The organism is Flavobacterium sp. F52, from assembly GCF_000278705.1.
In the GTDB taxonomy this organism is placed as follows: domain Bacteria; phylum Bacteroidota; class Bacteroidia; order Flavobacteriales; family Flavobacteriaceae; genus Flavobacterium; species Flavobacterium anhuiense.
The window spans coordinates 1-57,671 of the sequence record NZ_AKZQ01000034.1 but is presented as its reverse complement, the minus strand read 5'-3'; the positions used below and the strand labels follow the sequence as shown (position 1 = coordinate 57,671).

The following is a 57,671-nucleotide window of genomic DNA, read 5'->3' as shown; positions in this document are numbered from 1 at the left end:
CAAAAGAAATAGCACAGACACTTCCTGAGATTCAGAATCCAAAATTGTGGTCGCCATCCAGTCCGTATTTGTATAAATTGGTTACTTCAGTTTATGAAAACGGAAAAATAATCGATCAGTTGACAACTTCTTATGGAATCCGTTGGGTGAGCTGGCCAGTAAGTCGTGATGGAAAAGACAATCGTTTTTTCATTAATGACGAGCCTGTTTTTATAAACGGAGTTTGCGAATACGAACATTTGATTGGAAAAAGCCATTCGTTTTCAGGTGAAATGATTCATTCCAGAATCGAACAAATTAAAGCTGGCGGATTTAATGCTTTTAGAGAAGCACACCAGCCTCATAATTTATTATATCAAAAAGAATTAGACGAAAACGGAATCTTATTCTGGAGTCAGTTTTCAGCACATATTTGGTACGATACGCCCGAATTCAAAGAAAATTTTAAAACTCTGTTGCGAGAATGGATTAAAGAACGCAGAAACAGTCCATCTGTCGTAATGTGGGGATTACAGAACGAAAGTACAATTCCAAAGGAATTTGCAGAAGAATGCACGCAGATTATCCGAGAAATGGATCCGTTATCAGCATCGCAAAGAATTGTAACCACTTGTAACGGTGGAGAAGGAACCGATTGGAATGTCGTTCAAAATTGGTCAGGAACTTATGGCGGGGATCCTCTAAAATATCATTTGGAAATGACCACTCAATTGCTAAACGGTGAATACGGAGCATGGCGTTCTGCCGATTTGCATACAGAAGGCGAATTTGACCAAAAAGGAATTTTAAGCGAAAACCGTTTTTCTCAGCTAATGGAAATTAAAGTCCGTGAAGCCGAATCGGTAAAAGATAAAATTGCTGGTCAGTTCAACTGGCTTTTTGCTTCGCACGAAAATCCGGGACGTGTACAAAACGGAGAAGGTTTTAGAGATATTGATAAAGTTGGACCCGTAAATTACAAAGGGCTTTTTACGATTTGGGGCGAGCCTTTGGATGCGTTTTACATGTATCGAGCGAAATATGTTTCCAACAAAACGAATCCGATGGTCTATATCGTTTCGCATACTTGGCCAAGCCGTTGGGAAAAACCGGGAATCAAAAACGGAATCGATATTTACTCGAATTGCGATGAAGTAGAATTGTTCAACGATGTGAATAAAGTTTCACTTGGAAAACTTAAAAATCCAGGGATTGGACAGCATTTTCAATTTAATAATGTCAATGTTCAGTACAATGTTTTATATGCGGTTGGATATGTAAACGGAAAAGCGGTTGCAAAAGATTATATTGTTTTGAATAATCTGCCTAAAGCGCCAAATTTAGAATCTCTGGTTGCTGATAAAAATGATATTTTAAAACCCAATAAAAGTTACAATTATCTTTACCGAGTAAACTGTGGCGGCTCTGAATTGAGAGATAGTTCTGGAAATGTTTGGTCAGCAGATAGACACAAAAGCGGACAAAATACCTGGGGTTCGCTATCATGGACCGATAATTTTGAAAAATTGCCAGACTTTTTTGCAAGCCAAAGAAAAACTTTTGACCCAATAAACGGAACAAAAGATCAGGAATTATTTCAAAGTTTTAGATACGGAGTTGATAAACTGCGTTACGAATTTCCTGCGCCTGACGGAGAATATTTAGTAGAATTATACTTTACAGAGCCGTGGTACGGAACTGGTGGCGGAATGGACTGCAAAGGCTGGCGTTTGTTTGATGTAGCAATCAACAATAATGTAGTTTTAAAAGATTTTGATATTTGGGCAGAAGTTGGACACGACAATGCCTTGAAGAAAACATTCGTTATAAAAAGCGTTAACGGAAAAATTGTGATTTCGTTTCCAAATGTAAAAGCTTCACAGGCGATTATTTCTGCAATTGCGATTGGAACAAAGAATAAAAGTATTAAGCCAGTAGAAGAATCATCAAGCAATATTCAGAATGTAAGTTTAGATTATAAAGACTTTAAAATAGGTTCTTGGCTAGATATTAATTCAAAACAATATTTAGATTCAGAAGTGAGTTTTACCGAATTGCCTTCAGAGATTTTTGGTGCAGATTATTTACAGTTTTCAATTAATTCTAAAAATAAAGGTTCGTTTACCGCAAAAGAAGAATCGACGATTTATGTTTTAGTTGACGATAAATCGCAAACATTAAACGGGCTTTCGGATTATAAAAAAATTGAAGAAAAAGCGAAAAACAGCAACGGAATTTCATTTGATGTTTTCACTAAAAAAGTAAAGAAAGGTGACAAGGTTCTTTTTGATAATGGAGAAACAATCTCTACCATTGTGGTCGTTCCAACTTACGACATGGGCGAAAAAGACGATTCGAGACCTGTTGTAATCATCGAAGCTGAAAAGACAAAAACGACCGGAGACGGAATCGAAAAAGGAAATTTCAAAAAAGCTGATTATGTCGAATTCACAAAAAAGACCAATAATAGCATCGAGTTTGAAGTAAAACCTGGCGTTGCAGGAATCTATTTAATGCGTTTCCGTTTTATGAATCGGAATGAAGTGCCGATGAAAGTGAAATTCAAAATGGAAGATGCCTACGGAATTTTAATGCGAAATGATACTATTGAATTTTTCTCTTCGCCTGAAAAATGGAAGATTTTGAATACAACATCGGGAGGTTATATCAATGCGGGAACGTATAAAATTACACTGGAAGGTGATGATTTGAAGGGATTAATGTTGGATAATTTTGAGTTTCAGTAGGTTTTTTTAGAGGGACAAAGTGACAGAGTAACAAAGTGACAAAGGTTTTCTCATTTTGCTATGTTCGCCTAGTTTGTCATTTCGAGGAATGAGAAATCACACGCGGGATTCTACAAAGATTGGAAATAACTGTGCGGAGTTTCTAGTGTGATTTCTCCCTTCGGTCGAAATGACAAAAACGACGTATAGATTTAGATTAGAATAAAAAAAACATATTTATGATTAAATATAAAAACATTTTTCAAACCATTATACTTGCGTTACTATTTTCGGTATCCATTTTTGCACAAAAACAGGCCAGAATTGTAGAAGACTTCAACAAAAACTGGAACTTCAAATTAGGGGATTATCCAGAAGCCATAAATGCAAATTTCAATACTTCAGATTGGAGAACGCTTCAATTACCGCACGATTGGAGTATTGAAGGCTCTTTTGATAAAGATGCTAAAACCAAACAAGCTCAAGGATTTTTGCCTGCAGGAAAAGGTTGGTATCGTAAAACTTTTACTATTCCTACGACTTGGAAAAACAAAATGGTATCTATCGAATTTGATGGTGTTTTTAAGAATAGCGAAGTTTTCATAAATGGAAAATCAGTCGGAATTCGTCCTAATGGATATATTTCTTTTGGTTATGATTTAACTCACTATTTAAACTTCGGAAAATCAAATACTATTGCTGTAAAAGTAGATAATGATTCACAACCCAATTCAAGATGGTACACAGGTTCTGGGATTTACAGAAATGTGCGTTTAGTTGCGAGTGAAAAACTGCATGTAGGGAAGTGGGGAACTTTTGTAACTACTCCAGAGGTTTCAGCCGAAAAATCAAAAATACATTTAGAAGTTACCATTGATAATGATAATGCTTCTGCGAAAGAATTTAGACTAGTTACGTCGATCGTAGATTCAAAAAATATTGAAGTGGCAAATATGACTTCAACAGAAAAAATCGGAGCTAAAACATCAGAAAAAAAGATACATAATCTAGAAGTAAAACAGCCAAAATTATGGAGTCCAGAAAATCCGTATTTGTATAAAGTCATTACAAAAATCTACGAAAAATCGAAGTTGGTTGACAATTATGAGACGCCGCTTGGATTTAGATTTTTTAATTTCGACTCAGAAAAAGGATTTTCATTAAATGGAGTTCCAACCAAAATATTAGGAGTTTGTCTGCATCATGATAACGGCGCTTTGGGCGCTGTTGAAAATATTCATGCACTTCGCAGAAAGCTGACTTTGATGAAAGAAATGGGAGCGAATGCCATTAGGATGTCCCATAATCCGCATTCATTGGAAATGATGCAATTGTGCGACGAAATGGGATTCATTGTTCAGGACGAAGCTTTTGATGTTTGGAAAAAGAAAAAAGTAACCAACGATTACCATAAAGATTGGGATGCTTGGCATAAACAAGATTTAGAAGATTTTATCAAAAGAGATCGCAATCATCCGTCGGTTATGATGTGGAGTATTGGGAACGAAATCAGAGAACAATTTGATTCGACTGGAATTGCGATTACCAGAGAATTGGCTAAAATTGTGAAATCATTAGATACGACACGTCCTGTAACTTCGGCTTTGACAGAGAATGTAATTGAGAAAAACTTTATTTATCAATCTGGAGCTTTAGATCTTTTAGGTTTCAATTACAAACATGAAGATTACAAAGATTTCCCAACTAAATTTAAAGGACAAAAAATCTTGGCTTCAGAAAGTGTGTCGGCTCTAGAAACTCGAGGGCATTACGACCAATCGGATGTTATAAAAGCTTGGCCTACCAAACATGGTGCTCCATTTGATGGAAATGCAGATTGGACGGTTTCGGCTTACGATCAGGTGAAATCATATTGGGGCGCAACGCACGAAGAAAACTGGAAGACGATTAAAAGTCAGGATTTTATGGCGGGAACGTTTATTTGGACGGGGTTTGATTACATTGGCGAACCAGATCCATATCCATATCCTGCGAGAAGTTCTTATTTCGGAATTGTAGATTTAGCCGGACTTCCAAAAGATGTGTATTATATGTACCAAAGCGAATGGTCGAACAAAACCGTTCTCCATATTTTACCTCATTGGAACTGGACAAAAGATCAGGAAATCAACATTTGGGCGTATTACAATAATGCCGATGAAGTAGAATTATTTTTAAATGGAAAATCGCTTGGCAAAAAATCAAAACAAAATGATGATCTGCATATTTCATGGAAAGTGAAGTTTGAGCCTGGGACATTAAAGGCCGTTTCCAGAAAGAACGGAAAGGTAGTTTTAGAAAAAGAAATCCACACTGCTGGAGAAGCTTCTAAAATTGATTTAAAAGCAGAAAAAAATTCAATTAAAAATGATACTTACGATTTGGTTTATGTAACTGTTTCAATGTTAGATAAAGATGGAAACTTAGTGCCAAATGCAATGGATTTAATCAATTTTGAAGTAACAGGCGGAGGAAAATTAGTTGGTGTTGATAATGGCTATCAAGCTAATTTGGATTCGTTTAAAGCTAATTCTTGTAAATTGTTTAATGGGAAATGTGTTGTGATTATTCAATCTAATGGGAAGAAGGAGAATATTCAGTTGAAAGCAACAACTGCTGGATTAGAGGCTTCAACCATCAAAGTTAAAGTGAATTAAACTCGCATCCCGATAGCTATCGGGAGCGGAGGCGCAAAGAATTTTAAACCATAAAGTTATATAAGTCGATTAAGTCAAAACTTAAAATTGCTTATATAACTTATATGGTTTATTTTTTTATTAAACTTTGCATCCTAGCTCCCTATAACTATCGGGATTACGAGATTCTTTATACATTTATAAAAAAAATAAAATGACACCAATCTTCTTTCCAAATAAATCAGAATTTAGAAAATGGCTTGAGAAAAACCATCAGAAAGAAAAAGAGCTTTTGGTTGGTTTTTATAAAGTGACAAGTGGAAAACCTTCTATGACTTGGTCGGAATCTGTAGATCAGGCGCTTTGTTTTGGCTGGATTGATGGTGTTCGCAAATCTATTGACAAGGATAGTTATACAATTCGTTTTACCCCGAGAAAATCCTCCAGTATTTGGAGTGCGATTAATATCCAAAAAATGGAAGATCTGACTAAAGCGGGTTTGATGACTGATGCTGGTTTGAAAGCTTTTAGTTTTAGAACTGAAAATAAATCCAAAATCTATTCTCACGAAAAAGAACCCGTTCCACTTTTGGAATCATATGAGGAGGAATTTAAAAGCAACAAAATTGCATGGGAGTTTTTTGAGAAACAAGCTCCTTCATACAAGAAAGTGATGATTCATTGGATTATGAGTGCCAAACAAGAAAAAACACAACTGTCAAGACTTGAAAAAACTATTTTGGAAAGCGAAAAACAAAAAAGGGTCATGTAAATCTTTAGAATAAAATTGCTTAACTTAGTAAGCTGACTTTGAATAATATGGAAAAAGAAAATACCACAACAATTAAAGGGGAAATTTTGCTGGGTATTATTTTTGCCCTCGAATTGTACGCCTTGCCCATGCAGTTTTATTTATTGTTACAAGGTGATGGATTTACCTTTTTTAGCGCTGCAGTCCGCTTTTTTAGTTTCTTTACCATTACAACAAATTGTATAGTTTTCATTTGCAATGCCATGCTGCTGTTTGGCGGAAAAAACGCTATGAATGCTTTTTTTCGAAAATGTACAACCATTACTGCAATCACAGTTTATATTTTGATTGTTGGAATCGTGTTTAATCTTCTTCTGCGCTCCATTGTTGATTTACAAGGGCACCATAGTATAGTTAGTGAAATCTTCCATGTTGTTGTTCCCATTTTATTTTTCTTTTATTGGCTTTTTTTCGTTAGCCCAGAAAAAATATCATTTAAAACCATTTGGTTTTGGCTGTTATACCCGATCATTTACATGATTTATACCATATTTCATGGCTTTATATCCAACTTTTATCCTTATCCTTTTATTGATGTAACAAAATTAGGATTAGAAACTGCGCTTACAAATGGGGTTTTTGTTCTAATTGCTTTTGCGGTTTTGTCTGTGATTTTGATTTCGATTTCTAAAATTAGAACCAAAACGGTTTAAAAATTGCTGTTTGTCGAAATTCTAAACGATGGATTTCAATTTATACTACATTTATGCTGTATAGACTATTTTAAAGCAAATCAGCAATGAAAAAAATATTCCTTTCCTTATGTCTTTTTGGTGTAATTTCTAATGCTTTGAGTCAAGAATTTACCAACGCGCCAAAGCCTTTTGGACCAGTTCCGACGCAAAAACAAATCGATTGGCAGGAAATGGAATTTTACGCTTTTGTGCATTTTTCGCTAAATACTTTTACCAATAAAGAATGGGGTTATGGAGATGAATCGCCAGAACTTTTTAATCCTTCACAATTAGATGTGCGTCAGTGGGCGCGCGTGGTGAAAGAGGCTGGAATGAAAGGGATTATTTTGGTTGCCAAACATCACGATGGATTTTGCCTTTGGCCTTCAGCTTATACAGAGCGATCTGTAAAGAACTCGCCTTGGGAAAACGGAAAGGGTGATTTAGTAAAAGAACTAGCGGCAGCTTGCAAAGAATACGATTTAAAACTAGGATTATATCTCTCGCCTTGGGATAGAAATCATCCGCAATACGGAAAACCTGAATATATTACCTATTTCAGAAATCAGTTGAAAGAATTATTGACGAATTACGGAGATGTTTTCGAAATGTGGTTTGATGGCGCAAATGGTGGCGATGGCTATTATGGGGGCGCAAACGAAACTAGAAAAATCAATACACTTACGTATTATAATTGGGATGAAACGTACAAATTAATTTACGATATCGCACCAAAAACTTTAGTTTGGGGAGTTGGACCATCTGAAGCAAGATGGATTGGAAATGAAGAAGGACGTGCAGGAAAAACCAATTGGTCGTTACTTCGTCAGAAAGATGAATTGGCAGGAAAAGTACATTATACAGAGTTTATGTCTGGTCACGAAGATGGCGAAAAATGGGTTCCGGGAGAAGCCGATGTTTCCATTAGACCAGGATGGTTTTATCATTCAGTAGAGGATGATAAAGTGCGTTCGCTTGACGAAATGGTAGATATTTATTACGAATCGATTGGACGAAATGCGACTTTGTTGTTAAATCTTCCAGTGGATAGACGTGGTTTGGTTCATGAAAATGATGAAGCAAGATTAAAAGAACTAGTTGCTACAATCAAAGCCGATTTCAAAACAGAATTATTGGCAGGAACTCAGGTTCAGGCTTCAAACATTCGTGGAAACGATCCTAATTTTGGTCCGCAAAATGTTATCGACGGAAATAAAAATACCTACTGGGCAACAGACGATAAAGTAAAACAGGCCACAGTTGAATTTACTTTTAAAAAACCAACGACAATCAATAGAGTTTTACTCCAAGAATATATTAAATTGGGTCAGCGTGTAAAAGCATTTTCTATTGAAGCAAAAGTGGACGGAAAATGGGAAACTATTGCTAACGAAACTACAATTGGTTACAAAAGAATTTTGCGTTTGAATCGAGTTACGGCTTCAGCACTTCGAGTTAATGTTTTAGATGCTAAAGCGGGATTTGTAATCAGTACAGTTGAGGCTTACAATGCACCGACTTTTGTAAAAGAACCGCAGATTTTTAGAGATAAAAATGGTTTGGTTACTATTAAATCGGAAGAAGGAAATGCGATCTATTACACTTTGGATGGAAAAACACCTACTGAAAAAAGTACTTTGTATAAAGCGCCATTCATATATAATAAGGAAGTAGAAATTAAAGCTATTTCAAGAAATACGAAAGAGAAAATCAATAGTGGCATAAAGTCGGCAAAATATGGAGTTTCTAAAGAAAAATGGAAAGTAACTTCGGTTTCGAGTGGTGACAGCAAATCTGTAGAACGAATAATTGATGGAAATCCAGACACAGATTGGGGATTTGGAAATGATGAAAACAAGCTGCCGCAAACTGTTGTTATAGATATGGGAGAATTGATCAGTATTAAAGGTTTTACCTATATGCCGCAACAGGTTGGCAACAATTTAAATTTAATTTCAAATTATGAATTGTACACAAGTGTAGACAGTTTTTATTGGGACAAACAATCAGAAGGAGAGTTTTCGAATATTAAACATAACCCAATTGAACAAGTTAAAAGTTTTGCTGCGGTTAAAGCAAGATTTTTGAAATTTGTCGCTACAGCTGCGGTAGGGAAAGCGCAAACAGTTTCGATCGCTGAAATTGGTGTTGTGGAATAAAAATCTTTTTTTGTTTTAAAAGATCAATGATTTTGTAGTCGTTGATGATTTTTTATAAATATTAAGCTTATCCGAAGCTTATAAAAAAAGAGTTGCTTTTTTTGAACCTGCCTTATTTTGTTTTCTGACGAACGGCAGCCGCTATTAGTCGAATTTTTACTACGAGCGGATAATTTAATTCTACTTTTATCTTGTGTTAATTAAAACAGCAAGCGCGAGCATGATTAAAGAAGATATAGGTTTTAGAGAAGCAGGAAAATTTGAAGAGACTCGTTTTGAGAAAATTCATAACGTTATTTTCGAATCGTCTCAGGAAGCTTCTTTATTGGTTGCTCGTGAAATTGCTAATTTAATTCAGAGAAAAAGTGAGCTGAACGAACCTTGCGTTTTAGGTTTGGCTACTGGATCTTCTCCTATCAAAGTGTACGAAGAACTGGTTAGAATGCACAAAGAGGAAGGACTTAGTTTTGCTGGTGTCGTGACCTTCAATTTGGACGAATATTATCCTATGGATAAAAATGATATTCAGAGTTATTATCATTTTATGCATGAACATCTATTTAATCATGTCAATATTCATCCAGAAAACATCAATATTCCAGACGGGCAGGTGAGTGCCGAGGAATTGCAGCAATATTGTATTGATTATGAGATGAAAATTATTTCTTACGGGGGATTAGATTTTCAGCTTTTAGGAATAGGAAGAACGGGACATATTGGGTTTAATGAACCTGGTTCTCACGTAAACTCAGGAACCAGAAGCATTACATTAGATCATATCACAAGAGTTGATGCAGCCGCTTCTTTTTTAGGAATAGATAATGTTCCTAGAAAAGCCATTACAATGGGAATTGGAACCGTAAGAAATGCAAAACGAATTGTTTTACTGGGTTGGGGAATTAGTAAAGCAGGAATTATAAAAAAAACAATCGAAGGAGAAATTTCTTCGCAAGTACCGGCTACGTATTTACAAGAGCATCACAACACAACATTTGTTCTAGATACAGAAGCTTCATCTGAATTGACAAGAGTGAAAACGCCTTGGCTAGTAAAGTCTTGTGTTTGGACAGATGAATTAAAATTAAAAGCGGTGGCTTGGTTAAGTGAGTTGACTAAAAAGCCGTTTTTGAAACTGACCGATAAAGATTATAACGACAATGGGATGTCAAGTCTTTTAACGGAAGAAGGAACTGCATACGATTTGAACATTAAGATGTTTAATAAAATGCAGCAAACGATTACGGGATGGCCAGGCGGGAAACCAAATGCCGATGATACGTATAGACCAGAACGTTCTGTGCCAGAAAAGAAAAGAGTAATCATTTTCAGTCCGCATCCTGATGACGATGTGATTTCGATGGGAGGAACATTTGACCGTTTGATAGAGCAGGGACATGAAGTTCATGTCGCATATCAAACCTCTGGAAATATTGCCGTTTCTAATGAAGAAGCGTTGAAATTTGCTGAAATTTCGAAAGCATTGCATCCAGATTCTAGAATGTCTGATAAAATAATCGAATTTCTTCAGAATAGAACTGGAAATGAGATCGATTCATTAGAAGTAAGAAAATTAAAAGGATTAATTAGAAGAAGTGAATCTTTCGGAGCAACTCGCTATTTAGGTTTGCCAGATTCGAATGTACACTTTTTAGATCTTCCGTTTTACGAAACGGGAACGGTTAAAAAGAATAATCTTTCAGATGCAGATATCGATATTATGTGTGATATTATAGAAAGAATAAAACCGCATCAAATTTATGCCGCAGGAGATTTAGCAGATCCGCATGGAACTCATAAAGTGTGTTTAGACAGTTTGTTTGAAGCTTTGAAAAGATTAAAACACAAAGACTTTATGAACGATTGCTGGGTTTGGCTTTATAGAGGTGCTTGGCATGAATGGGAATCGTACCAAATTGACATGGCAGTACCAATGAGTCCTGATCAGGTTTTAAAGAAACGACATGCTATTTTTTATCACCAGTCTCAAAAAGACGGCGTTATGTTTCAAGGTGATGACAGCAGAGAGTTTTGGGTGCGAGTTGAAGACAGAAACAGATTGACTGCAGAAAAATACCACAGCTTAGGATTAGCAGATTATTCGGCTATTGAGGCGTTTAAACGTTATCATTTCTAAGTGCTTTTTGCAGCAATGAAGATAATAGACTATTTCATGGTTTATTTTGGTTAGTTACCTATAATTGAGAGAAAATGCGGTCGTGGTTGGCCGCATTTTCGTTTTTTTACCGCGAAGTTTTTTTTACCGCAAAGAGCGCAAAGAATACGCAAAGTTCGCTAAGATATTTATTCAAGTGTATATATTTTGAGAATAAAAAAGTTCGCAAAGCTTAACGAATAGCTTTGCGAACTTTTTTATTTTTCTTTTATATTGAGCAAAAAAACTTAGCGAACTTTGCGTAAAATCTTTGTGTGCTTTGCGGTTAAACCTTTAGATAGAAGAGTTTAGGATTTTTTGTTTTACTTCGTCTATGTAAGATCTTCCTATAACATATCTTAACCCTTCAATTTCGATGCTGTTTCCTTCTACAGCGTCAATCTTATCAATGGCAATGGTGTATGATCTGTGTATTCTAATGAAATCTCTTTCGGGAAGTAAACTTGTGAAATCAGATAAAGTGCTGTGTATGATAAACTTTCCTGAAGTAGTGCTTATTTTTAAGTAATCTTTTAGGCTTTCGATAACTAATATTTCGTTCAAGAAAATCTTCTTCATTTTTTTCTTGTCGATTTTCACAAAAATAAAAGGATTCTCTTTGCTGTTTTCTTGAGGAATTTTACTGGTATTGTTAAGGCGTTTGTTGATTTTGTTTACCGCTTTCATCAAACGTGGAAATTCAATTGGTTTAACCAAATAGTCCAAAACATCAAGCTCGTAAGTTTCAATTGCAAATTGGTCGTAGGCACTTGTGATAATAAGCAAAGGAGGGTTTTCTAGACTTTTAATGAAATTAATACCGTCTAAAACAGGCATATTTATGTCTAGAAAAATTACATCTATAGTATTGTTTTTTAAGAAATTTAATCCTTCAATAGAATTACTGAAAGTGTTTACTAATTCTAAATCCTCAATCTGTTCAATATAATTTTTAATAACGTTTATTGCCAATGGCTCATCATCGATAATTAAACACTTTATTTTCATTTCTAAATAGTATTTTAGGCCGATATTTGGTTTTTTGTAGGTATAGTTTTCTAAACCGATAAAAGCTGGGGCTTAAGTGACTTTTATAACTAGTTTAACGACAAAAATATTCTTTTTATTTTTAAATGAAAGCTTATAGTCATTTTTATTATATCCTAATTCAAGTCTTTTTTTTACGTTTTCGATACCTATGCCACTTGCCTTGTTAAAATTATCTTTATGTACGGTAAATTCGGGCATTGGGTTTGAAACACTGAAATATAAAAAATCGCCTTTTACCTTAAACCTGATATCAATGAGAACATTGCCAGTGTTTTTGTTTACTCCATGTTTGAAGGCATTTTCGACGAAAGTCAAAAGTAAAACGGGAGAGATTTCTTTGTCGTGTATATCGCCCGAAATGGACATATCAACTTCTAAACGTTCTCCGTTTCTAATTCTCTCCAAATCCAGATAATTTTGGATGCACATAATCTCATTTTCCAAAGTCTGCTTTTTGCCTTTTGTTTCATAAAGCATATAGCGCATTAGCTCAGAAAGTTTTAAAACTATTTTAGGCGTTTTATTTGATTTTTCTACAGAAAGAGAATAAATATTATTTAAGGTATTGAAGAAAAAGTGCGGAGAAATCTGCGACTTCAAAAACAATAATTCGGTTTCCAACTGAGATTTCTCGAGATCGGTTACGCGTCTTTGTTCTTTCAAGAAATCCAAAGTGATTTTAATTGCTGTCACAAAAGTCATTACATACAATTCGCCCATCATCATATCGATAGTATAATTGAGCGTTAGCGTGTTGATGGTTTGCGGACCTTCGGGCCAAACATCGTGTGTGATCAGTAAATATGTTAGATTAAATTTTAGTACCACCATCACAAAAATTGCCGACAATACAGTTACTATATATAGGAAGTATTTTTTTTTGTAAACCAAATGAGGCATTAAAACCAAAATATTCAAATAACACAATGCCATGTGAATAGGAAATCCAAGCAAAGTGGTTTTTAAGGAATAAACATAATCGTTAAAATAACTTCCCCATCGGAATGTGTTAAACACAAAATACGTCAGCCAAAAGTAAACATGATAGCGTATAGGTAAACTATAAGGTTTGTTGGAGTTGAAAATCATAATCGTAGAAAAAAATGTCGTTTGTTACTATTTTTTGATGTTTAGGGCTGTTTAAATGTCGTCCGTCTAAAAATATTTTGGTAAAAATTGAATTTATCTAAATTTAAAGTTAAATTAATATTGTTTTGATATGAGGAAAATTACTCTGCTTTCTTTAACGGTAATTTTTACTGCAAGTTGCAAAATAAATGTAGATAAAAATACGCATCACAAAAGTTTTGCAGCAAATTATGTAGATCCTTTTATAGGTACTGGAGGCCACGGACACACATATCCAGGTGCGACAGTTCCGTTTGGGATGCTACAGGTGAGTCCAGATAATGGAATTTCTAGCTGGGACTGGTGTTCAGGCTATCATTATTCTGACTCAATAGTTTCTGGATTTAGTCATTTACACTTAAGCGGAACAGGAATCGGTGATTTGGCAGATATTTTATTTATGCCGACAAACAAAAAATTAGATTTAACCGCCAAAGCCGCTTCACGCGATTTCCTTCCGTATAAATCAAAATACAATCATGTACACGAAAAAGCAGTACCGGGTTATTACCAGGTTTTTCTTGAAGATCCTAAAATCAATGTAGAACTAACTTCTACGCAAAGAACCGCATACCATAAATATACCTATAATAATAACGACACACAATCTGTTGTGATCGATTTAGGTTTTGCCATTAACTGGGATAAAGCGGTAAAAACTTCTGTTAAAATTGAAGATGCCAATACTATCAGTGGTTATCGCTACAGTACAGGCTGGGCAAAAAATCAAAAGGTGTTTTTTGTCGCCAAATTTTCGAAACCTATTACAGAATCTATTATCACTGCTGATAAAAAAGTGGTTTCTGGTCAAAACGCTGAAGGCGAAAATACCGCTTTACAGTTGTTTTTCGACTCTAAAAATTCTAAAGAATTAGGCGTAAAAGTGGCACTTTCTTCTGTAAGTGTTGAAAATGCAAAAGATAATTTGGATGCTGAAGGCCATAGCTTTGAAAAAGCAAAATCGGATGCGGCTTTAGAGTGGAACAAAGCTTTAAGCAAAATTAAAGTTGAAACTCCTGTTGATTCTTTGAAAACTATTTTCTACACCGCTTTATATCATGCACAAGTTGCACCTGTAAAGTACAGCGATAAAAACGGTCAGTTTAGAAGAGAAGACGATAAAATTATTACTGCTAAAGATTATACAGCATATTCTACATTATCACTTTGGGACACATTTAGAGCAGAAAATCCATTGTTGACGATATTAGAACCAACGAAAGTTTCAGATTTGATTAACTCGATGTTAGCGTATTACGAAACAAAAAAAATACTTCCGGTTTGGACATTATATGCAAATGAGACCAATACAATGACAGGATATCATTCGATTCCAGTTATTGCAGATGCTTATTTAAAAGGCATTAAAGGTTTTGATGCTGAAAAAGCTTTTGAGGCGATGAAAGCAACGATGATGCAAGACGAACGCGGATTGAATTTCTACAAAAAATACGGTTATATTCCGTTCAACTTATTAGACGAATCGGTTACGATTACTTTAGAATATGCTTACGATGATTGGTGTGTAGCTCAAATGGCTAAAGCTTTAGGAAAAACTGCCGATTATGAGTTTTTCTCAAAACGTTCAAAAGCTTACGAATATTTATTTGATGCGAAATCTGGTTTCATGAGAGGAAAATCGGAAGATGGAAAATCTTGGAACGAACCTTTCGACCCAAAACATTCCAACCACAGAGAACATACCGATTACACTGAAGGAAATGCTTGGCAGCACAGCTGGTTTGTGCCTCATAATGTGGATGATTTTATTAAGCTTCACGGAGGAAATGCCACTTTCACAAAACGCTTAGAACAATTATTCACGGAGAGTTCTGAAATTACAGGAAATAATGTTTCGGCCGATATTTCTGGTTTGATCGGACAATACGCGCACGGAAACGAACCAAGCCATCATATTGCTTATATGTTTAACCACGCGGGACAGCCTTGGAGAACACAATATTGGGTGCGTCATATTTTGGATACTCAATATAATACAACAGCTAATGGTCTAAGCGGAAACGAAGACTGCGGCCAAATGTCGGCTTGGTATGTATTTAGTTCAATGGGATTATATCCAATGAATCCGGCTTCTGGAGAATATGAAATTGGAAGTCCGATTTTCGAAAAATCAACTTTAAATCTTCCAAACGGAAAAACTTTTGTAATCGAAGCAGAAAATGTTTCAGACAAAAATTTCTATATCCAATCGGCTACTTTAAACGGAAAGGCATTAAATAAAACAGCCATTTCTCACCAAGAAATATTAAAAGGCGGCGTACTTCATTTTGTAATGGGAGCGCAGCCAAACCAAAACTGGGGTCTAAACTAACTAATTCAAAATAAATAATTTAATGAACATAATAGACGTATCAATCATTTTAATCTATATCGTACTCTCGGTCGGTATTGGAATCTGGATTTCTAGAAAAGCATCAAAAGGTCTTGACGATTATTTCCTTGGCGGGAAATCAATCAAATGGTATTTTTTGGGATTGAGTAATGGCTCAGGAATGTTTGATGTTTCAGGTACTTCCTGGATGATTGGAGTTTTGTTTTTATATGGTGTAAAAAGTTTCATGTTTATGTGGCTTTGGCCGATATGGAATCAGATTTTTGTCATGATGTTCCTCGCCATTTGGATTAGACGATCAAAAGTAATGACGGGTTCTGAATGGATTTTAACTCGTTTTGGAAGCGACAAAGCAGGAAAAGCATCCCATATTATTGTGGCGATTTTTGCGATTATTTCTACAATTGGTTTCATTGCTTATTTCTTCGTCGGAATCGGAAAATTTGTAACTATCATTCTTCCGTGGGATTTAACGGTTCATATGAACGGTGGCGTTTTCTTAACGTCAGAACAGGCTTATGCTTTGTTAATCATTTTCTTAACTACAATTTATACGGTTAAAGGCGGAATGTTTTCTGTTGTAGCAACAGAGGTTGTGCAATATTTAATTATGATTGTTGCCGGAGTTTTAATCGCTGGTTATGCATTCATTAATTATACTGATATTCAGATCAATTCGATTATTACACCAGAATGGAAGAATGTTTTCTTCGGATGGGAATTTGAAACACAGTGGAGCGATAAATTCGAAACTTTCAACAGATTAATTGATACAGAAGGATATAAAATGTTTGGCGCTTTCATCGGGATGACGCTTTTTAAAGGCTTCTTTGCAAGTGTGGCTGGACCAACTCCAAGTTACGATCTACAGCGTGTTCTTTCTACAAAATCGGTAAAAGAAGCGGCTTATATGAGCGGTTTCACGAACTTGATTTTATTCATTCCTAGATATTTATTAATCACAGGAATTGTAGTGATTGCTTTAGTGAATTTAGCGCCAGAATTAAATGCAAACGTTAATCTTACTGGAGCAGATTTAGAATTGTTGATGCCAAAAGTGGTCAATCTTTATATTCCAGTTGGTATTAAAGGAATTCTTTTAGCAGGTTTATTGGCAGCGTTCATGTCTGGATTTTCTGCTTTCGTAAATGCAGGGCCAGCATATATCGTAAATGATATTTATAAAAAATACTTCAAACCAGTTGCGTCAAACAAACATTATATCAAAGTAAGTCAGATTTCTTCTTTCTTAGTGGTTGGTTTAGGAGTTTTCATGGGGTTCTTTGCAGATTCTATCAACTCTTTAACACTTTGGATAACAAGTGCTTTATATGGAGGATACGTTGCGGCCAACTTCTTAAAATGGATTTGGTGGCGTTTCAACGGATGGGGTTATTTCTGGGGAATGGTCGGCGGATTAATTGCGGCTTCTCTTCAGTTTATTTTAGATCAGAATAAAGCAAATTTAACAGCTGGAACATTCTTGCATGATCTTTCGCAAGTACCATCGATTTACTTGTTCCCATTAATTTTCGGAATGTCAATCTTGGGTTGTCTTTTAGGAACCTACCTAAGCAAACCGACGGATATGGAAGTTTTGAAATCTTTCTATTCAAATGTAAGACCTTGGGGATTCTGGAATCCAGTTTACAAACAATTAAAAGCGGAAGATCAATCTTTCCAAAAAAATAATGATTTCTATTTAGATATGATGAATTGTGTTATCGGAATTATCTGGCAGTCAAGCATGATTCTGCTTCCGATTTATTTCATCATTAGAGATTATCCAAAAGCGGGTGTGGCTTTAGCGGTTTTCTTAGCGACGACTACGGTATTGAAGTTTACTTGGTTGGATCGAGTTAGAAAGATTGAAGAGTAGATTAGATAGGAGAAAGATTTTAGAAGCAAGAAGTAAGATTTCTTTAATTGAGATAAGAATTTAAACACATAGAAACATAATTGTTTGACTTTGAAAAGGGTGTACAAAGAAACTAGTTTCTCAAAGATAGCTTTGAACATAGCCCGTAGTTTCAACTACGGGAACGCAAAGATTAGCCATCGAGCTATGTTTTTTATTGAAAGTGAAACACCTTTTAAACGTTCCTAAAACTATGTCTCTATGTGTTGAAAAAAAACAAAAAACTAATAAATAAAAAAAAACAAAAATGAGTACTATTCCTTGGCAAGACAGACCCGAAAACAGTAAAGATGTAATGTGGAGATATTCTGAGAATCCAATTATCGACAGATATTCGATTCCTTCATCAAACAGTATATTCAATAGTGCAGTTGTACCTTTTGGAGATGGATATGCTGGGGTTTTCAGATGTGATAACAAAGCGGTTCAAATGAACATTTTTGCTGGTTTCAGTAAAGACGGAATCAATTGGGACATCAATCACGAACCAATTGAGATGAAATCTGGAAATACAGAAATGATCGAATCTGCTTATAAATACGATCCTCGTGTAGTTTGGATCGAAGACCGTTATTGGATTACTTGGTGTAATGGTTACAACGGACCAACAATTGGTATTGGTTATACATTCGATTTTAAAGAATTTTTCCAATGCGAAAATGCCTTTTTGCCATTCAACAGAAACGGAGTTTTGTTTCCACAGAAAATTAACGGAAAATACGCGATGTTAAGCCGTCCAAGTGATAACGGACATACGCCATTTGGAGACATTTGGATCAGCTATAGTCCAGATATGAAGTATTGGGGAGAACACAGATTGGTGATGAAACCAAGTCCATTTGAGCAAAGTGCTTGGCAATGTACAAAAGTGGGAGCAGGACCAATTCCGATTTTAACTGATGAAGGTTGGTTAATGATTTACCACGGAGTTATCAATACTTGCAACGGTTTCCGTTATGCAATGGGTTCAGCACTTTTAGATGTTGATTCGCCAGATCAGGTCAAATACAGAACGCAGCCTTATTTATTAGGACCAGCAGAAACTTATGAAATGGTTGGAGATGTGCCAAACGTAGTTTTCCCATGCGCCGCTTTACACGATATTGAAGAAGATAAATTGGCGGTTTATTACGGTGCTGCAGATACTCACGTAGCAATCGCTTTCGGAAAACTGAGTGAAGTAATTGAGTTTACAAAAAATAATAGTTTATAATATAAAGATGCATAGTAGAAGTAAATTATTGTCCCTTGCCGTTTTTTTTGTTGGATTGATGAGTTATGCGCAATCTGAAAAAGAGGTTACACCGAAAAGTTATATTGCCTATAAAACTTCAAAAGAAATTGTTATTGACGGCGATGAAGCAGACAAAGCTTGGGAAAAAGCATCTTGGACAACACCTTTTGTCGACATAGAAGGCGTTGAAACTCCAAAATATAAAACTCAGGTTAAAATGCTTTGGGACGATAATTACTACTATATTCTCGCTAAAATAGAAGAACCTCACGTTTGGGCAAATCTAAGACAGCGCGATACTATTATTTTTTATAATAATGATTTTGAAGTTTTTATCGATCCAGATAATGATACGCACAATTATTATGAATTAGAAATTAATGCGTTAAACACGGCTTGGGATTTATTCATCAATAAACCTTACAGAGAAAAAAATACGGTTTTAAACGACTGGAATATCGATGATTTAAAATCGGCGGTAAAAGTTGATGGAACTTTAAATAATGCTTCAGACATAGATAAAGGCTGGACATTAGAAATTGCCATTCCGTGGTCGGTTTATAAAACATCCTATTTCGATAATATTGTTCCGAAAGATAAATTTTGGAAAGTCAATTTTTCTCGAGTGAATTGGCAGCACTCAGTTGTTGACGGAAAATATGAACGTAAAAAAGATTCAGAAGGAAAGTTTCTCCCAGAATACAATTGGGTTTGGTCGCCTATGGGAGTGATAAATATGCATGAGCCCGAAAAATGGGCTTATGTATATTTTTCTTCAAAAGAAAGCGACGATAAATTTACAATACCACAGGAAGAAAAAGTAAAATGGGAACTGTATACGTTGTATCGCGCTCAAAAGAGATATTTCGATAAAAATAAATCTTGGGCAAAATCACTGCAAAGTATCAGTAAAAAAAATATAGTTGTTGATAGAAAAGTTTTAAAACCAGTTTTAGAAAATCATTCATCTGGATTTAATATCTTGGTAAAGAGTCCTTTTTCAAACAAAACCTTAATAATTAAAGAAGATGGTAAAATTATTACGAACGAATAAGTTGCAAAAACTATCAAAAGTTTTAGTATTTGCACTTTCGCTGAGTTTATTTTCATGCGGACAAAAAGAAACTAAAACAGAAGAAAACGGAAAATTTACTTTTGGTGTTTGGACAACTGCTGACGCTAAAAAATCGGATGCAGATTATTCGAAAGAATTCAAAAAATACAAAGATGGCGGAATTGACGAAGTTTTAATTAACACGCAAACCGATCCAAAACTATTAGCAAGATTAGTCCCGCTTGCAAAAAAAGAAGGACTAAAAGTACATGCTTGGATTATGGCAATGAATCGTCCAAATGATTCAGTTGCTTTACAGCACCCAGATTGGTATCAAGTAAGCAAAGAAGGAAAATCTTGTTTTGATAATCGTCCATATGTAGATTATTACCAATGGCTTTGCCCAACTAAAGAAGAATCTAGAAACCACATTTTAGATTTAGTTGAAGGATTGGCAAAAGTTGAAGGAATCGAAAGCGTACATTTAGATTACATTCGTTTCCCAGATATTTTTCTGCCAATCAGTTTATTGCCAAAATACAACTTGGTTCAGGATGTAGAACTACCACAATTTGATTTCTGTTATTGTGATGCATGTGTTTCTAAATTCGAAAAAGAACATCATAAAAATCCAAAAAACAGCCACAATACTTCAATTGACATGGAGTGGAAAAACTTCAGATTAAATGCTGTAAAAGCAGTGGTTGATGATGCGTATAAAATCGCTCATAAACACAATAAAAAATTAACAGCGGCAGTATTTCCTTATCCAGAAATGGCAGATCATATGGTGCGCCAGCGTTGGGATAAATGGAATATTGACGAAGTATATCCAATGATTTATCATAGTTTTTACGATGAAGAAATTGACTGGGTGGGTTACGCAACCAAACAAGGTGTAGCCGATTTAGAAGGAAAACCGACAAAAGTAAATACAGGAATTTATATTCCGGGATTAAAATCGGATGCAGAATTAAAAGAAGCGATTTTGCTAGCTAAGAAAAACGGTGCAACCGGAGTTTCGTTTTTTGACGGAAACGCCTTATCAGATAGTAATTTAAAAACAATTGCAGCCGTAAAATCAACCTTGTAGTCGATTTTTGTGGGATTAAAAATTATTACTGATTAATTTAGCAACATCAAGAACATTTTGTTTCTGAAAAGTTGAATTTAAACCAAAAGACATGTCAAATAGAAGAGATTTTATCAAGAAAACCACTTTAGGCACATTAGCCATAAGTTCTGTTTTGGGCGTAAGCGGATTTGCTGCGAATCATGAAAATGGACCAGAAACAGAAGAAAAAGAAAAAAAACAGACAAAACCAATTATTATTTCGACATGGAACCATGGTCTGCCTGCCAATAAAGAATCTTGGAAAAATTTAAAAGAAGGAAAATCGGCTTTGGATGCTATCGAAGCCGGAATGAAAATACCTGAAGCCGATCCGAATGTACGTAGTGTTGGTTATGGAGGATATCCGGATCGCGAAGGAAAAGTGACTCTTGACGCCTGTATCATGGATCACAATAGCAATTGTGGTTCGGTTTGTTTCCTTCAAGGAATCAAACACCCAATTTCTGTTGCAAAAAGAGTTTTACAAAATACACCTCACGTAATGTTAGCAGGGCAAGGTGCATTGCAGTTTGCTTTGTCTGAAGGTTTTAAAGAGGAAAATTTATTAACTCCAGAATCAGAAAGAGATTGGAAAAAATGGCTGGAAGATTCTAAATACAAGCCAGTTATTAATATAGAAAATCACGATACCATAAGCATGCTAATGTTAGACCAAGAAGGCAATCTTTCGGGCGGATGTACCACAAGTGGTGCGGCTTGGAAAATGCACGGACGCGTCGGTGACTCCCCAATAATCGGCGCGGGTCTTTTTTTGGATAACGAAGTGGGAGCCGCTGCGGCAACAGGTTTAGGAGAAGCTGTTATTAGAACTGCAGGAAGCGCCATGGTGGTTGAATTAATGCGTCAGGGAAAATCTCCTTTTGATGCTTGTAAAGAAATTACTGAGCGTATTTACAACAAACATAAAAATCACAAGGATATGGAATACCTGCAAGTTGGTTTTATTGCTTTGAATAAAAACGGTGAATATGCAGGTTACAGTCTAAGATCTGGTTTTAATTACGCCGTTTCTGATGACGTAAAAGGTCACAGAATGGAAGACGCGAAATTTAAAATGTCTTGGGATAAATAAAACAGGGCGTAAATGTTTTTAAACACATAGAAACATAGATTTTTATTGTGTTTAGAGGCGTTTCACTTTTAATAAATAACATAGCTTGACAAGAACTTTGTCAAAGTTTCAAACTTTGACAAAGTTTTACCACAAAGTTTTGTCATTTCGACGAAGGAGAAATCACACTCGGGATTCGACAAAGATTGGCGACATTCTGCGAGGAATTTCTATTGCGATTTCTCCTTTCAGTCGAAATGACAAACTAAACCTAAAAACTAAATCTTTAAAAGCTCTTAAATAAGCAACTTTTAGAGAAACCAAAAAACAAAGAATGAAAAAATTAGTATTCCTATTAACCCTAATCTCTTCAATTTTCTCAGCTAAAGCGCAGAAAGTGTATACAGAAAGTGATATTCGTATCATTCCGAAACCGACTCAGACTCTTATCAAAACAGGCGTTTTTGAATTTACGAAAGATACAAAGTTTGTAGTAAACGGTGATTTCCAAAAAGATGTAGCAAATGCTTTGGCTTCTAAATTTGGAACTGCAGCAGGATGGAAACCAGAAGTAACTGCAAAAGCTCCAGCAAGTAATTACGTTTTGCTGAAAACAGACCCGAACTTAAAGAATGAAGCTTACGTTTTAGATGTAAATCCGACTAATATTGTTATTTCTGCAAAAGGGAATAATGGTTTTTTATACGCTTTAGAAAGCATCAGACAATTACTTCCAGAAGCTATCGAAAGCAAATTTGCGATTACTTCTGCAAAATGGCAGATTCCAAGTTTGACCATTAATGACGAACCTCGTTTTAAATGGAGAGGTTTAATGCTAGATTTTTCACGTCATTTCTTTGATAAAAATTATGTTCTAGCGACAATCGATCGTTTGGCAGCGCATAAGATGAATGTTTTGCACATGCATTTAGTGGATGATCAAGGCTGGAGAATTGAAATCAAAAAATATCCAAAACTAACAGAAGTTGGTGCTTGGAGAGTAGATCAGGAAAATAGAAGCTGGAATGCCCGATTGACTACAAATCCTGACGAAAAAGGAACTTACGGCGGATTTTTTACGCAGGAAGAATTAAAAGAAATTGTAAAATATGCCGCAACAAAAGGAATTGAAGTAATTCCGGAAATCGAAATGCCGGCACACGTAAGCAGTGCTATTGCGGCGTATCCTGAATTGGCATGTTTTAATCAGAGAATTGGTGTTCCGTCAGGTGGAGTTTGGCCCATTACCGACATTTATTGTGCTGGAAAAGAAACTACGTTTGAGTTTTTGCAAAATGTAATTGATGAAGTAATCACGATTTTCCCTTCAAAATACATTCATATTGGAGGCGATGAAGCTACTAAAACCAATTGGACAAAATGTCCTTACTGCCAAAAAAGAATTAAAGATGAGCGTTTAAAAAATGTTGACGAATTGCAAAGCTACTTTGTAAAACGCATGGAAAAATATATCAACTCAAAAGGTAAAAAAGTTATCGGTTGGGATGAAATTTTAGAAGGTGGGTTAGCTCCAGATGCAACAGTAATGAGCTGGAGAGGAATGAAAGGCGGAATTGAAGCAGCAGATCAAGGCCACGATGTGATTATGACACCAGAAACACCTTGTTATTTCAACTTTTATCAAGGGCCACAAAACGAAGAACCTCTAGCTTTTGATGCTTACAATCCGTTAAGTGAAGTGTACAAATTTGATCCTGTAGTTTCAACAATGACGCCACAGGAAGCTGCTCATGTTTTAGGAGGTCAAGCCAATTTATGGGCAGAATATATTACGGGACCAAAAGATTCTGAGTATATGATTTTCCCAAGATTGGCCGCTTTATCAGAAACATTATGGAGTCCGAAAGAAAAACGCAATTGGAATGATTTTACATCAAGATTGTTTTCAATGTTTAAACGTTACGATTATCAGGGATTGAATTATGCGAAAAGTGCTTATTTGGTAACGGCTTCATCTACAGCTGATTTGGCTAACAAACAAATCAAAGTAGAGCTGAAGAATGAGTTTCCTAATCCAGACATTAGATATGTTTTAGGAAATCAAAGCATTGAGCATCATGCAATAAGATATACAAGTCCAATTGAAATCAAAGAAACAACAGTTTTAAAAGCTTCTTTATTTCAAGATGAGAAACCTGCTGGAAAAACATTTACAGATACTATTGTTTTCCATAAAGGATTTGCAAAAAAAGTGAAATACTTAACGCCTTATAACGAGAATTATAAAGGAGATGCCAATACTATGGTAAATACCATTCGCGGAAGCAAAAATTTCCACGACGGGCAATGGCAAGCTTGGCTGGTAAATGATATGGAATTGGTAATAGACTTAGAAAAAATAGAAAGTATCGAGCAAGTATCAGTTGGAGCTTTAGAAAGTCAAGGAGCTGGAGTTAATTTCCCAATTCAAATTAAAGTGTTGATTTCTACTGATGGAATTAAATATACGCAAGTTGGAAAAATAACACGTCCGTATGCGGCAAATCCGGTTCCGGAATTGAAAGATTTCAAAATTAATTTCCAAAAACAAAATGTACGTTTTGTGAAAGTAATCGGTGGTAACTTAAAGAAAAGTCCGAAAGGAGAAAGTTCTTGGTTGTTTGTGGATGAGATTTTGGTGAATTAAATATTTTAAAAAATGAATAAGATATTATTTAAGCTTGGAGTAGTATTGATTTGCTTGATGCCTTTTTTTACTAAGGCGCAAACAAAAGGATTTTCTATATCTAATGGAGAATTTCAAAAAGATGGGAAAATTATAAAAATACATTCAGGAGAAATGCATTATGAGCGTATTCCTAAAGAATATTGGAGACATCGATTGCAAATGCTTAAAGCTATGGGATTGAATACTGTGGCAACTTATGTGTTTTGGAATTATCACGAAATTGAGCCAGGTGTATGGGATTTTAAAACAGGAAATAGAGATTTGGCAGAGTTTTTACGCATTGCTAAAAGTGAAGGATTATATGTAATTCTTAGACCAGGTCCTTATGCTTGTGGTGAATGGGAATTTGGAGGTTATCCTTGGTGGCTGCAAAACAATCCAGACTTAGTAATTCGTACCAATAACAAAGCATTTTTAGACGCTTGTAAAACGTATCTGGAACATTTGTATGCGGTAGTAAAAGGAAATTTTGCTAACCAGGGAGGGCCAATTATTATGGTTCAGGCTGAAAATGAATTTGGTTCTTATGTTTCTCAAAGAACTGATATTAGTGCTGAAGATCATAAAGCATACAAAACAGCCATTTACAATATACTTAAAGAAACTGGGTTTCCAGAGCCTTTTTTTACTTCTGATGGTAGTTGGTTGTTTGAAGGCGGTATGGTTGAAGGCGTGTTGCCAACTGCAAATGGAGAATCAAATATAGAGAATTTAAAGAAACAAGTCGATAAATACCATAAAGGGCAAGGGCCTTATATGGTGGCAGAGTTTTATCCTGGCTGGTTGGATCATTGGGCAGAACCTTTTGTTAAAATTGGATCAGAGGAGATTGCAAGTCAAACTAAAAAGTATCTCGATGCAGGTGTTTCTTTTAATTATTATATGGCGCATGGCGGTACTAATTTTGGATTTACCTCTGGAGCAAATTATAATGAAGAAAGTGATATTCAGCCAGATATTACAAGCTACGATTATGATGCGCCTATCAGCGAAGCAGGTTGGGCAACACCAAAATTCATGGCTATTCGTGACGTAATGCAAAAGTATTCTAAAACAAAATTAGCAGCAATTCCAGAGAAAATTCCAGTTGTAAAATATCCTAATCAGCCTGTTAAATCGAGTATGGATGTTTTGAGTTGGATCAAAAAAGAAAAACCAGTCGTAAGTGACCAGCCATTAACATTTGAGAAATTAGGTCAAGGAAATGGATACGTTTTGTATCGAAAAAGATTTACTCAGCCAATTTCTTCTGGCAAATTAAAAATAGAGGGATTGAGAGACTTTGCCACTGTTTATGTAAATGGAGTTAAAGTGGGTGAATTGAATAGAGTTTTCAAAAATTATGAGTTGACCCTTTCTATTCCTTTTAACGGTATTTTAGAAATTCTGGTTGAAAATATGGGACGTATTAATTACGGAGCCGAAATAGTGCATAATACTAAAGGAATTATTTCTCCAGTATTCATTAATGAATATGAAATTACTGGCGGATGGGAGATGTATAAAATGCCGATGAATGAAGTGCCAGTTCTTAAAACTGAAACGGTAAAATCTGGACGACCAGTTTTATATGAAGCTGCAGTAAACATAGATAAACCAGCCGATACTTTTCTTGATATGACCAATTGGGGAAAAGGAATTGTATTTGTTAACGGACACAATCTGGGACGTTATTGGAAAGTAGGCCCACAACAAACACTTTACGTGCCTGGCTGTTGGTTGAAAGCGGGCGAGAATAAGTTTGTTGTATTCGAGCAGCTTAATGAAAATGCTCAAACAGAATTAACTTTTACAGATCAACCGATACTTGAAAAATTAAATTAAGATTAACCCGTTGGGGTTAAATTAAAACACATAGAGACATAGATTTTATACTCAAAAAGAGAGAATGGAAGAAACAAGTTTCCACACATAGCTAAACTATGTGCATTTAAACTAGTGAAACGCCTTTTTTAGGTTTAGTTAAACTATGTTTCTATGTGTTGAAAATAATTTCACCCAACGAGTTAAGATTACCTATTAAACCAGAAAAACAAAGAATAATAAATTATAAATTAGATTAAAGATGAAAAAAGGAATATTCATAATCGCCCTTTTATTTTCAGCTCAGATATTCGCTCAGGCGATTTATGAAGATGAAAGATACGTACCAGAAACAGATCCGTTAGTTTTAAAGAACTTAGACGAATGGCAAGGCAAAAAATTTGGTTTGCTAATGCACTGGGGAACTTACAGCCAATGGGGAATTGTAGAATCTTGGTCTATCTGCCCTGAAGATTATGGATGGTGTGAACGTAAAAAAGGAAGTAATCCATCTAATTATAATGATTATATTAAAGATTACGAAGGTTTAAGAAAGACGTTTAATCCTGTAAAATTTGATCCTGCAAAATGGGCTAAAGCGGCTAAATATGCAGGAATGAAATACATGGTTTTCACTACAAAACACCATGACGGTTTCAATATGTACGATACTAAATATTCTGATTACAAGATTACGAGTAAAGATGTTCCTTTTCATACTAACCCTAAAGCAGACGTTTTAAAAGAAATTTTCAACTCTTTTAGAGGTGAAGGTATTTCAACTGGAGCGTATTTCTCAAAACCAGACTGGCATAATGAAAACTACTGGGATCCTTATTTTCCTCCTTTCGACAGAAACGTAAACTATGATCCGTCTTTATACCCAGAAAAATGGCAGAAATATGTTGATTTCACGCACAACCAAATCTTAGAAATTCTTTCTAATTACGGTAAAGTTGATATTTTATGGTTAGATGGTGGATGGGTTAGAAAAAGAGATCAAGTGAACATCAAAGAAAACTATGATGAGAAGTTTACAGAAAATGAATCTAAAAACGGTTTCATCAAACACAGAGTTGTAGATCAGGATCCGAAAATGGATGAATTGGTTGTAAAAGCGCGTCAGAAACAGCCAGGATTAATTGTTGTTGACAGAGCGGTTCACGGTAAAAACCAAAACTACTTAACTCCAGAAGGACGAGTTCCTGCTAAAACATTGCCTTATCCTTGGGAATCTTGTATTCCAGCTGGCGGTGGATGGTCTTATTCTCCACGAGCTACTTACATGACAGGAAGACAAGGAATTCACCTGTTAATTGATATTGTGGCTAAAGGTGGTAACTTATTGTTAAACGTTGCTCCAAGTCCAGAAGGAGAATGGGATAAAGGCGCTTACGATTTATTGCAAGCTTACGGAGATTGGATGAAAGTAAACAGCACAGCGATTTACAACACAAAACCAATCGAGCCTTATAAAGAAGAAAACATCTGTTTTACACAAAACAAAGCAGGAAATGTATTTGCATTTTATTTAGCTAAAGAAGGAGAAGATAAAATTCCTGCTGAAGTTACAGTAAAAGCTATCAGTCCTAAAAAAGGAACAAAAATCACAATGTTAGGTTCTAAAACTTCTTTAAAATGGACCAAAGAAGGAAACGGATTTAAAGTAATTATTCCAGAAAGCTTAAGAAATAATCTTCCAGCGAAAGAAGCTTGGACTTTAAAAATCGAAGCGATCAACAGATAAAAATGAAACCTATGGTTTTAAATACAAATAAATTTCAAACAGCATGTTTTTTCTACATGCTGTTTTTTAGCATAACGATTTTTGCGCAGGAACCTGCCGATTTTGTTAATCCGTTTATTGGGACCTCCAATTATGGCGCTGCTTTTCCAGGACCAATTGCACCACGCGGAATGGCAAGCATTAGTCCATTTAATGTGGCTGGAGTAAAAAACACTCCAATGGAAAAAGACAGTCAGTGGCTTTCGAATCCGTATGTAAATGAGAATACTTTTTTGACAGGTTTTAGTCAGGTAAATTTAAGTGGAGTAGGCTGTCCGGAATTAGGCGTTATTTTGTTGATGCCGACAACTGGAAATGTAGAAATCGATCATTTAAAATATGGGTCGACTTATTCTAATGAAGTTGCCAAAGCTGCGTATTACAGTGTAAACATTGACAAGTACAAAGTAAAAGGCGAATTCACAGCTTCTAAACGAGTTGGGATTAGCAGATTCACTTTCCCGAAAGGGCAATCTAATATTTTACTAAATCTTGGATTGGGATTAACCAATGAAGAAGGCGCGATGATAAAAGTGGTTTCTTCTACAGAAATTGAAGGAATGCGTTCAGTTGGTTCATTTTGTTACAACAGTCCAGAAGATGCTTACCCAGTTTATTTTGTGGCTCAATTTTCTAAACCTGCTGATAAATTTGGAGTTTGGAAAAAACCTGCAAAATACAACGGCGTTGAAGCGCAATGGATGGGTTACAACGGAAAAGCGAGAATAATGGAAAACACTATTAAAACTGTAGTAGGTGATAGTATTGGAAGTTATTTTACGTATAAATTCGACAAACAAGAAACGGTTGAAGTGAAGATTGGAATTTCGTATGTAAGTATCGAAAATGCCCGTGAAAATTTAGCAAAAGAAGTGGGTAACAGATCTTTTGACGCAATTTACAAAGAAACCTACAACGAATGGAACGAAGAATTGTCTAAAATTTTGGTTGAAGGTGGTACAAAAGAGGATAACACGATTTTCTACACAGCTTTGTATCACACTTTAATTCATCCAAATACTTTAAACGATATTAACGGACAATATCCCGTAATCAAAAGAACTAAAATTGCTAAAACCGATGACACCCGTTATACCGTATTTTCTTTATGGGATACGTACCGAAATGTACATCCATTGATGTCTTTGGTTTATCCAAAACAGCAATCGGATATGATAAAAAGTATGTTGACTATGTTTGATGAAAACGGCTGGTTACCCAAATGGGAACTGAATTCGACTGAAACTTTTACCATGGTTGGAGATCCTGCAAGTATTGTAATTACAGATACTTACATGAGAGGAATTCGTGATTATGATGTTAATAAAGCCTATTATGCGATGTTGAAAGGCGCGGATAATGTTGAAAATAATCCGCTTCGTCCAGGATTGAAAGATTATATCAAAAAAGGATATTTGACAACCGACAACAAAGGTCCTGTTTCGACGACTCAAGAATATAATATTTCAGATTATTCTATTTCGCTTATGGCCAACGAATTTGGAGACAAAGACAATGTAAAACGTTTTAAAGAACGTTCATTATCGTATAGAAAATTATTTGATAAAAACTTAAATCTGCTTCGTCCAAGAACGCCCGACGGAAAATGGTACGAACCTTTTGACCCAAATTCAGGAGCTAATTTTGAAGAAAATGTTGGTTTTATTGAAGGAAATGCGTGGCAATATAATTTTATGGTTCCTCATGATATTATTGGTTTGAAAAAACTAATGGGTGGAGATCAGGCATTTTCAGCACAATTGCAGAAAATTTTCGACACCAAACAATTTGATATGGCCAATGAGCCTGATATTGCCAATCCGTATTTATTTAATTATGTGAAAGGCGAAGAATATAAAGCTCAGGATATGGTAAAAAAATTGGTTAGAGAATATTTCAAAAATGAACCAAAAGGACTACCAGGAAATGACGATACGGGAACTATGTCGGCTTGGTTGGTTTATTCGATGATGGGAATTTATCCAATTTCTCCAGGAGATCCAATTTACACCATTACAGCGCCAATGTTTCATAGAGTGACAATTAAATTAGATCCAAGATATTATAAAAAAGATAGCATTGTAATTGAAAGACAAATCAATAACGGTGGAAAAATCAACTCGATTGAGTTAAACGGAAAAACACTTAACAGCTTTTTTATTTCGCACGATGATTTTGTGAATGGAACAAAGCTTAAAGTGATTCAAAACTAAACACAACACAACTATGTTACAATTAAGAATGAAGAAAACGGCCATTATTTTTGTAATGGCTGTTGGTTTTTTAAACCAAATCCATGCCCAGAAAAAGTATCTGTACCAAGATGCGAAAGTGCCTGTTGAAGACAGAGTAAAAGACTTGTTAAGCCGTATGACGCTTGAAGAAAAAGTGCGTCAGATGGATATGTATAGAGGAGATTTTTTTAAAGATAAAGAAGATTTTGCTAAAGGTAAATCGGCAGAAAAAATCGGGAAATTAGGAATTGGAGCGATTCATGATTTGTATCCGCGTTCGGCGAAAATGATCAATGATTTGCAAACGAATGTAATCAAAGGAAACCGTTGGGGAATTCCGGCGCTGATTATGTGTGAAATGCTTCACGGATATTTAGATGAAGGAAGTACTGCTTTCCCTATGAATATTGGTCTTGGCGCAACTTGGGATATTGCAACGATGGACAAAGTGGGTAAAGTTATTGGTATGGAAGCCAGAGCGCATGGTGTTCATTTTGGTTTTGGACCGAACTTAGATTTAGGACGCGAGCCACGTTGGGGTAGAGTTGCCGAAACTTTTGGTGAAGATGCTTATTTAAATAGCGAAATTGGTTTGGCGTTTATTAAAGGAATGCAGGGAGAAGACTTAAAATCAGATCGTTCTATTATTGCTGAACCAAAACATTTTGCCGTTCACGGTATTCCGCAGGCTGGAGGAAATTCTTCTCCGATTTTGGTTGGAGAACGTTCTGCAAGAGAAGATCATTTGCCATCTTTTGAAAAAGCATTCAGAAAAGGCGGTGCTTTAGGAACCATGTGTGCGTATTCAGAGTTGGACGGAATTCCTTGTGCAGCCAATCATTGGTTATTGACGGATGTTTTGAGAAACGAATGGGGTTTTAAAGGACTTGTAGTTTCAGATTTAGGAGCTATCAAATACATTCAGACAACTCACAAGGTGGCTGATTCTCCAAAAGACGCGATTAGAGAAGCGGTTTCAGCTGGTGTTGATATGCAATTCTACGATTTTTCAAATGAATTCTGGCAGAATACTGTTATCGAATTGGTAAACGAAAAGAAATTGACAATGGAAAACATCGACCGTGCAGCGGGAGCAGTTTTACGTTTGAAATTCTTATTGGGATTATTTGAAAATCCGTACACAGATAAAAACTTGATTAAAGAGCGTTTTCATACTCCAGAAAATCAAGCTGTTGCTTTAGAAGCGGCGCAGAAATCAATGGTTTTATTGAAAAATGAAAACAATACTTTGCCTTTAAGTAAAAACTTAAAAAACATTGCGGTTATCGGACCAAATGCAAATGCTTCAAGATTGGGAGGTTATGCTCCTAAAAACAGTGTTGGAATGACGGTTTATGAAGGTGTGAAGGAATTGGTTGGAAAAACGGCAAATGTAGTTTATGAAGAAGGAGTTCCGTTGATTGTAAAAGGACAGATTATTCCATCTAAATATTTATTTACTCCAGACGAATCTCAAAACGGATTAAAAGGAGAATATTTCAATAACAGAAATCTGGAAGGAACCCCAGCACTGACTCGCATCGACAGTCAGTTAGAGTTTGACTGGCCTTGGGCGCCAGGAGATGGTGTCAATGTGGATGATTTTTCTATCAGATGGACAGGATTCTTAAAATCAGATCAAGCTCTTGACGGATGGTTAGGTTTAAGTTCTGATGATGGAATCAGAATGTATATCGATGACCAATTGGTAATCGACAACTGGACAAAAGGAGCGACAAGCATGGTTACAACTCCAAAAATTATCGAGAAAGGCAAAAAATATAAAGTACGCATTGAAATGTGGGAAGGGGGCTGGGGAGCCAGAGCTCATTTCCGTTGGAATTTAGAAAAAGTAAACTTACAGCCAGCAATTGAAGCCGCTAAAAAAGCAGATGTTGCTATTGTGGTTTTAGGAGAATCTAATGAATTGGTTGAAGAAAACAGGGATGTGGCTTCTTTAGACTTATTCGGAATTCAACAGCAATTGATTGAAGAGATTCACAAAACAGGAACTCCTGTAGTTTGTGTACTATTAAACGGTCGTCCGCTTTCTACAAATTGGATTGCTGAAAATATTCCTGCAGTCTTAGAAGGATGGTTCCCAGGTGAATTAGGAGGTAGAGCAGTTGCTGATGTATTATTTGGAGATTATAATCCAGGAGGAAGATTGCCAATTACAGTTCCAAAATCAGTTGGGCAGTTACCAATATATTACAATCAAAAGCCATCTGCGATACATAAATATGTAGCGGAAAGCGAGCATCCGTTATATTCATTCGGTTACGGATTAAGTTATACGAAGTTTGAATATTCTAATTTAAAATTGAATACTACTGAAATTAAACCAAACGGAGAAGTAAAAGTTTCTGTTGATGTTAAAAACATTGGAGACAGAGATGGAGACGAAGTCGTTCAGTTGTATATTAATGACGTTTACAGCAGTACTACTACACCTGAAAAAACCTTAAAAGGGTTCAAAAGATTGAACATCAAAAAAGGCGAAACAAAAAATGTTGAATTTACACTTACACCAGACGAGCTATCTCTTTGGAACAGAGAAATGAAGCGTATTGTAGAGCCCGGAGATTTCGAAGTGATGGTCGGCGGAAATTCGATCGATTTGCTTAAAACTAAATTCAAGGTTTTGAACTAAAAACCTAAAAACGCCGAAGATTTTTCGGCGTTTTTGCTTTAAAAAAATGAATACAATTATAAAAGGCTAAAATCTATTCGATAATAGTGTTTTTGCCTTTTTTTATAAGGCAGAGTAGGATTACAAATGAAAACGTTTTCTTTCAATAAAACACCAAAGATTTACCAACACCTTTTCAAAATTGTCATTTGTCGAAATTATATTTTGTTAACAAAATGTATTCTTAAGTTTAACATGTTATTAACTCTAAAAAAACAACTAATATGATTAAAAACGTACTAAAATTACTGTTGGTCATATGCCTTTTTGGGTTCCAGAACCTTCAAGCGCAGACAACAGTAAAAGGAACGATAACAGATGCTCAAAGCGGGATTCCGATTCCTGGAGCAAATATTATTGTTAAAGGAACTAAAACAAGTGCTTCATCAGATTTTGATGGTAAGTACAGCATTAGTGTTCCTAATCAATCAGCAGTTTTGGTTTTTACTTATGTAGGCTCTGCTACAAAGGAAATTGCTGTGGGATCACAATCTACCATTAATGTAACTCTTGGCCCAGATACGCAGCAGTTGGGAGAGGTAGTGGTTACAGCTCTTGGTATTAAGAGAGAGAAAAAAGCTATTACGTATTCTGCACAAAACGTTTCTGTAGATGAGTTATCAGAAGCAAGATCATTAAACGTTGCCAACTCACTTTCGGGTAAAGTGGCAGGTCTTAACTTCTCTACAACTTCAAATGGTGTTGGTTCTTCTTCTAGAATTACTTTAAGAGGTAACAGATCTCTTAACGGAAACAACCAGCCTCTTTATGTAGTAGATGGTGTGCCAATTAGTAACGGAACAACCACAACTAACCCTGATATTGATACAGGAGGAACTACACAGCCAGATGGTATTTCTAACATTAACCCAGAAGATATTGCTTCGATGACTGTTCTTAAAGGACCATCTGCAGCGGCTCTTTACGGTTCTAGAGCATCAAATGGTGTAATCGTTATTACTACTAAATCTGGTAAATCTGGAAAAACTTCAGTTTCGTTATCATCTAACTTTATGGCTTCTTCAGCTTATAATTTGATGAATTTACAAAATGAGTACGGTCAAGGAACAAACGGAAATTATGTTTCTAACTCAAGCTCAAGCTGGGGAGCACCTTTAGACGGGCGTCAGGTCTCTGCTTGGCAATTGGTTCGTAATCCAAATTATGCTGGACCAGCTACACAAAGCTATTCTCCACAGCCAAACAACGTTATTGATTTCTACAAAACAGGTTATAACTTGGCAAACACTTTGACAGTTACTGCTGGTAACGAAAAAGCGCAAGGTTATTTTTCTTATACTAACACACGTGCTGAAGGTATTGTTGGAGGAAACCAAATGGACAGACACAATCTTAACTTAAGATTGACAAGCAAGATTTCTGATAAATTATCATTGGATGTAAAAACAAACTACATTGTTCAGGATATCGATAACTTATTGAGAACAGGTGAAGAGTCTATCGGAACATCTGCTTATTTATTACCTCGTAGTATCGCTTACAACGATTATAAAGATTTCGAATATTTTGATGCTGCAGGACAAAGACAAGTGAACTATTTCCTTGATGAAACGGGAGCGCCAGGCGGAAACCCATTCTGGTCTGCTTTAAGAGATGATGCCCGTACAGATAAAAGAAATAGATTTATTGGTTTAGCTTCTCTTAAATATGAGTTTACAAAAACATTAAGCTTACAAGGTAGAGCTGGTTTAGACCAAATGACAAACAAAAACGTAAGAAACAGATACGCAACTGCAGCTTTCAACAGCAACTTAGGTTCTTATAGCGAATCTTATGAAACAGTAAGCGAATTAAACGTAGATGCTTTGCTTTCTTACAATGAAAAATTCGGAGATTTCTCTGTTGGTCTTAATGCTGGTGCGAGTTCATTGCAGCAAAATAGTTCAGCTTTAACTTCTGGAGGAGTTTTAAGTAAAAGAAACTTCTTCGCATTATCAAACGTTCAGACAGTTCAATCTACTTCTACAGCTTCAGAAAAAAGAATTAATTCTATTTACGGATTTGGTCAAATTGGTTTCAGAAACTACTTATTCTTAGATTTAACAGCTAGAAATGACTGGTCTTCTACATTGCCAACAGATTATTTCTACCCATCTTTCGGACTTTCAGCTGTTCTTTCTGATATGGTTACATTGCCAGAAGTAATCAGTTTTGCAAAATTAAGAGCTTCTTATGCAGAAGTGGGTAATGATACAGATCCTTATCAAACACAACAAAGATATTCATACATCGGAGGAAACGGTGGTATGTTATACGGACAAAGCACAAAAGCAAATCCAAACTTAAAACCAGAGATTTCTTCTTCTTCTGAGTTTGGTGCCGATGTTAGATTTTTCAACAACCGTTTAGGTTTAGATTTCACATACTTTAAAACGTTAACGAACAACCAAATTTTCTATATCAACACTCCTGAGTCTTCTGGATATTCTAGAGCAATCGTAAACGGTGGAGATATCGAGAATAAAGGTATCGAGTTCACGCTTACTGCTACGCCAGTTCAAACAGAAAACTTTACTTGGGATGTTACAGCTAACTACGCTTCTTATAAGTCAAAAGTAAAATCTATCTTTGAAGGAAGAGATGAGTTAGTTCTTGGTGAAGGACGTTTAGTGAGAAGTAAAGTGGTTCAAGGTGGTGAGTACGGTGATTTATACATCAAAGGTTTCCAAAGAAATGATGCTGGACAAATTCTTGTAAACAGTGCTGGTATTCCTTTAGCGACAAATGGTTTTGATGTTCGTGCTGGTAACTTTAATCCAGATTGGACTGCAGGTTTCAAAAACAACTTCAAATACAAAGATTTCTCTTTAAGTTTCTTAGTTGATTTCAGAATTGGTGGTGAAGTGATTTCATACACTCAAGCGAGACAAGCTGGTTTAGGGGTAAGCGATATTACTTTAGCAGGAAGAAATGGCGGAATCATTGTGGATGGTGTGGTAGATAACGGAAATGGAACTTACTCTCCAAACACAACAAGCATCAATGCTGAGCAATACTGGACAGCAATCGGTCAAAGAACTCCAATTGCAGAACCATTTGTTTATGATGCTACAAACATCAGATTAAGAGAACTTGTTTTTGGTTACTCAATGCCAAAACGTTTATTAGGTAACTCAGGATTTACAAGCATCGATTTCTCATTAGTAGGTAGAAACTTGTTCTTCTTCTTAAACAAAGCGAAGTACTTTGATCCAGAAGCAGGAGCAGGTACAGGAAACCTACAAGGGATAGAATCTTTCAACATTCCTTCAACGAGAGATTATGGAGTTAATGTTAAATTCGGATTTTAATTAAAAAAGAGATATCATGAAATATAGTTTTAAAATAAAAACACTAGGACTTGCTATAGCGATGCTGTCTACTTTTGCTAGTTGTACAAAAGACTTCGACGAAATAAATACAGATCCTAATTCGCTTACAGAAAGTCAATTAGATCCAACGTTGGCAGGGCCAGCATTTGCATCTGCACTTTATGCAGGTATCCACAATGGGTCTTATTCGTCTCCAGGTGTAGATGATCAAGGTACTTGGGGTATCGCGACAGGTATTTTATCGTCAACATTCATCCACTACTTAAACTGTGGGTACGGAACAGAAAGAAATGCTTTCGTAAACGGATACGAAGGTAGAGGATGGACAAGATTTTACACCGTTGCGGCTCCAGCTTTAGCAAATGCTTTTAAAGCATCTGAAGGAAATGCAGAAGCGACTGCAGTATTAAAAATCTGGAAAGTTTTCATGTACAACCAAATGGTTGATGCTTACGGACCAATTCCTTACACTGAGGCAGGAAACGGAAAAGAAAAAGTTCCTTACGACAGTGTAGAATTTATCTATGCAGATTTCTTTAAATTATTGGACGAAGCTAATGCAACACTAACTTCTACTTCTGCAACTTCAGTTGCTTCTCTTGCCCCAAATGATAGAGTTTATGCAGGAAGTGTTGACAAATGGAGAATCTTTGGAAACAGTATGAGATTACGTTTGGCTTTAAGAATTTCTGATAAAGAACCTGCAACTGCAAAAACTCAAGCTGAAGCGGCAGTAGCTGCTGGAGTTATGCAGACAAACGATCAGAGCGCATTCTTTAAAGCAAGTAACATTACACCAAACAATTTAAACATGATTGTTAATAGCTGGGGTTATGTAATGACAGCTTCTATGGAAAGTATCTTAGTAGGTTACAACGATCCACGTTTATCAAAATGGTTTGCCCCAGTTTCTACGGGTGCTTATAGAGGAAACCCAGTTGGAGGTCTAGAAGATCAATTTGGAACTACTGAGTTCTCTAAATTTAACAATGATGTTTTAGGAAATGGTGCAGCTAATACACTTAGCGAAACTAAAAATATTGAAATCTTTATGGCTTCTGAAAACTACTTAAGTAGAGCAGAAGGAGCTTTAAATGGATGGAACATGGGCGGAGATGCTAAGACTTTGTATGAAACAGGTATTAGATTATCTCTTGCACAATGGGGAATCACTGATCCTACAACTGTTAATGCTTACATCAATGGTTCTACATTGCCAACATTGCCAAACATTTTGACATTGTACCCAACTTTAGATTTGCAAGACGTTCCTGTGAAATTGCCAGTTGCTTGGTCTGCATCTACTGCTGATCAAAGAACTCAAATTGCAGTTCAGAAATACTTAGCCATTTTCCCAGAATCTTGGGAGGCTTGGGCAGATTTAAGAAGAAGCGACGCTAAAGTAATCTATCCAGTTTTAAACACTGATAATCCAGATGCTGGAGTTGGTAAATCTTTGATGAAAAGAATTATTTACACTACAAATGAGTACTCATCAAACAAAGCTGCTGTAGAAGATGGAGTTTCTAAATTAGGAGGTCCAGATTCAGGTGGAACAAGACTTTGGTGGGACACAAAATAATTAATTTGGTAAAGTAAAAATCAATTGATTTGTTACTTGAGCAGAAGGAGAGGTAACTCTCCTTTTGTTTTTTATGAAGACCTATGAATTTTTGCCCCAACTTTAATTCATAATTAGCAATTTCCCTTTGTGTGAAAGTGAGCAAGTTTAATTTTAACACATAGAAACATAGGTTCTGTGTCTAAAAAGAGAAGCAAAGAGAAAAATTTTTCTTTAACATAGCTATGTGTTAGAAACTAGTTTCTTTCTTTATTCTTTTCGTAAAAACAAAAAATCTATGCTTCTATGTGTTTAATAATTTCAAAATAAAATGATTTTAAAGACAAAATATACTGTAACAGCACTACTGGCTTTATTTCTTTTTTCTAATGAAATAAAAGCACAATTAAAGGCTGTAAATATCGAAAGCAGTTATATTGCAGACCCGCCTGTTACAACCAATAGTCATGCCTCAACTTTGGTGGAATACAAGCCAAACGAAATTTTGGCCGCTTGGTTTGGTGGAAAATATGAAGGGGCAAAAGATGTCGGAATTTACATCTCGGCTTATAAAGATAAAAAATGGTCTACGCCTAAAGAACTGATTCAGCCATTAATTAAAAACGGAGATACGCTTCCTTGTTGGAATCCAGTTTTATTTAAAAGCAAAAGCCAGAATTTGTATTTGTTCTATAAAATTGGAAAAAATCCGAGGGAATGGTTTGGTGCTATGAAGGTTTCAAAAGATAATGGAACAACATGGGGAGAACCAAAATATCTTCCAGAAGGAATTTTAGGACCAATCCGAAACAAACCAATCGAAACTGCTCCAGGCGTAATTTTATGCGGAAGCAGTACCGAAAGCGTCAACACAGACCAATGGCGCGTGCATGTGGAAGAATACACAGAAGCGACAGATTCTTGGAAGAAAATAGCGGTAGAAAACAATCAAAATTTTGATATTATTCAGCCGACATTTTTAATTCACAGTGCTACTGATCTTCAGATGCTGTCTAGAAGCAAGCATAATAAAGTGGTTTCTAGCTGGTCGGGAGATAATGGCAAAAGCTGGATTAGAACCAATACCATAAATGTCATCAATTCAAATTCTGGTATTGATGCCTTAACAGTGAATAAAAATCTGTTTTTACTAGTAAATAACCCACTTCCGATGGGAAAAGACTGGTTTAACGGACGAAATATTCTGGATGTTGAATATTCGAAAGACGGCTTAAACTGGACTAAACTATTTGATCTAGAAAAACAAGAAAAAGGAGAGTTCAGCTATCCAGCCATAATCCAGACCGCAGACAAGAGAATACACGTTTTGTATACTTATGATCGAAAATATATTAAACATACCTCTTTTGAACTTAGCCTTTAAATTTAGTTAGTAATAAAATATGAAAGCTCTAAAATGCCTTTTTATAATCACTTTGTATTGCAGCATCCATTTGAATGCTCAAAGTAATGATATGTCTAAAACCTTTTACAAACATGACAAATATCTTTCATCTGATAAATTGGAAGGTCGTTTTGTGGGAACTAAAGGAAATAACAATGCAGCTGCATATATCAAAAAGTATTTTAAGAAATATGGTTTACGGCAATTCAATGATAGTTATTATCAGCCTTTCAAAGTATTTGTCAAAGAAGGCATCAATAAAATGAAATCGGATAGCGTGGTAACGCAAAATGTTATAGGATATATTGAAGGTTCAGATGCTGCTTTGAAAAACGAATACATCGTAATCGGCGCACATTACGATCATTGGGGCTGGGGCGGACAAGGCTCTGGAAGCAAAAAGAAAGAAGCTTTTGCCATTCATAATGGCGCAGATGATAATGCGTCGGGAGTTTCGGCTTTGTTGTGCATTTTAGAAGAAATTTCAAAACAAAAAGTAAAGCCAAAAAGAAGTATCATTTTTATTTCGTTTAGCGGAGAAGAAGAAGGATTGCTTGGTTCCAAATATTTTGTAAATCATCTTCCCGTTCCAAAAGAAGCTGTAAAAGTAATGCTTAATATGGATATGGTCGGAAGATTGAATGATAAAAAAGAACTTTATATGGGAGGGGCAGGAACTTTTCCGAATGGAGTTGAATTAATGAAAAAACTGCAGGAAAACTCAGGGTTAAATCCTGTTATTCACGCAGGAGATGTAGGCGGTTCAGATCATGTTTCTTTCTACAAAGAATCTATTTCGGCAGTTGGGTTTCATACAGGCGGACATCCGCAATACCACACGCCAGATGACGATATTGAACTTATTAATTCAGATGGAGGAGCATTGGTGTCAAAATACATTTACAATGCTCTTATACAAATTGCCAATTACGAAGAAGCTTTGGTTTTTATTAAACAGAATTAAAACTAAGCAATATTCAATACAAATAAATTAAGTCGACTAGTGAAATTGATGCCTGATCAATTTCATATTTAAAAAGTTAAGTTAATTAGTTTTTGTTTTTTTGAAAAGGCGGTGTCTATTAAATGTTATAGACTCCGTCTTTCATTTTAAAAGCCCATGAAGCCATGGCGTCAATAACAGGGAGCAAACCAGTTCCTGCATTGCTTAATCTATAAGTTACAAACGGAGGAACAACAGGTTTTGCCTCGCGAATAACCAATCCGTCAGCTTCCAGCTGTTTTAAATGCTGAATTAGCATTTTTTCTGTTACGGCCGGAATAGCTCTTTTTAATTCGCTATAACGTTTATCTCCAGTCGATAAATGATATAAAATAATAGGTTTCCAGTAGCCTCCAATTTTTTCCATCACAAAAGTCACGGGACATTTTTCCAACGCATACTGCTTGTTTTCCTGAATTGTAGACGATTCTTTAATTGCTGTCATAATACATACTTTAGGGTAAGTACTTGTATAAAAGTAAGTGCAAAGATACCTTTGTCTTGTTAAATAAAAAACATTTAAAGATGAAAATTATAATCTCAGGTTCATTAGGAAACATAGGAAAGCCATTAACGGCACAATTGGTACAATCAGGACACGATGTAACCGTTATCAGTAGTAATGCAGACAGAAAACCTGCTATTGAAGATTTAGGTGCAAAAGCCGCAATCGGATCAGTTAATGATGCCGATTTTCTTTCTAAAACTTTTGCAGGTGCAGATGCTCTTTTTGCCATGACACCTCCAAATATGGGCGGAGTAAATATTGTTAAGAATACTACAGATGCTGGTGTCGCTTTCGCGAAAGCAATTCAAACAGCCAATATTAAAAGAGTGGTTATGTTAAGCAGTATTGGTGCCGATTTGCCAACAGGAAACGGACCCATTGCAGGATTGCATAACATTGAGAAGATTTATGAAAAATTAGACGCTTCAATTACTTTTTTAAGAGCGGGATATTTCTACTTTAATTTCTTTAATGATATTCCGATGATAAAAGGAGCAGGGATTATGGGAGCAAATTTCCCAGCGTCAAACCTTATTCCGTTAGTTCATCCAGAAGATATTGCAAACGCAGCTGCCGAAGAATTACAAAAAACTACAGAAGGTAAAAACATCCGTTACATTATAAGCGATGTAAAAACGCCTTCAGAAATTGTAAAAGCATTTGGAACCGCGATTGGAAAACCAGAACTTCCGTGGATTGAATTTACAGACGAACAATATTTTGGCGGAATGACTCAAGCAGGAGTTCCAGAAGAAATGGCAGGTTTATATACCGAAATGGGAACTGGATTGAGAAACGAAACCATTGCTGCCGATTTTCTAAATAATGACGGAAATGCAAAAGGTAAAATTAAATTAGAAGATTTTGCAAAAGAATTTGCTTCAAAATTCTAATTGTAAAAAAATCAAGTGAGGAATTTTTCGCAGACTGTTTACGCAAAGCGTTCTATTGCTAATGTAGTCAAAATAATCTCGTAATGCCAATAACTATCGGTAGCTAAGAGTAAAAGCTTATTTATGAATTGCCTCCAGCTTTAGCTGGAAGTAATTCATAAATCACGATTCATAACTTATAAGGAAAGTTTTTAGACTTAACAATTTTCCCTTTATCCGTAATCAGAATACAGCTGTAATCGGGAAATTTCTGAAGTAGAAACAAACCTTCTTTTTGACCTAAAACCATAATCGAAGTGCTTAATCCGTTAGCGGTTTCTGCATTTGGGCCAAAGACAGTTACACTACATAACCCAGTGGCAGGATAACCCGTTGCTGGATTTATAATATGCGAATAACGTTTTCCGTTAAAAACAACAAACTTCTCATAACTGCCTGAGGTTGTGACAGCACCTTCTTTAAGCGGAATTGCGGCCAAAATCTTTTCAGGTTTAAACGGATTTGTAATTCCGATTTTCCAGTTTTTTCCATTGGGTTGTTTTCCCCAAGTGCTCATATCTCCAGAACCATTTATAATTCCGGCTTGAACGCCTTTTGCAATCATCATCGCACGGCATTTATCGGTTGCGTAACCTTCTCCCAAAGCGCCAAAACCAATTTTCATTCCTTTCAATTTCAAGAAAATGGTCGATTCTGTACTGTCTAAGATAATGTTTTTATAGCCCACTTTTTCAACCGATTTTTTTATGGCGTCCGCCGAAGGCATTTCGGTCATCGAACCGTCAAATTTCCAGATTCTGTCCATTGCCGCAAAACTAATGTCAAAACCGCCATTTGTGATTTCAGAAAGTTTGATGGCTCTTTTAGTCAATTCAAATACTTCGCGACCCACTTTTACAGGTTTTATTCCAGCATTCTGATTGACTTCAGAAATCTGAGTAGTGGGTTTCCAATCGGAGATTAAATATTCAATTCTAGTGATTTCTGCAATAACTTCATCTATATTTTTTTCCGCAGAAAGCGAATCTTTATCTACAATAGAAATATCAAAACGTCCGCCCATCAAAAGCGTTGTCCTTTTTCGTAATACTTGAGAATGTGTAGATACACAGTAAGCGATTAAAAAAAATAATGAAATTTTATATGATAATAATTTATGCATGAAAATCTTTTTATAGCATTTTAAAAAGGCTCCGGAGGAGCATAATATTTATAGAAATAGATTTGACACCTATGAATAAAGCTCCTGAGGAGCGATATCTGTAGATTATGTATGTCGCCCCTCTGGGGCTTTAGCTGTATTCAGATAAAATTAAATCTATAAATATGTCATCCCTCTGGGATTTGTTTTAGATTTAAAAATTAAAAATTAAAAATCTAAAATCTAAAATCAACAATCTAAAATCAACAATCTAAAATCAACAATCTAAAATCAATAACAGTCCGTCAAAAATTGTTTATTGGCTTTGTATTCAGAGAGTGCTTTTAATCCTTTTGATAAACATAATTCACTTAGAACATTTTCTACATCTTTTTGCATTGCAAGAGAACCGCAAATCATAATGACACCATCTTTTTTCAATACATTTACGAAGAAATTAGCATCTCTTTTAATTAAATCCATTACATAAATATGCTCTGCTTCGCGAGATAATGCAACATGAAAATTTTCCAAATGTTCTTTCTGTATCATAATCGCAGAAAACTTTTTATAAGCCATTAGTGTTGGCGTTTCCATTCTGAATCCGCTGTAGAGATGAAGCTCTTGTTTTGCTTTATTCTGTTCAATCATTCCTAAGAAAGGAGCAATTCCAGTTCCGTTAGAAATAAAAGCCACTTTTGGAGCTTTTTTTGGAAGATGAAAAGCAGGATTTTTAACAATCTGAGCTTTAATTACATTTCCAGGTTCTAAAGCATTCAAAAATCCAGAACCCAATCCGTTTGGATGCAATTTTACAACTAGCTGAATATTGCCAGAATGATTTCCGATAGAGTAGAGGCGTTCTCTAGAATCATTGGCAGGATAAATTGCCAGTAAATCGCCTGAGCTAAATTTAGTTCTGGCATTAGATTTTAAAGTGAGAATAAAAGTATGTTCGGTTTCAGAAATTGGTGTTTTATCCAAAACCATAAATTTTTGTAAACCTTTTGGAACGTGGTTATATAATGACGGAGTTGTCGCCAACGGAATTCCCGTTTTTTCGCTCCATAATTTTACCCATTCTACAAATTCAGCAGCAGATTTATCATTTACAGTTTTCAGATCTAAATAGCGGTCTGCCCACTTTTGTTTTCCTAAAAGTTGATCTATCTCGATAGCAAACTGGCAAAAATCTGGATATGATTTTGAGCCAAAACCAACCACAGAGAAATTAATATTCTGCTCTTGATTTTGTTTTTCTAGTAATGTTTTGAATTGCGTTCCGTTTGAAGGCGCATCTCCCAATCCGTGAGTTGAAGTAAAAACGATAATATGTTCTGCTTTCGGATAAACTGAAAATTTATTCAATTCGTTTACAAAAACCTTTTGGCCATGATCAATTAATTGTTTCTGAATGGCATTGGCAAATCGGAAAGTGCTTCCATTTTCTGAGCCTACCAAAATAATAAAAGTACTTTCTTCAGCTTTATATTTATTTTTAATTCGGCTTGACCTTCTTTTTAAAGTAATAGCAAAACCTGAATAAATAAAGAATAAAATATTGATGCAGGCAATTGCCAAAATAACAGCCCAAATTCCGTTAATTCTTCCTGTATGAAGATCAAGACTTAATGCTGCAAATTGCGCCGTCATTGGCGAACGTTTTTCAGAAATTACAGCTCCTGTAACCTGATTTACTTCAATTTCTCGGTCTTTCAATTCAATGATGTAATATTCTTCAGGATCATCTGTAAAAGGAAATTCGATTTTCTTTACATCAGACAATAAAGTGGTATTGAAAATTGAAACTGCTTTAGCTTTTTCTGAAAGTTCTGTTTTTACAGGTTTTGCTTTTTCTTCGCCCATAAAAAAGTTGAATCTTTCCAACGATAAATAAGTTCCCGTTAGTGCAATAATTAAAATCGGAATTAAAGCCAATCTTCCTAAAAGTACATGATAATATTGAGCGAAATATTCTTTTATTATTTTAGAAAAGAAATTTCGAATGCCACGCTGTCTTTTTAAAACCAGCACAAAACCCGAAATGGAAATTAGCAATAAGCAAAAAGAGATTACACCCACAAAAAAACGACCTGCTTCATGAAGAAATAGCGAACGATGCAAACTCGTTATCCAGTTTATGAATTCGGATTTCTTTGCAGGAGTTCCTAGTGCCTTTCCCGTTTTGGGATCAATGTATGCTTTAACGTCGTTTCCGTCTGCATCAATTGCCTGAAGTGTTACAAATTGATTGTAATCTACGCTCAATTCTGTGATTTCTGGATATGCTTTCTTTAGAATTGGCAACGTTTCGCCCAGAGTTATTTCATTAAAATTTTCAGCTTTATACGGAAGTGTTTTTTCCTGAACTGCATCAACCGCTAGAATAATTCCGGTTACCGAAGCCAAAAGCAAAAAAATAGAAGAAAATAAGGCTAGAGCCAAGTGTGCGTAACGCCAGAAAGAAAGAGTCATTGAGTGTATTCTATTATAAAACGTTTAAAGCTTTGCCAAAGTTTACAACAATGACAAAGCTCAGATTTTAATTCTAAGCACAAAAATAAAATTTGTGCCCATTATAAGGTTAAAAAATAATGTGCTAAAGATTATATTTTGTTTAATCTTACATATTTAATGTAGCCTTTACCATCTGTTTTTTCAGCAAGACCTTCTGTTGTAAGCGGCACTTCAAGATCGCTTACGTAGTATTTCTGATCTTCTACAGCCGATTCAAAACGCAATTTATACCCTTTATTGATTTTAGAATTTTCTATTTCGATTGTCGTTACACTGCGATCTCCGCCAGTCACAGAAGCACCTGTTTTAGCACTTATGTCTTCGTTTTTCTTAGAATGGAATTTATTCCATTCTTTTAATGATTTGTACCATTTTTTGTCATCGCCCATTACATAAAGCGTTTTTTCGTATTCACCAGCCGAATTGACTAAAGAAACGACAATATAAGCACCTTCTCCCATGTAGTTATTCATTTGAAGCATGATTTTATATTTGCTCGATTGTGCTTGAGATTGGAAAGAAACTAGAAAAATAAAAGCGCTTGTAAGAGCAATTTTTAATATTGATTTCATGAAATTTAGTTATAAATTATAAATTATGAGTTATGAGTTATGAGTTATGAGTTTTGAATTATTTATGAGCTTCATTTTTAACTCATAATTCATAACTCAAAACTCATAACTATGTAAAAGTTATTTTAAAAACTCAACAGAGATATTATTTTTGGTAAGTACTTCGTTTTCTTTAGCCAAAGCGTAAGCCGTTTCGTCAAATTCTGTGCTGATGTCTTTTTTAGCTCCTGCAGAAACTAAATATTTTAAAATAGCATCATCTTTAGAAGTCATTGCCGCTCTGTGCAAAGCCGTTAAACCATCTTTATTTTTAGCATTGATGTCTACTTTTAAATCGGTAATTTTTTTAAGAAGCGAAACATCATTTTTAGTAATGGCTAAATGATATAAAGTGTTTCCATCTTTTTGAGGAGCTGCTAAGTCCAAACCTTTTTCCTGAAGCAGTTTTGCTTTTGCATCAAAAGGATCTGTTGCAGCTTTTTCTCTTCCTGCCGGACGATAAGATTGTACTAGGTAAACGCCTAAATTGTTTCCGTCTTTGTCTTTTACATTTACATCTGCACCTTTAGCCAAAAGTAAATTTACAGCTTCTGGAGATCCGTTTCTAACAGCAAAAGTCAAAGCCGATTCTCCTTTTAGATTCTGAGCATTGATGTTTTTAACTTTTGGAAGGAAAAGTTCTAAAATTCCCGTTTCTCTTGCAGATGCAGCAGCCATTAATGGAGTATTTCCTTCTTTGTCGGCTTTGTTTAGGTCAACTCCTTTTGCTAAGAAATATTGAATAATCTCTGTCTGATTTGGTTTTCCAGCCAAAATATGCAATACGTTTTGTCCTGCTTTGTTTTGAGCTGTAGCCTTAATTTTTACTTCTTCAACCAAATATTTATAAGTTTCAAGAGTATTTGTCTCTCTTCGGCTTCCTTGTGCAGCAAATAAAAGAGCGGTGTCTGTTGGTTTAATTCCTTTTTCTAAAAGTTTTTTCAAAAGAGCAATATTTCCAGATCTCGCGGCATAAGAGAAAGCTGTGTTTCCATCATTATCAACATCCTTTAAAGACATTCCTTTAGTAGAAAAATATTCTGCAGCTTTTAAATCTTTGTCAGAGGCTATAGCTAAAAGCAAAAGGTTTGCACCATTAGCATATTTTTTCGTCGGATTAAGACCAGCTTTAAAAAAAGAATCATACAGAGCCGGATTTGATTGTCCGTTTGAAGCAGCAAAATCAGCAGGAGCTGTTCCGTGGCTATCTTCAAAATTTACATCAGAACCTTTGTCTATTAAATATTGTACCAATTCGGCATTGCCTCTATAAGCAGCCCAATGCAGATAAATACGATTGTCATGAGTTAATTTTGTGACTGAGTTTCCAGGCTGTTCAACTAAGAATTTGATAGTTGCAAAAGGAGCATCGTTATTAATCGCTAATGTCGTAACATCAAATGCATTGGCATTGGCTTCAGCTGGATTATTTCCTTTAGCGATTTCTGCCTGAACCGTTTCAACAGTTGGTGAAGTTTTCCAGAAAGCCGCGTCTAAAAGCGAGTTTTTTTGCTGGGCACTTACAAACAATGAAGCAGCAAATGCAAAAGAAACAAAAAGGCTCTTTTTCATATTTAGATATTTTATGGTTATTGAGTTGTACAAGATCAATTTATTTTTGAGAATATTTTTACTCTATTTAGAATAAATAAAAATAAAAGCAAATGTAAAAATTAATATTCTTAATGCAAGAATAATTTACAGTAAAAAAGATTTACGATTGAGTTTTATTAATAATCAAGGATCGTCAAAGTAAGTAGGTTTTTGCAATCTTTTTTCTTTAAGGCGTTAAACGCAATCATAATTTATTGCCGTTCTGATATTTTTAGGCAGCATTCTGTGTATGATTACCTTTTTTATAGCCTGTTTTAGCGATAAGTATTTGTAATAAAGATAATTGTGTTTTTTGCCGAATAAGAGTTATTTAGAATAATTATTAATAAATAGCGTTTTTTTCAATTGGAATTGTCTTTCAAATTTCTATTTCCAAAATGAGAATGTTGATAACTGTTTTAGTTTCCAACCCCGAAAAACTCAATTTTTCATGTTGATAACCTCACTTTAATTTTAGGGAAAATGCTAGTTCATTGCGAATTACAGATTAAGATTTTCATGTTGATAAAATTTATAAAATCACAAATTTTTGAAGTTTTAAAACTGTTGATAATTGGACAGATTTTTAACATCTAAAACTAGACAAAAGAATAACTGTGGGCTAAATTTGTAATTATAGAAATCACGCTAATACCACTCCCCAACTTGAGCGCTCGCATTCCTATCTCAAAATAGTCACTTAAAACTCTATATATTATGTCAATTTTCGATAAAAGAATCAATTATAAACCTTTTGAATATCCTGAGGTTCTGCAATTTACCGAAGCGATTAATAAAGCTTACTGGGTACACACTGAAGTAGATTTTACTGCCGATACGCAAGACTTTCATGCACATTTAAATCTGGCTGAAAAAACAGCGATCAAAAATAGTTTGTTGGCAATCGCGCAGATTGAGGTAGCTGTAAAAAGTTTTTGGGGTAATATATATGAGCATTTTCCAAAACCAGAATTTAATGGGTTGGGAACTACTTTTGCAGAATGTGAGTTTAGACATTCAGAAGCGTATTCTCGTTTGCTGGAAGTTTTAGGCTATAATGACGAATTCGAAAAATTATTGGATGTTCCTGTAATACGCAGACGTGTGGATTATCTTTCAAATGTGCTGAAAGACACTAAATCTCAGGACAACAGAAAATATATGGTTTCTTTGATTCTGTTCAGTATTTTAATTGAAAACGTTTCATTATTTAGTCAGTTTGCCATTTTGTTGTCATTTACCAGATTCAAAGGATATATGAAAAACGTGAGCAACATTATTGCTTGGACTTCAATCGATGAGCAGATTCATGCCAATGGAGGAATTTATATCATCAATAAAATCCGTGAAGAATTCCCAGAATATTTTGATGCAGAAACTCTGGAATTGGTAAGAGAAACAGTTAAAGAATCAATTGGCGTTGAAGCTGATATTTTAGACTGGATTTTCGAGAATGGTGCTGTTGAGACCATAAACAAAGAAGATTTGGTAAACTTCATGAAATTTAGAATTGACGAGAGTTTGAAACAAATCAATATTGAAACTATTTTTAATGTTTCTCCAGAAGAATATTCAAAAATGACCTGGTTTGAAGAAGAGGTTTTTGCAAACAGTCTAGATGATTTCTTTGCGAAACGTCCTGTAGAATATACAAAACACGATAAGAGCATCACAGCAAACGATCTTTTCTAATACAAGCCCATTATATATGAATACAATAGACACAAACCCAGCAAATAATTTTGAACCACAAAACGACAGTAAAATGTGGTGGAAAAATTCTGAAAGTGAACAGATTTTAAACCGCGGTTATCTTTTAAAAGGAGAAACTGTAGAAGGAGCAATTGAAAGAATTTGTACAGCTGCGGCTAGAAGACTGTACAAACCTGAGTTGAAAGAATCTTTCATGGAAATGATCGAAAGAGGCTGGATGAGTATTAGTTCGCCAGTTTGGGCCAATATGGGAACTGAAAGAGGTTTGCCAATTTCTTGTTTTAATGTGCACGTTCCTGATAAAATTGAAGGCATCACTCATAAATTAGGTGAGGTGATTATGCAGACCAAAATTGGAGGTGGAACTTCTGGTTATTTTGGCGAATTGCGCGAACGTGGAAGCGCTGTAACGGATAACGGAAAAAGTAGTGGGGCAGTTAGCTTTATGAAACTTTTTGATACAGCAATGGACACCATTTCGCAAGGCGGAGTTCGTCGCGGTGCGTTTGCTGCTTATTTAGATGTAGACCACCCAGATATAGAAGAATTTTTAAAAATCAAAAGTATTGGAAATCCAATTCAGAATTTATTTACCGGAATTTGCGTACCAGATTATTGGATGCAGGAAATGATTGATGGAGATGTTGACAAAAGACAAATTTGGGCAAAAGTATTAGAAAGCCGTCAGCAGAAAGGATTGCCTTATATCTTTTTTAGTGATAACGTAAATAAAAGTAAACCGCAAGTTTATAAGGATCAAAATCTTCGCATTAATGCAAGTAATTTATGCAGTGAGATTATGCTTCCGTCAACTCAAGACGAATCATTTATCTGTTGTTTGTCTTCAATGAATTTAGAATTATATGAAGAATGGAAAGATACTGAAGCGGTTAAACTGGCGATCTTTTTCTTGGATGCCGTTTTACAGGAATTTATAGAAAAAACAGAAGGCAATTATTATCTTGCTGCAGCTAATAAATTTGCTAAAAGACACCGTGCGCTTGGTTTAGGCGTTTTAGGATGGCATTCTTATTTGCAGAAAAACATGATTCCGTTTGAAGGTTTGGAAGCTAAAATGAAAACCACTGAAATTTTCAAACATATAAGTGATAAAGCCGATAAAGCGACGCAGGAATTGGCTAGAATTTATGGTGAACCAGAATTGTTAAAAGGCTACGGAAGACGTAATACCACTACAATGGCAATTGCGCCGACAACCTCTTCTTCGGCAATTTTAGGACAGACTTCACCAGGTATTGAGCCTTTCAGCAGCAACTATTACAAAGCGGGATTGAGCAAAGGAAATTTCATGCGTAAAAATAAATACCTGAAAAAATTGCTTGAAGAAAAAGGTTTGGATAATGAGGAAATATGGAGAGGAATTATGCTAAATGGTGGAAGTGTGCAGCATATTTCACAGCTTTCTCAGACCGAAAAAGATGTATTTAAAACATTCAAAGAAATAAGCCAGTTGGAGATTGTACAGCAAGCGGCAATTCGCCAGAAATTTGTTGATCAAGGGCAGAGTTTAAATCTTAATATTCCAGCCGAACTTCCAATTAAAGAGGTAAATCGCTTAATGATTGAAGCTTGGCAATTAGGAATCAAAAGTTTGTATTACCAAAGAAGCCAAAGTGTTTCTAAAGAATTAGTAACAAGCCTTGTTTCTTGCAGCAGTTGTGAATCATAAAAATCAAAAGCCGAATCTTAATTAAGATTCGGCTTTTTTAATGCGTCTAAAAGTTTCAAGCAGATTTTACAGATTTAAGCGGATTTTTAAGTAGATCCAAATTGCACTAACGGACTTAATTCTGTACTTATCATATTTTTTTTTGTTGAAATAATAGAAAGCAAATCTAAAGCGGTTTAAAAGTAAAAAGTTTGATATAAGTCAATAAATTGAAGTTCTATTTTTTTAATCTTAATCTAATTTAGTTGTTATAAAATCTTAATTTAGTGGCCAAATTCCATATACCAAAAATCAATAAATACCGCGAATAAATGGAGAATATTACCGTAATCATCATGCTGCTTTTCGGTGTAGCTTTTCTTAGTCTTGTTAGTAAAAGATATAATTTTCCGATACCAATTGTTTTGGTTTTGTGCGGTGTTGTGATTAGTATTTTTCCTGGACTTCCCGTAATTGCTTTGAGTCCAGAAATCGTATTTATTATATTCTTACCGCCGCTTTTGTATCACGCCGCGTGGCACACCAGTTGGTCCGACTTTAAGCAATCGATTCGGCCTATAACTTTTGCTGCTGTTGGTTTGGTCTTTTTTACTACAGGTTTAGTTGCTGTATTTGCGCACTGGCTTATTGATGATATGTCTTGGCCGTTAGCTTTTTTGCTTGGCGCTATTGTTTCGCCTCCTGATGCAGTTTCGGCAACAGCCATTACAAAAGGTTTGGGGCTTAATCCGAGATTAATAGCAATTTTAGAAGGAGAAAGTTTGGTGAACGATGCTAGTGGTCTTGTAGCCTATAAGTATGCCCTTACGGCAATTACAGCAGGAAATTTTGTTCTATGGCAAGCGGGATTAAATTTTGTTTTAATGTCGGCTCTCGGTATAGCTATAGGTCTGACTGTTGGTTACATTATGTTTTATATTCATAAAAGATTTGTTTGCGATGATATTATTGAGGTGACATTGACATTATTAACGCCATTTGCTTCGTATCTGCTTGCAGAGCATTTTGAAGGCTCAGGAGTTTTGGCTGTAGTAACAACAGGTCTTTTTCTGGCGGCGAGATCAGGAACAATCTTTTCTCACGAAAGCCGAATTATGACCAATACCATTTGGGATGTCTTAAATAATATTTTGAACGGCTTAATTTTTATTTTAATCGGACTTCAATTGAGACAGATTATTGCGGGAATTAGCAATTATTCTGGGAATTCTTTATTTATCTGGGGAGCCGTTATAAGTATTGTAGTGATTTTGGTGCGTTTCTTATGGGTTGTTCCTGCAACGATGATTCCGAGAATGATTAGTAAAAGGATTCGTGAAAAAGAAGCTTTTGATTATCGAAACATGATCATTTTTGGGTGGTCTGGAATGCGTGGAGTCGTTTCTATGGCTGCTGCGTTGGCGCTTCCGTTAATGTTGAATAAAACAGAAGCATTTCCGCTTCGAAATTTAATTATATACTTAGTTTTTTGTGTTATTCTGTCGACTTTAGTTATACAAGGTCTTACGCTTCCATGGTTGATTAAAAAGCTGAAAATTGAGCGTTATTCCATACTTGCAGAAGAGTATAATGTTAGAAATGTAATTGTCTCAGAAACTATTGCCCATATAGAAGATAATTTCTCGTTGCTGAATGACGAACTGCTACATAATATTAAAAGTAAATATGAAGTAAAATTTAACCGACTTCAAAAGACTGAACTGCCAGCTAATTTCTTCGGAAACGGAAAGCTTCTTGGTGGTGAAATTTTTAACGATTTCACTAAAATTCAAATCGATTTGCTGAATGTAGAAAGAGCCAAATTAGAATCAATGCATAAATCAGGTTCTGTAAACGAAGAAATCTTCCGCAAAATAGAAAAAGAATTGGATCTGGAGGAAACCCGTTTGTGGATGGAAATGTACGAGGAAAACTAATTATGAGTTATGAATTATTTACTATGTGTAAAAAACATTCATAATTCATAACTCATAATTAAATTACCCCCATTTTCTGCATTAAGAATGTAGCGCTTTTGTTTTTACAGATTCCATTTCTAAGTTTGTAATCAAAATGCAGTTCGTTGTTTTGAATTTCAACTTCAAAACATTGATTGGTTAAAATTTCGGGATAGTCATTTGTAGTCAGACAAACTTCAATGTCGTGAGTTGCAATGGCTCCAATGACTTTTTTAGAAATTATCTTTTTCACTACTTCAATTGTTCCATTTCTTTTATCGTCGGAGTTTGTACCTCTTAAAATCTCGTCCAATAAAACAAATGCAGGCTGATTTTCAAGTGCGTCCATAATCTGTTTTAAACGTTTAATTTCAGCAAAGAAATAGGACTCACTATCCGATAAAGAGTCAGATAGTCGCATTGAAACCAATACTGGAAGTGGATGTACTTTAGCTTTTGATGCACAAACAACTGAGCCGATTCCGGTAAGCACCATATTAATGCCTAAACTTCTCAAAAACGTACTTTTTCCAGACATATTAGACCCGGTCAAAATCACAAAAGATTGTGGGAAAAATTGAGTGTCATTTCCAATTCTTGTTGCTGGATTGAGTAAAGGGTGGCTTAAATTCGTAAATTCGATTTTATATTCTGAATTGATTTCAGGAAACACAAAATCTTCATTATTGTAAGCGAGATTGGCTAAGCTGTTTAATGCTTCAATTTCGCCAATAATAGAAATCCAATGATTCATTTCAGAAGCATAATCTTCTTTCCATTTTAAAAGCGCTCTTAAAACATGTAGATTGAATAAAAATGTTCCGTTGAATAAAATAGCTGTCACAAAATTACTTATGGTATCCATTCTCGAAAACAACTCAGAAAGCTGTTTTAAATGCTGGCTCGCTTTTGCATTTTTAAAATTTAACTGTTCCTGTAAATGAAGTAGCTTTTTGGACTGGAAAGATTCTTTTTCAATTTTTTCAATCAATAAACTGTATTGCATTATGATGTTAGCGACATTATCTGCTTTTGCTATTTCCGATTGAATTCTCTTTATAGCTCTTCCTAAAACGATCAAATTGGCAATAAAAACATACGTTAAATAAGAAAGTATAATAGTTTTTGATGTAATAAAGTACGTAGCCAGAAATCCCAAAAAGGTTAATGGAAGAATGAATGATAATGCAACTAAAGCTTTAGGTAATGAATTGTTTGTAAAAGAGGTCCAATATTTTAGAGCTTCATAAGATTGTTTTGAATCTTGACTTAAAACTGCCAAAGCCTGAAATTCCTGTCTCCAATCAATTTTGCTTTTTAATTCGTTTATAGCTTCCTGATTTTCTAAAATTTCTGTTTCGGGCAGCGTATGAAGTAATAACTCAGCAAGTGTTTTTTTTCCGATAAAGGAAGCTGTTCGGTTTAGGTTTTGAAATAAAGAATGATCTCCAAAAATATCTAGATCGTAAGCGTATGGATGATGAAAATCGATAAACTCGGCTCCATTTTCAAAAGGTGTTTTTTCTCTTTTTAAGAAAGCAATTTCATTCTGATTGATTTTTAGCAATGTTTCTGCCAACAATTTTTGAATTGACAATCGCGAATGTATTCTCATTAAAACAATAAAACCAGCAAAAGATAAAACAGCTAGAATGACATAAAGTATTTGATCTGTTTTGATGTAGTAAAACATAAAAAACAAGAAAAGAGCAATACTTAATAGCCTCAAAAGGCTTATGCTGTTGTATTTTTTGTTGGTCTTATTATAGAGTTCTGTGTATTTTGCAACGTTGTCCGGATATGCTTTCATTCTATTATTTTGCTTAAATACAAATATAGCTTTTAAGTCATAAAATCATCAACATTGTTATTAATCTTCGTGCATAACCAAAATCGGAATAGGAACTTCCTTGGCTATTTTTTTTGAAAAACTAGAATCGAAAAGGCTCTCAAAGAAAGAGCGTTTGTGCGTTATAGTCGTTAGAATATCAATGTCTTTATACAGCACAAAATCAAGGATGGTTTCTTTTACATCATCACTTGGCAGAACTAAAAATTCAACATTTTCTCCAGCGAATTCTTTTTCAAATTCTTTTCGTGTTTCTTCGGTAACATCAGAATTCGATGTCTTTACATATAAACTTTTAACCTTGGCGTCAGTCTTTTTTGCAATCTTCAAGACTTTTTTCAGTTCTTTTTTGTCTTTCTCTCTGTAACGTGTGGTAAAACCTATTGTTTTGACCTTTTTGTATTTAGCATCAATAGGAATACATAAAACGGGTACTTCAACCCCTGAAATCACAGATTCAGTATTAGATCCCGTGAAGAATTTCGTCCAATCAGAAACGCTGTTTGTACCCATGATGACAAAATCGATGTTATCTTCTTCAACTGCGTTTTTTAGATTATAAATAAGGTCACCATCCATTAGGCGGTGTTTGATCACAATATCTTCTAAATTACGTTCAGCGGCAATAGTTCTTAGTTTCGGAATTTCATCCTTAAACATTTCAAATTTTGCTAGTTCGATTGAACTGTATATAGAAGCATAATTCTCTGGAAAGAATTGGCTGTCGTAAACAGGAATCTCGAATGTATGAAGTAAGATTAATTCGGCGTTTACCACTTTAGCAAATTCTAAAGCATGGACAAATGCATTGGTAGCAGCATCAGAGAAATCGGTTGGGAATAATATCTTTTTCATAGTACGTAAGATTAAGGTTTGTCTCTCAAATTTACTCATTCTGCAAAGAAAACAACCTGATATTTATCAGTATTTTAACAATTAATAATTTATTAATCTTAATTAGTTTGAAGATTTTCTTGCTTGCATGCAGCTGTATTAACACAGAAAAGAAATTGAGCGTTTTTTTATACCTTTGCAGCATGATAAATCAAGATTCTATAGTTGCTTTGGCTACGCCTTCGGGAGCTGGAGCTATTGCCATAATTCGTATTTCTGGTGCCGATGCCATTACCATTGGCAATTCGGTTTTTAAATCTATTAAAAACAAAGATTTGACCAAGCAGAAAACGCATACGCTTCACTTGGGACATATTGTAGACGGAAGCAAAACACTAGACGAAGTGCTGGTTTCTGTTTTTAAAGGTCCAAACTCTTACACGGGTGAAGACACAATTGAAATTTCTTGTCACGGATCGACTTATATCCAACAGCAGATCATTCAGTTATTGCTTCGAAATGGCTGTAGAATGGCAGATGCAGGTGAATTTACATTGAGAGCTTTCTTAAACGGAAAATTAGACTTGTCTCAAGCAGAAGCAGTTGCAGATCTGATTTCGTCAGATAATGAAGCTTCTCATCAAATTGCAATGCAGCAAATGCGCGGCGGATTCAGTAATGAAATTGCAAAACTGAGAGAAGAACTTTTGAATTTTGCTTCTTTAATTGAATTGGAATTAGATTTTGCTGAAGAAGATGTAGAGTTTGCAGACCGAACGCAATTTCATGAATTATTAAATAGAATTGAATTTGTTTTAAAACGTTTGATAGATTCGTTTGCAGTTGGAAATGTAATTAAAAACGGAATTCCAGTCGCGATTGTTGGCGAACCAAATGTTGGAAAATCAACTTTATTAAATGCTTTATTAAACGAAGAGCGTGCAATCGTTTCTGACATTGCAGGAACTACGCGCGATACGATTGAAGATGAATTGGTAATTGGCGGTATCGGATTTAGATTTATTGACACTGCAGGAATTCGTGACACAAAAGATGTTGTAGAAAGTATTGGAATAAAGAAAACCTTCGAAAAAATCGATCAAGCTCAGGTTGTAATTTATTTATTTGACGGATTGAAATTCCAAACTTCAAGTTCAGAATTCGTAAACGAAATTGAACAAATTAAGAATAAATATCCGCTAAAACCGCTAATTATTGTGGTGAATAAAAAAGATATTTTATCTGCTGATGAAGTAGCGAATATTACCAATCAGTTAGAGAACCTAAATGCGAAGTTGTTATTGATTTCGGCGAAAGAGAAAATAGGAGTAGAGGATTTAAAAAATGAATTGTTGTCTTTTGTAAACACAGGTGCACTCCGTAATAATGAAACGATTGTAACCAATACAAGACACTATGATTCTCTATTAAAAGCTTTAGATGAAATTCAGAAAGTGAAATTCGGTTTAGAAACGGGTCTGTCAAGCGATCTTATGGCACTAGATATTCGCGAAGCTTTATATCAATTCGGATTGATTACCGGTCAGGTTTCTAATGATGAACTATTGGGGAATATTTTTGCCAATTTCTGCATCGGCAAATAGAGGGCGCAAAGAAACACAAAATAAAAACAAACAAAATAGCTAAAATGTTGGTAATTAACATTTTGGCTATTTTTTTATTCAATTGTTTTTTGGAATATTTGAGTGTTGTTTTGTTAAAATTTATACCTCATTTGTACCTCGGTTTCCGAGGTACAAACTTTGTGACAAAAAGGGATGAATTATGACACACTTGAGTACTTTTTAAAGGTTTTATAA

At 35.2% G+C, this 57,671-nt stretch carries 35 protein-coding genes (1 of these 35 running past the window's edge); 26 read left to right on the top strand and 9 right to left on the bottom strand.

Annotated elements, in window-relative coordinates; all coding sequences use genetic code 11:
• The 6 genes from FF52_RS17050 to nagB all read left to right on the top strand — a co-directional run.
• Positions 1–2,726, top strand: partial view of a malectin domain-containing carbohydrate-binding protein gene (locus FF52_RS17050; RefSeq protein ID WP_008467443.1) — the 3' portion only. 796 nt of this gene lie to the left of the window's left edge; only the last 2,726 of its 3,522 coding nucleotides appear in the window; its start codon lies off the left edge, out of view; its stop codon occupies positions 2,724–2,726.
• A gap of 218 nt (positions 2,727–2,944) precedes the next feature.
• A complete protein-coding gene (locus FF52_RS17045) occupies positions 2,945–5,362 on the top strand; it encodes a sugar-binding domain-containing protein (protein ID WP_008467442.1) in 2,418 nt (805 codons plus the stop codon).
• Between the two features lie 193 nt (positions 5,363–5,555).
• Positions 5,556–6,113 (top strand): YdeI/OmpD-associated family protein, encoded by a 558-nt coding sequence (locus tag FF52_RS17040; protein ID WP_008467441.1) that lies wholly within the window; start codon positions 5,556–5,558, stop codon positions 6,111–6,113.
• A 47-nt stretch (positions 6,114–6,160) separates the two neighbouring features.
• A complete protein-coding gene (locus FF52_RS17035) occupies positions 6,161–6,805 on the top strand; it encodes a Pr6Pr family membrane protein (protein ID WP_008467440.1) in 645 nt (214 codons plus the stop codon).
• Between the two features lie 86 nt (positions 6,806–6,891).
• Positions 6,892–8,985 carry an alpha-L-fucosidase gene (locus FF52_RS17030; RefSeq protein ID WP_008467439.1) on the top strand — a complete coding sequence of 698 codons (2,094 nt, stop codon included), beginning with the start codon at positions 6,892–6,894 and terminating at the stop codon, positions 8,983–8,985.
• A 220-nt stretch (positions 8,986–9,205) separates the two neighbouring features.
• Entirely contained in the window at positions 9,206–11,119 is a 1,914-nt protein-coding gene (gene nagB, locus FF52_RS17025) for a glucosamine-6-phosphate deaminase (protein ID WP_008467438.1), read from the top strand.
• 312 nt (positions 11,120–11,431) lie between these two features.
• Here nagB and FF52_RS17020 read toward each other — a convergent pair whose 3' ends face one another.
• On the bottom strand, positions 11,432–12,145 hold the full coding sequence (locus FF52_RS17020) for a LytR/AlgR family response regulator transcription factor (RefSeq protein ID WP_008467437.1): 714 nt from the start codon (positions 12,143–12,145) through the stop codon (positions 11,432–11,434).
• Positions 12,146–12,217: 72 nt separating this feature from the next.
• On the bottom strand, positions 12,218–13,276 hold the full coding sequence (locus FF52_RS17015) for a sensor histidine kinase (RefSeq protein WP_008467436.1): 1,059 nt from the start codon (positions 13,274–13,276) through the stop codon (positions 12,218–12,220).
• Between the two features lie 130 nt (positions 13,277–13,406).
• On the opposite strand from FF52_RS17015, the gene FF52_RS17010 reads away from it, so the two are divergent.
• The 15 genes from FF52_RS17010 to FF52_RS16940 all read left to right on the top strand — a co-directional run bounded on the left by FF52_RS17010 (position 13,407) and on the right by FF52_RS16940 (position 40,526).
• Positions 13,407–15,647, top strand: a complete 2,241-nt coding sequence (locus FF52_RS17010) for a GH92 family glycosyl hydrolase (RefSeq protein ID WP_008467435.1) — start codon at positions 13,407–13,409, stop codon at positions 15,645–15,647.
• A 22-nt stretch (positions 15,648–15,669) separates the two neighbouring features.
• The gene (locus FF52_RS17005; protein ID WP_008467434.1) at positions 15,670–17,547 is read left to right on the top strand and encodes a sodium:solute symporter family protein; all 1,878 of its coding nucleotides are present in this window, start codon (positions 15,670–15,672) and stop codon (positions 17,545–17,547) included.
• A gap of 286 nt (positions 17,548–17,833) precedes the next feature.
• Complete coding sequence (locus tag FF52_RS17000; RefSeq protein ID WP_008467432.1) at positions 17,834–18,799, top strand: glycoside hydrolase family 130 protein; 966 nt, start codon at positions 17,834–17,836, stop codon at positions 18,797–18,799.
• 7 nt (positions 18,800–18,806) lie between these two features.
• Positions 18,807–19,874, top strand: coding sequence for a carbohydrate-binding family 9-like protein (locus FF52_RS16995; protein WP_008467430.1), 1,068 nt, complete (start codon positions 18,807–18,809; stop codon positions 19,872–19,874).
• The gene (locus FF52_RS16990) at positions 19,849–20,967 is read left to right on the top strand and encodes a putative glycoside hydrolase (protein ID WP_008467429.1); all 1,119 of its coding nucleotides are present in this window, start codon (positions 19,849–19,851) and stop codon (positions 20,965–20,967) included. The genes FF52_RS16995 and FF52_RS16990 overlap by 26 nt, the downstream gene beginning before the upstream one ends.
• A 91-nt stretch (positions 20,968–21,058) precedes the next feature.
• Entirely contained in the window at positions 21,059–22,081 is a 1,023-nt protein-coding gene (locus FF52_RS16985; RefSeq protein WP_008467426.1) for an isoaspartyl peptidase/L-asparaginase family protein, read from the top strand.
• Between the two features lie 313 nt (positions 22,082–22,394).
• Entirely contained in the window at positions 22,395–24,707 is a 2,313-nt protein-coding gene (locus tag FF52_RS16980) for a beta-N-acetylhexosaminidase (protein ID WP_008467424.1), read from the top strand.
• Between the two features lie 12 nt (positions 24,708–24,719).
• Entirely contained in the window at positions 24,720–26,573 is a 1,854-nt protein-coding gene (locus FF52_RS16975; protein ID WP_008467423.1) for a glycoside hydrolase family 35 protein, read from the top strand.
• 241 nt (positions 26,574–26,814) lie between these two features.
• Positions 26,815–28,299 (top strand): alpha-L-fucosidase, encoded by a 1,485-nt coding sequence (locus FF52_RS16970; protein ID WP_008467422.1) that lies wholly within the window; start codon positions 26,815–26,817, stop codon positions 28,297–28,299.
• 11 nt (positions 28,300–28,310) lie between these two features.
• On the top strand, positions 28,311–30,551 hold the full coding sequence (locus FF52_RS16965; protein WP_008467421.1) for a GH92 family glycosyl hydrolase: 2,241 nt from the start codon (positions 28,311–28,313) through the stop codon (positions 30,549–30,551).
• Between the two features lie 13 nt (positions 30,552–30,564).
• Positions 30,565–33,225, top strand: coding sequence for a glycoside hydrolase family 3 protein (locus FF52_RS16960; RefSeq protein ID WP_008467420.1), 2,661 nt, complete (start codon positions 30,565–30,567; stop codon positions 33,223–33,225).
• Positions 33,226–33,488: 263 nt separating this feature from the next.
• Positions 33,489–36,575 (top strand): SusC/RagA family TonB-linked outer membrane protein, encoded by a 3,087-nt coding sequence (locus FF52_RS16955; RefSeq protein ID WP_008467419.1) that lies wholly within the window; start codon positions 33,489–33,491, stop codon positions 36,573–36,575.
• A 16-nt stretch (positions 36,576–36,591) separates the two neighbouring features.
• Positions 36,592–38,178: a SusD/RagB family nutrient-binding outer membrane lipoprotein gene (locus tag FF52_RS16950; protein ID WP_008467418.1), complete on the top strand. Its 1,587-nt coding sequence runs from the start codon at positions 36,592–36,594 to the stop codon at positions 38,176–38,178.
• Between the two features lie 310 nt (positions 38,179–38,488).
• Entirely contained in the window at positions 38,489–39,541 is a 1,053-nt protein-coding gene (locus tag FF52_RS16945) for a sialidase family protein (protein ID WP_008467417.1), read from the top strand.
• A 19-nt stretch (positions 39,542–39,560) separates the two neighbouring features.
• Positions 39,561–40,526 (top strand): M20/M25/M40 family metallo-hydrolase, encoded by a 966-nt coding sequence (locus FF52_RS16940; RefSeq protein WP_035691803.1) that lies wholly within the window; start codon positions 39,561–39,563, stop codon positions 40,524–40,526.
• 118 nt (positions 40,527–40,644) lie between these two features.
• Here the strand turns inward: FF52_RS16940 and FF52_RS16935 are convergent, their stop codons facing one another.
• Positions 40,645–41,010: a winged helix-turn-helix transcriptional regulator gene (locus FF52_RS16935; RefSeq protein ID WP_008467415.1), complete on the bottom strand. Its 366-nt coding sequence runs from the start codon at positions 41,008–41,010 to the stop codon at positions 40,645–40,647.
• 80 nt (positions 41,011–41,090) lie between these two features.
• Between FF52_RS16935 and FF52_RS16930 the strand changes: the two genes are divergently transcribed.
• Positions 41,091–41,966: an NAD(P)H-binding protein gene (locus FF52_RS16930; RefSeq protein WP_008467413.1), complete on the top strand. Its 876-nt coding sequence runs from the start codon at positions 41,091–41,093 to the stop codon at positions 41,964–41,966.
• A 169-nt stretch (positions 41,967–42,135) separates the two neighbouring features.
• Here the strand turns inward: FF52_RS16930 and FF52_RS16925 are convergent, their stop codons facing one another.
• The 4 genes from FF52_RS16925 to FF52_RS16910 all read right to left on the bottom strand — a co-directional run bounded on the left by FF52_RS16925 (position 42,136) and on the right by FF52_RS16910 (position 47,807).
• Positions 42,136–43,128, bottom strand: coding sequence for an FAD:protein FMN transferase (locus FF52_RS16925; protein WP_035691801.1), 993 nt, complete (start codon positions 43,126–43,128; stop codon positions 42,136–42,138).
• Between the two features lie 270 nt (positions 43,129–43,398).
• Positions 43,399–45,582 carry a PepSY domain-containing protein gene (locus tag FF52_RS16920; protein WP_008467408.1) on the bottom strand — a complete coding sequence of 728 codons (2,184 nt, stop codon included), beginning with the start codon at positions 45,580–45,582 and terminating at the stop codon, positions 43,399–43,401.
• Between the two features lie 131 nt (positions 45,583–45,713).
• The gene (locus tag FF52_RS16915; protein ID WP_008467406.1) at positions 45,714–46,196 is read right to left on the bottom strand and encodes a DUF2271 domain-containing protein; all 483 of its coding nucleotides are present in this window, start codon (positions 46,194–46,196) and stop codon (positions 45,714–45,716) included.
• Positions 46,197–46,316: 120 nt separating this feature from the next.
• Positions 46,317–47,807 carry an ankyrin repeat domain-containing protein gene (locus FF52_RS16910; protein WP_008467404.1) on the bottom strand — a complete coding sequence of 497 codons (1,491 nt, stop codon included), beginning with the start codon at positions 47,805–47,807 and terminating at the stop codon, positions 46,317–46,319.
• A gap of 738 nt (positions 47,808–48,545) precedes the next feature.
• On the opposite strand from FF52_RS16910, the gene FF52_RS16905 reads away from it, so the two are divergent.
• From FF52_RS16905 to FF52_RS16895, 3 genes are all read left to right on the top strand, one after another.
• On the top strand, positions 48,546–49,520 hold the full coding sequence (locus tag FF52_RS16905) for a ribonucleotide-diphosphate reductase subunit beta (protein ID WP_008467402.1): 975 nt from the start codon (positions 48,546–48,548) through the stop codon (positions 49,518–49,520).
• 16 nt (positions 49,521–49,536) lie between these two features.
• Positions 49,537–51,231, top strand: a complete 1,695-nt coding sequence (locus FF52_RS16900; protein WP_008467401.1) for a ribonucleoside-diphosphate reductase subunit alpha — start codon at positions 49,537–49,539, stop codon at positions 51,229–51,231.
• 311 nt (positions 51,232–51,542) lie between these two features.
• Positions 51,543–53,147 carry a Na+/H+ antiporter gene (locus FF52_RS16895; RefSeq protein ID WP_008467399.1) on the top strand — a complete coding sequence of 535 codons (1,605 nt, stop codon included), beginning with the start codon at positions 51,543–51,545 and terminating at the stop codon, positions 53,145–53,147.
• A gap of 58 nt (positions 53,148–53,205) precedes the next feature.
• On the opposite strand, the gene FF52_RS16890 is transcribed toward FF52_RS16895, so the two are convergent.
• Together FF52_RS16890 and FF52_RS16885 are read right to left on the bottom strand one after the other, a co-directional pair.
• Entirely contained in the window at positions 53,206–54,978 is a 1,773-nt protein-coding gene (locus FF52_RS16890; protein ID WP_008467397.1) for a MutS-related protein, read from the bottom strand.
• A gap of 60 nt (positions 54,979–55,038) precedes the next feature.
• Positions 55,039–55,872: a universal stress protein gene (locus tag FF52_RS16885; protein ID WP_008467395.1), complete on the bottom strand. Its 834-nt coding sequence runs from the start codon at positions 55,870–55,872 to the stop codon at positions 55,039–55,041.
• A gap of 182 nt (positions 55,873–56,054) precedes the next feature.
• On the opposite strand from FF52_RS16885, the gene mnmE reads away from it, so the two are divergent.
• Positions 56,055–57,455: a tRNA uridine-5-carboxymethylaminomethyl(34) synthesis GTPase MnmE gene (mnmE, locus tag FF52_RS16880; RefSeq protein WP_008467393.1), complete on the top strand. Its 1,401-nt coding sequence runs from the start codon at positions 56,055–56,057 to the stop codon at positions 57,453–57,455.
• Positions 57,456–57,671: the final 216 nt, after the last annotated feature.

Bases quoted from the DNA above. Each gene is read 5' to 3' on its own strand.
- FF52_RS17015 (WP_008467436.1), bottom strand. From the start codon at position 13,276: ATGATTTTCAACTCCAACAAACCTTATAGTTTACCTATACGCTATCAT.
- FF52_RS16980 (WP_008467424.1), top strand. From the start codon at position 22,395: ATGAAAAAATTAGTATTCCTATTAACCCTAATCTCTTCAATTTTCTCA.
- FF52_RS16910 (WP_008467404.1), bottom strand. From the start codon at position 47,807: ATGAAAAAGAGCCTTTTTGTTTCTTTTGCATTTGCTGCTTCATTGTTT.
- FF52_RS16900 (WP_008467401.1), top strand. From the start codon at position 49,537: ATGAATACAATAGACACAAACCCAGCAAATAATTTTGAACCACAAAAC.
- FF52_RS16915 (WP_008467406.1), bottom strand. From the start codon at position 46,196: ATGAAATCAATATTAAAAATTGCTCTTACAAGCGCTTTTATTTTTCTA.
- FF52_RS17040 (WP_008467441.1), top strand. From the start codon at position 5,556: ATGACACCAATCTTCTTTCCAAATAAATCAGAATTTAGAAAATGGCTT.
- FF52_RS16990 (WP_008467429.1), top strand. From the start codon at position 19,849: ATGGTAAAATTATTACGAACGAATAAGTTGCAAAAACTATCAAAAGTT.
- FF52_RS16920 (WP_008467408.1), bottom strand. From the start codon at position 45,582: ATGACTCTTTCTTTCTGGCGTTACGCACACTTGGCTCTAGCCTTATTT.
- FF52_RS16895 (WP_008467399.1), top strand. From the start codon at position 51,543: ATGGAGAATATTACCGTAATCATCATGCTGCTTTTCGGTGTAGCTTTT.
- mnmE (WP_008467393.1), top strand. From the start codon at position 56,055: ATGATAAATCAAGATTCTATAGTTGCTTTGGCTACGCCTTCGGGAGCT.
- FF52_RS17010 (WP_008467435.1), top strand. From the start codon at position 13,407: ATGAGGAAAATTACTCTGCTTTCTTTAACGGTAATTTTTACTGCAAGT.
- FF52_RS16945 (WP_008467417.1), top strand. From the start codon at position 38,489: ATGATTTTAAAGACAAAATATACTGTAACAGCACTACTGGCTTTATTT.
- FF52_RS16950 (WP_008467418.1), top strand. From the start codon at position 36,592: ATGAAATATAGTTTTAAAATAAAAACACTAGGACTTGCTATAGCGATG.
- nagB (WP_008467438.1), top strand. From the start codon at position 9,206: ATGATTAAAGAAGATATAGGTTTTAGAGAAGCAGGAAAATTTGAAGAG.
- FF52_RS16940 (WP_035691803.1), top strand. From the start codon at position 39,561: ATGAAAGCTCTAAAATGCCTTTTTATAATCACTTTGTATTGCAGCATC.
- FF52_RS16890 (WP_008467397.1), bottom strand. From the start codon at position 54,978: ATGAAAGCATATCCGGACAACGTTGCAAAATACACAGAACTCTATAAT.
- FF52_RS16885 (WP_008467395.1), bottom strand. From the start codon at position 55,872: ATGAAAAAGATATTATTCCCAACCGATTTCTCTGATGCTGCTACCAAT.
- FF52_RS17035 (WP_008467440.1), top strand. From the start codon at position 6,161: ATGGAAAAAGAAAATACCACAACAATTAAAGGGGAAATTTTGCTGGGT.
- FF52_RS17005 (WP_008467434.1), top strand. From the start codon at position 15,670: ATGAACATAATAGACGTATCAATCATTTTAATCTATATCGTACTCTCG.
- FF52_RS16955 (WP_008467419.1), top strand. From the start codon at position 33,489: ATGATTAAAAACGTACTAAAATTACTGTTGGTCATATGCCTTTTTGGG.
- FF52_RS16930 (WP_008467413.1), top strand. From the start codon at position 41,091: ATGAAAATTATAATCTCAGGTTCATTAGGAAACATAGGAAAGCCATTA.
- FF52_RS17000 (WP_008467432.1), top strand. From the start codon at position 17,834: ATGAGTACTATTCCTTGGCAAGACAGACCCGAAAACAGTAAAGATGTA.
- FF52_RS16970 (WP_008467422.1), top strand. From the start codon at position 26,815: ATGAAAAAAGGAATATTCATAATCGCCCTTTTATTTTCAGCTCAGATA.
- FF52_RS17030 (WP_008467439.1), top strand. From the start codon at position 6,892: ATGAAAAAAATATTCCTTTCCTTATGTCTTTTTGGTGTAATTTCTAAT.
- FF52_RS16960 (WP_008467420.1), top strand. From the start codon at position 30,565: ATGTTACAATTAAGAATGAAGAAAACGGCCATTATTTTTGTAATGGCT.
- FF52_RS16995 (WP_008467430.1), top strand. From the start codon at position 18,807: ATGCATAGTAGAAGTAAATTATTGTCCCTTGCCGTTTTTTTTGTTGGA.
- FF52_RS16925 (WP_035691801.1), bottom strand. From the start codon at position 43,128: ATGCATAAATTATTATCATATAAAATTTCATTATTTTTTTTAATCGCT.
- FF52_RS16975 (WP_008467423.1), top strand. From the start codon at position 24,720: ATGAATAAGATATTATTTAAGCTTGGAGTAGTATTGATTTGCTTGATG.
- FF52_RS16985 (WP_008467426.1), top strand. From the start codon at position 21,059: ATGTCAAATAGAAGAGATTTTATCAAGAAAACCACTTTAGGCACATTA.
- FF52_RS17045 (WP_008467442.1), top strand. From the start codon at position 2,945: ATGATTAAATATAAAAACATTTTTCAAACCATTATACTTGCGTTACTA.
- FF52_RS16935 (WP_008467415.1), bottom strand. From the start codon at position 41,010: ATGACAGCAATTAAAGAATCGTCTACAATTCAGGAAAACAAGCAGTAT.
- FF52_RS17020 (WP_008467437.1), bottom strand. From the start codon at position 12,145: ATGAAAATAAAGTGTTTAATTATCGATGATGAGCCATTGGCAATAAAC.
- FF52_RS16905 (WP_008467402.1), top strand. From the start codon at position 48,546: ATGTCAATTTTCGATAAAAGAATCAATTATAAACCTTTTGAATATCCT.
- FF52_RS16965 (WP_008467421.1), top strand. From the start codon at position 28,311: ATGGTTTTAAATACAAATAAATTTCAAACAGCATGTTTTTTCTACATG.